The sequence below is a fragment of the Aphanizomenon sp. UHCC 0183 genome, assembly GCF_009712065.1.
Taxonomy (GTDB): domain Bacteria; phylum Cyanobacteriota; class Cyanobacteriia; order Cyanobacteriales; family Nostocaceae; genus Dolichospermum; species Dolichospermum heterosporum.
Map to the genome: position 1 here is coordinate 1 of NZ_VILC01000003.1, position 51717 is coordinate 51717.

The following is a 51717-nucleotide window of genomic DNA, read 5'->3' on the forward strand; positions in this document are numbered from 1 at the left end:
CTAACTTATTAAGTTTTAACTTCGCAATTTAAAATAACCTGCCAAAAATTAAAACCCATGAATAAAATCCCTTTCAATAAACCCTATATGACAGGTAAAGAGCTTTGGTATATTAGCCAAGCTCACCACGCTGGACAATTGGCTGGGGACGGCAATTATACCAAAAAATGCCATCAATGGCTAGAAGCGCAAACGAATTGCCACAAAGCCCTACTCACCCACTCCTGTACAGCAGCCCTGGAAATGTCGGCTATTTTAGCCGATTTAGAACCGGGAGACGAAGTGATTATGCCCAGTTATACTTTCGTTTCCACAGCTAACGCTTTTGTTCTCAGGGGAGCAGTTCCCGTATTTGTTGATATCCGACCCGATACCCTAAACTTAGACGAAACCCTCGTAGAAGCGGCAATTACTGACCGTACTCGTGCCATTGTTCCCGTTCATTATGCCGGAGTAGGGTGTGAAATGGATACTTTACAAAACATTGCCCCTTTTATTAGATCCTTTGTTTGTTCAAAGCTATCGTGGCGATCGCATTGACTGTTGGGTAATTACATTATGTCTTGCGGCTTGTTGGTTGCTCAGGCTATCTATTGAACGACTGAGAAATGATCAATCTTGTTTAATGACCGTTAGTATTGCTGGAAGTTTATCAGCGATCGCTCTTTTTGTTTGGCCGAGTGCGCTTATTCTGTATCCCCTTATTTTAATGGAATTATGTTCATTTTTGTCTGTAGTTTTCAAAGCAAAAGGTAACTTAAAAAAGTCTCTAAAATTTTTATTGGGGTTTATTTTTGCAAGTATAATAACGATTGTATTGCTGTTAATACCAATTAAGGATCAGCTAACTGTATTAATAGGCAATTTTATTGAATTTTCGAGTAGTTTAGTTGGTAGCTCTCCCTTAGCTGCTATTATGAATATTCTGACTAGTTTTAAAAATAGTCCTATTTTGCCAATTTTAGCTATATTGGGATTGATTTATAGTCAGGATAAAGCATTAATATTTGCTACATTATTTGCGTTATTTATGATTCTTAATAGTACGGTTTATATCCACAGAGTAATTTATAGTTTACCCTATCTAATCGCTTTAGTTGGTGGAATTTATAGCCAACAAAAATCTTTTAATATTCCCAGATTGACACCTAAAATAAAAGTCATTTGTTTGGTGTTATTGTTAGGCTGGGCTACCAGTTTATCATTGATAATAAGACCAGTAATTGGACTGGGGAACTTAGAGGGAAGAAATCTCAATCTTTTGACTAATGCTGGTATGTCTTCTATTGGAAAAGGTGAATATAAAATCTGGGATTCAACCTGGCAATTTTATCAAACTGGACGATTGCTAAATTGGAAATTATATCAACCTTTTTTCGGAGTTGGAGATCAAGAAACTAGAAATAATTTTCTGAATCAACTTGACTATATTATTCTCCCTCAATCTCCTGATAATCCATATTATCACCTGATCGAAAAATCAGAATTTAAATTAAAAGAATCAATTAAAACTCCAAGTCAAAACAATCAAGGATTTTTACATCAGATTACCAAGGTTTTAAAATCACAAACCAATTACGGACCATACAATCTATATTCAAAATATTAATTGAGGATGCGAGTTATCAAATTTTAGAGGGTGTTTGAAAAGTTCATACTCTCTTAGGCGATTAGAAATCGCGGCTATACAAACAAAACCCACCTTCGTGGGTTCAGAACCCTTGATTTTTAATTAGTCCACGTTCGCATAGCGTTCCGTAGGAATAGCTAAACCATAAAGATCCATGTATGGTATTTAGATACCCTCTGGTAAGAAATCAGAACTTATTCACAGAATTAAATAAAAAATTCGGAGATTTTATTCCCAATTTTTGCTAAATTATGAGCGATCGCATATAATCATCTAATATAGATATGGCGGTATGCAATACGGCAAAACTCTTAATTTTTCTCTGTATAAGTGAATTGTCCTGAGGTAAGAAAATATGACACAGGAATTAACAGACCTCAAAAATAGTATTTTACAAGGACGTTACACTGATGCTTTGGCTATTGTAGATGAATTAGAGGGGATGAGTAAAAAAGCTATTTTACGTCAAATTAAATCTTTTTTAAAGGTGTTATTAATTCATTTGATTAAAAATCAAATAGAACAAAGATTAACTAATTCTTGGACTGCTTCTATTCGCAATTCATTACTAGAAATTCAAGATATTAATCTTAAAGAAAATAAAAAATCCTATTATATAAATCAAGATGAATGGGACAATTGGTTACAAGAGGAAATAGAATTAGCTATAGCTGATGCAAGTTTAGAAGTATTGGGAGGGATTCATAATGAATTTGAATTAGCGGGAATGGTCAACAGAAACGAGGTAATTTCTGTCGCAGGTAAATTTTTGGAATTGACTCATCTATATTCAGTCAAAGAGTTACCAAAAGCTATTGTCAAACTGTTAATTCAGTTACCCGGTGGTGAAGATTGGAAATTAGGGAAAAGATGAGATGACAAATTTTAAGTCACGCTGCGCTAAGTAGTGAGACAAAATTAATTACACAATGCCATTGCGTAAGGGTTGCGTGGCGTTAGCCATATGAAACGAAGTGAAATGAAGCAATTGCAAGGGTTGTGATTGCTTCCCTTCGCTCGCAATGACTGTAAATATTTTTGTCCAATTACTTATCAGCACCAAAGGCTATTCTGATTCCCCAAAATACCATTAAAGTGGCGATCGCTAACCAATCACCCATTTTTAATTTTAACTCTTGCCATTTAACCCGATGTTCGTTAGGACTAGTAAAACCCCTTACCATCATCGCATTTGCCATTTGTTCCGCCCTTAAAAGCAGATTTTCTAATAATCTCTCGGTGACAATTAACCAAACTTTTGCTCCTCCTTTTAATCCTAGCTTTTTCCAATTAATTGCCCTAGTCATCACCGAACGCACTAGGTTTTGAATTTCTTCTAAAACCAGAGGAATAAACCGCAAGGATAAAGTTAGAGTCAGGGTAAGTTCTGTAACTGGAATATTGAACCTTCTCAAAGGCTGCATTAAACTTTCCATACCCGAAGTAATTTCTTCTGGTGCGGTTGTGAGTAAATATAAATTAGTGCTGTAGATTAATGTAAAAACTATTGTACTCAAGCTAATTGCCAAATCCAAAGAACGGCGATTTATTTTCACAAATCCTTTCTGAAATAACACATAGCTATACTTTTTACTGCTATCTGCTATTACTGGGGTAACTTGGGTCTTCTTATCAGTTATTGGTTGAGTGAGAATCTGTTCATTTGCGGGTAAGCGAGGCTGATAACTTACACCTAATCCATCAGGACTAATCGAGCCAATGACTAACACCATAAATGATAGTACCAACAACCAGCCCATTTGTTGTCGCCATACTCTCAGAGGAATTCTGGCAAATACAGTAAAAGTAATTAGCAGTAATACCAATAATACTCGCCAATAGTTATTAGCGACAATATAGCTACTGAGAAAGCTTAATAACCAAATTAACTTTACTCGCGGATCGAGTTTGTGTAACCAAGTTTGCGGTTCTTCTAAGTAAAGTCCGAGAGGGAGCGATCGCAATAAATCCATATTTTGTCAGTTGTCATTGGTCAGTTGTCAGTTGTCAGTAGTTTTTAGGCAAATAACTCATGATTATACTAAAATGGCTTAATCATTTGACCCCGCTGGTGGACAGCTAGGGAATAAATTCGTTTTTAGCGACGTTTGCACCTGTTAAACGGCTTTGTTAAAACCGACTTTAGACAGCCAGGGAATAAATTCCCTGTCTCATAGCTAAAGTGCGTTAAAACGCACTCTAACTAACTCAAAATCTACAATTATTCTATTTCTAGAATAAATACAGCAAAAACAGTCGGTTTTAACCGACTTTAGCTTTTAGACAGGGAATTTATTCCCTGGCTTCCTTTTTGGCTTCCTAACTGACTCCTAAATCCTTACGTTTCCTATTTTACACGAGTAGCACGATTTGGTCCGCCAATTTCCATTTCTCGAACTTTCTTACTGCGCCAAAATAACCGAATCGGTGTACCTTGAAAGCCAAGCTGTTTACGGAATTGGCGTTCAATGTAACGGCGATAATTGTCATTAAAGCGGGTATTATCATTAACAAACAGCGCGATAGAAGGGGGCTGACTGCTAACTTGAGTACCGTAGTATATCTTACCCTGACGACCGCCCCGTGAAGTCGGTGGTGAATGCCAACTGATAGCATCTTCCAGAACTTCATTAATGACTGATGTACTCACACGGCGTTTGTGTGCCTCAGCCGCTTGATTGACCAATTCTAAAATCTTTTCTACCCGTAGCCCCGTATTTGCGCTCACAAAAATAGTATCTGCCCATTCCGTAAAATGTAAGCGTGATTCTAGTTCTTTTTCATGGTCATAGATGGTGTAAGAATCTTTTTCAACAGCATCCCACTTATTCACAACCACAACACAAGCGCGACCTTCTTCTAAGACGCGCCCTGCTAATTTTTGATCTTGTTCAGTGACACCATCTAAAGCATCAATCACTAATAAAACCACATCAGAACGACGAATAGCTTTAAACGCACGGTTAATACTGAAAAATTCCGTCCCGTATTCTATATGTTTCTTTTTGCGAATACCAGCAGTATCAATTAACCTGTAAGTTTGCCCACCTCGTTCAACTATTGTATCAATTGTATCTCTTGTTGTTCCAGAAATAGGACTGACAATAGCTCTATTTTCACCGACAAAAGCATTGAGTAAGCTGGATTTGCCTACATTTGGTCTACCAATAATGGCAACTTTAATTTCTGTATTTTCCTCTACTTCTACTGTATGAGGAATGTGATTCATTAACTCATCTAGGATTTCCCCTGTCCCACTACCATGAATAGCGGAAATGGGGAAAGGTTCACCTAGTCCTAATTCCCAAAATTCAGCGGCTTGAATCACCCCTTGGTCTGGAGATTCACATTTATTCACAGCCAGTAATACGGGAACTGGTTGTTGACGTAACCATTCGGAAATTTCTTCATCTGCGGGCATCAAACCAGCTTGCCCATCCACTACGAAAATAGCAGCACAGGCTTCTGCAAGCGCTGTTAAAGCCTGTTGGCGAATCATGGGGAGAAATTCGGTATCATCGTTAAAAACTAAGCCACCTGTGTCTACTACGACAAATTCCCGATCATTCCAAAAAGCTGGACGGTAAGTGCGATCGCGTGTTACCCCTGGTTCATCATGGACTATCGCCGTTTGATCTCCGGCAAGACGATTTACAAAGGTAGATTTGCCCACATTGGGGCGACCGATAATTGCAACAATTGGCAATGCCATAAACTAGAGTTCTTTAGTGCTGAGTGTGTAGGTGTGCTGAGTTTTGTCTCTACGTTCTTCACCCAGCACCATTTTAGAGAACTACTAATTATATCATAGTTTTTGGTCATTGGTCATTGGTCATTGGTCATTGGTCATTGGTCATTGGTCATTGGTCATTGGTCATTGGTCATTGGTCATTGGGAGGAAATATTCCCCAACTTCCCCAACTTCCCCAACTTCCCCAACTTCCCCAACTTCCCCAGCTTCCCCAGCTTCCCCAACTTCCCCAACTTCCCCAGCTTCCCCAGCTTCCCCAACTTCCCTAACTTCCCCAGTCCCCAGTCCCCAGTTCCCAGTCCCCAGTTCCCTTTCACTCAACTACTGTAGCCATAGTTTCCTCCATTCCCGGAGGTACACTAGGTAATTCCAGACAATATCCTGCACCGTAAACGGTTTTAATGTAGCGCGGATGACGAGGATCAGGTTCGAGTTTAGTTCTCAAGTGGCGAATATGCACCCGAATAGTTTCAATATCATCATCAGGATCATAACCCCAGACTTCTCTGAGGATTTCGCTAGGGGAAACAGTTTGTCCATGACGTTGCAGCAAACAATGGAGTAACTCAAACTCTAAATGAGTCAGTTTCACCGTTGCTTTGAACCAGATAGCCTCAAATCTTTCGGGAACGAGGGTAATCGGTCCATAGTTGAGAATTTCGCTATGTTTTGCTGCTTGGGGAATCCGGTCAGTGCGTCGTAATAAAGCCCGTACTCGCGCTAACAATTCTTCTAGCTCAAAGGGTTTGGTCAGATAGTCGTCTGCACCAGCATTAAACCCTTCCACCTTGTCATGGGTTTGGCTTAAAGCAGTTAACATCAAGACAGGAATCTCGGCAGTCCGTTCATCCCGACGTAAGCGTTGGCAAACTGTAAATCCATCTACTCTAGGTAACATCAGATCAAGCATAATTAAGTCGGGTTGTAGCTGGAGAGCCAGAGCCTGACCTTTAATGCCATCTTCAGCTTGACTAACATCGTAGCCCGCCATTTCCAAGTTGACGGCAACAAGTTCTGAAATCGCTGGGTCATCGTCTATGACAAGAATCCTCGGCATTCTTAAAAAATTATAACTACTTTATTTAACGATAATTGACGCTCTCCCAACTACCAAAATTTCGCTACGCTGATTCTGGGAAAAAGTTGAGGGATGATTAGATGATCAAGCAAACCATAAGGCTTTGTTTTCCTTGATATATAAAAAGATTACCATCTTAATTATGAAAAATATGTTAAATCTAATATAAATATTAAATCCAAACTATTGTAAGATACAATGCTCTTATTTTATGTATAAATACGAATATTTACCGCCCTATTTTTTGCAAAATGGCGTGACCATGACGGCTTATACGGCTTTATGGGCTAATCGGGATTGGGAGAGTAAAATTACTCATCCAGAACCAAAATATCACGAGGTTATCTTCTCTGGGGGTCAAGGTGTGCCAATTTTTGGTCAAGTTGCTATTCCCCCAAATGCCCATAGTACAATTGTTGGCACATATGGTATTACTGGAGAGCTAGACCAGCAATGGTTTTTACGAATTTTGGGACGCAAGGCTTACGCCCAAGGCTATGCTGTGGTGTTATTTGATTGGCGGGCGCATGGTAAAACCGCAGAATTATCGCCAACATTGACTTCGGATGGTTTGTATGAGGGGGAAGATTTTGTTAAAATAGCCGAAACTGCCGCAAAAATGGGTTGTCCTTCACCATTTTGGTTTACGGGCTATTCTTTGGGGGGACAGTTGGCTTTGTGGGGAGTGAAAGCTGCTGCGGATTTAGCACCTAAAGACATTGACATTGCTGGTGGGGCGGTGATTTGTCCAAGTTTGGATTCGTTGCGATCGCTCACCTATTTAGTTAAACACCCTTTTGGTAAATATGTCGAATCTCGCATTGCTAAGGAACTGAAAAAACTAGCCTGGAAAATTCATGCTGCTTATCCTGAATCTATTCAACCAGAAGCTATTGCCAGGGCTAATAGTATTTGGGGATTTGATGAAGAATTGGTGATTGCCCGTTTGGGTTTTGCGACGGTTGCTGATTATTATCAAGCCAGCAGTGGTTTAGAATTATTACCAAAATTATCTCAACCAACTTTCATTTTATATGCTGCTGATGACCCTTTATTTGATCCGGCTATCATTCCTGATTTAGAAGTTGCTGCTAGAAAAAATCCTGATATAGATTTATTACTGACTCGCTACGGTGGTCATGTTGGTTATGTGAGTAGCAAAAAATGTCAAAATCAATACCAAGATCCTGATCAATGGTGGGCGTGGAATCGTGTTTTAGAGTGGATAGAAGGAGTTAGGAGTTAGGAGTTAGGAGGAAGAAAGAATATCCCTAACCTTTCCGACTATATCAAACGTTTTGTCTCCCGAATTTTTACAGTTTAATTATTAGATATTGTGTGTAATTTGAATTGGCTACCCGCACCTAAAAAATTAGATTTGTTATTAAATGATGTGCATATTTGGCGCATTAATTTAAATTCTGATGAATTACAATTACAATTTTATCGGGAAACTTTATCTAGTGATGAAATTGCTCGCGCCGAAAGGTTTTATTTTCCTGAACATCGGCAAAGATTTATGGCTGGACGTGGCACTCTCCGCGCCATTTTAGGGCAATATTTAGATATTGCCCCTAAACAAGTAGAATTTGAATATCAGCCGCGTGGTAAGCCTTTATTGGCGGCTAAATTTGCTGATAAAGGATTGTTATTTAATTTATCTCATTCCCAAGATTTGGCTTTATTGGGGATAAGTTATCAACATCAAATTGGTGTGGATTTAGAATATATTCGCACTATGTCTGATTTGGAAGGTCTGGCGAAAAGATTCTTTTCTGCTAGAGAATATGAATACCTGCGACTACTTTCTCTCGCCCAACAACAACAAATATTTTTTCGTTATTGGACTTGTAAAGAAGCTTATTTAAAAGCTACAGGAGATGGTTTAGTACAGTTAGAAGAAATTGAAATAGATTTAACACCAAATCAACCTAGTAAATTACTTGTCTCAGGAGATTGGAGTTTAAGGGAATTAACACCGGCAGATAATTTTGCGGCTGCGGTTGTGGTTGCAGGTAGTAATATTAATTTGCATTGTTGGGAATATTTTCTTGATTAAGTTAATATCTTCCTTTATCCCGTTCTAAATCGAAAATCGCCTTTTCAAGATACCATCGGTCAGACTGTCCGGGGTATTTTATCATGAGATGGTTGATTAGTCTTTCGGCGGTTGTATTCTCATTATTGAGTTTGCGAAGTAGTTGCTTCCACAACCTCGAATTTTTGTATGTATTGTGGGTATTTTTGGTATAGGGTTTAATCCTTAGTCTCCGTTGAAAAATGTTTTTAATGATCCAAATCGGGTTTTTATTTGGTGAAAATCTAACTCGCCTATAAGCATTTATTACCTGATCAAGTATCAAAAATATTACTCGTAGTCCCAGGAGGAAGAGAATGATCTGGGTGAGTATAAGAATTAGAGGACTCATACTTAACTAAACGGAGACATTGTTTAATTCATCTTCTACCTTAATATCTTTCTTTCCAGTGACTTAAATCACGTGAAAGCGTGTATTAGAAATTTCACGAAAAGGCGAACTGGCAAGTCAGCACCATCGCACACATCAATAATAAAACTAATCCGTGTAGCACTTTGGGTTGGCGACACGGTACGGACGGTATTTTTTAATTTTTAATTCCGCCCTGTGGTACTAGATATTTTCTATTTCAAAATCGCGTAAATGGGCTTTAAACTTTTTGCTAAACTGGACTAAAAAAGGAAAGTTGGCACTTACAGGTCTATCATGCCATTGGGTGACAATAGCCACTAATTCCCCTTCTGCATCCTTGATGTCAAAAGCATCACCGCGATGTTCGGGATGATGATAAACTACTACTGATTCTTTCACACGCACGCGATCGCCTACTTTCATAATAAATATCTTATGTATCTAACTTTTGTTGTTCCTAAACCATCTCCACAGCTATTTTGACTGCAAAATCCAGCATGATTTAATGGCAAACCCAATTTTACAACACATTGCGCTATTAAGCTGTAGAACAAACTTGTATATTTCTTATTGAAGTGATTGGTAATTGGTAATTGGTAATTGGCAATACTCTTTTCCCTACCTCCCCCTACCTCCCCCACCTCCCCTACCTCCCCCACCTCCCCTACCTCCCCCACCTCCCCTACTCCCCCTACCTCCCCCACCACCCCTACCTCCCCTACCCCCCTACCTACTCCCTTCCCGGACATAATTCTCGCACCTTTTGGGGAAGTTGCCGACAGACTTGTGAGAATGATTGGGGCGATAATTGCCACCAAGCAAATAAACTGATTGTGGTACTTCCCAATAATAAAATTAATAATCCTGCTAATAGTACCAAACCTTTACTTCTAGATGGTTTTAGCGGTGCTTCTGTCAAACTTAAATCAAGCAAGGCTTGGGAACTTGCTGTTAAATCTGTTTCTATGGGTGCTGATATAATTAATGCTTCTGCGTCAGGGACGGCTAAGGGTTGGGGCGGAATAATTTCTGCTGGCGGTGCGGGTATAATTGCCATTGAGGATGGTTTGGCAACACGGCAAAGAGTCAGGACTACAGATATATTATCTTGGCCATTCTTTTCGTTAGCCAGTTTAATTAATTCCTGGGTAGCGTCTGCTATGTCTAAATCGCCTGTAAGTACGGGAATTGCGTAGTCTTGCCAAGATTGTTTGACTAAATTGCGATCGCTTAAACCATCGGAACACAGCAATAAAATCCCATCTTCTTCTATAATAAATCTTTGAACCGAAAAGTTGAGAAATTCCGCTTCTTTTGTGCCTAGTGCTTGGGTTAGGGCTTTAGCTTCTGGGATTTGCAATGCTTGACGATATAAACTTTTCCCTAAACCAACTTCTCGTTTTACCATATCATCGTCCACAGTCAGGAGTTGACAATAATTTTGAGTAATCCAATAAGCACGACTATCACCAACATGGGCTAAATAAAGTTCATGGGAATTTTCTAACTGTTCTCTTCTTTGAGGGATTTGCAATGACATAACTAAGGTTGTAGCCATGCGTTCCTTTCCCTGACGTTTTTGCTCGTCATTGCGCGACCATACTACATTATTAACGACTCGTAAACAAGACTCTATTTGTTGACATAAAAGCTTAGGAGTTAATAATTCTGTTTGTTCGTCTATTTCTGCCAATAAAGCCCGCATTTGCAATTTGAGAGACTGCAAAGCTAATTGACTCGCAACTTCACCACCTTCATGACCACCAATACCATCACAAATAATTGCTAGTCTTGGTTGTAATTGATCATCTAAGTCCCTTGGATGACTAGGATAACAAGCATCTTCATTATGTTTAATGACGGGACCTGGATCTGTCCCCCCGGCTATAGTTAAATATAAAGGTAATTCTATGGCTGTTGTTAATAATAGTTCATTGAGTTGAGTATTAATAATTTCTAAATCATTTTCAGGTTGACACATTAACTCAACTATGTATTCTAATTTTGGGGAACTGGTGGTTTTTGCAACTGTCACCCAATTGCGCCAAGAATTACCTAAATCTTGTAAAGTTAATTCTTCTGTGTTTTGATGCAGTTCTAGTAAGCGAATACACCAACCTTGCACACATAAATTATCTGCTAATAATAAACTTTGGGCAACTCCCAATTCTGATAAAGGTGTCCACAATTGAAGAATTTGCCATAACCAATAAATCTGTCTCACGGGAGATGCTTGTTCCCAGGAGTCGGTAATTGTTGGGTAAATGCAGCCTGTTTCATCTATGGGGGCATTTTCTAGTAAAAGAATATCATCTTCTATTTCGGCTAAGGAGGTAAAACCATAGGCTTGGGGTATATGCAAATGTTCTGAGTATAAGTGTAGGTAGGGAATAACGATATTTGGTAGTTCTGCGGGGATATCTGGTAATAGTGCAGGTTGGGTGTCTAACCAAATTTGGGGTTTGATGACTTCATATCTGTTTGCTACCTTTGTTTCTGGGGAAATTTCTGCGGCTTGGTTGCCAGTTGCCCAGAGATAGCGGTAAATTAGGGGGGTGTGACAGCGATCGCAAATAGTATCTCCGACGCAGTTCAAAGGTTGATCACATTCTGGATTTGGGCAATTAATCACCCGTTTGGTAGAAAACATAATTAAAATCAGGATTAGTTTTTTTTGTCAAGATTCACTGTATTGGTGTATCTAATGCCAAGTTAAGATAAAACTGCATGGAATAAGACTTTAAGAATATTTGACCGCAGATAAACGCAAATAAACGCAGATAAGAATAGATGAATAGATTTCATGATTCTGTTCAGCCTCACATAATATTGGTATCAGTAAATTCATTGTAAAGGGAAAAGCGTTATGCCAAGTTCTAGCTTAATTTGGCTGTTGGCGGGTTCGGTTCTGTGTTTGACAGAACTGTTTTTACCATCGGCTTTTGTTGCTTTTATGATGGGCATTAGTGCTTTAATTGTAGGATTATTGTCTTACTCTGGTATAGGAAACTTGTGGATACAAGTTGCAGTTTGGTTGTTTTTGTCTACTACTCTGATTATCCTTTCCCGGCGGTTTTTGCAACCAAGACGACGAAAATCGCCCATTCAAGATGCAGTCATTGGGGAAACTTTAACGGAAATTTTACCAGGACAGGTGGGTAGGGTATTATACGAGGGTAATTCTTGGCGAGCCAAATGTGATGATCACAAAATTAGCTTACCACCTCAACAAACTGTTTATGTGGTGAGAAGGGAAGGGACGACTTTAATTGTCATGCCAGATTATTTTTTGAGTTAGTTGTTAGTTGTCAGTTGTCAATTGTCAGTTATTCGTTCCGGCTTTAATGGTTAATACCTGCAAATTAGGAGAAAATTATTATGGAACAGCTTTTTTTACTGATCATTTTGGCACTTGGTGGTTCTGCTGTTGCTGGATCTGTGCGTGTTGTCAATCAGGGAAATGAGGCTTTGGTGGAAAGATTGGGTAGTTATAACAAGAAAATGCAGCCCGGACTAAATTTTGTGATGCCGTTTGTTGATAAAGTTATCTACGAAGAAACTATTCGAGAAAAGGTTTTGGATATTCCCCCTCAAAAGTGCATCACCCGCGATAATGTGGGGATTGAGGTGGATGCTGTGGTCTACTGGCGAATTGTGGATATGGAAAAAGCCCGCTATAAGGTGGAGGATCTGCAATCGGCTATGGTAAATTTGGTGTTGACTCAAATTCGTTCGGAAATGGGACAATTGGAGTTAGATCAAACTTTTACCGCTCGGACTCAAATTAATGAATTGTTATTACAGGATTTAGATATTTCTACTGATCCTTGGGGTGTAAAGGTGACGCGGGTGGAGTTGAGGGATATTATTCCTTCTCAAGCGGTACGGGAAGCAATGGAATTGCAAATGTCAGCGGAACGACGCAAACGCGCATCTATTTTAACTTCGGAAGGTGATAGGGAGTCGGCTGTGAATAGCGCTAGAGGTAAGGCAGATGCCCAAATTTTGGACGCGGAAGCTAGGCAAAAATCCGTAATTATGCAAGCAGAAGCTGAACAGAAATCAATCATTCTTAGGGCGCAAGCAGAACGCCAACAACAGGTTTTAAAGGCGCAAGCGATCGCTGAATCGGCAGAAATTATCGCTGAGAGGATTAAGGCTAACCCTGATGCTCAAAAAGCACTAGATGTGCTGTTAGCCTTAAATTATTTGGATATGGGGACTACTATTGGTAAAAGCGATAGCAGCAAGGTGATGTTTATGGACCCTCGCACTATTCCAGCTACTTTGGAAGGTATTCGTTCTATTGTTTCAGATAATGCTCCTAATCCCAAACCTCTCTTTCCCACTAATTAAATAATTTTTTCTTCTTTTATTTCTTCTTTCTGACTCCTGACTCCTGAATGGGCGCAGGCCCTGCGCCCCTACCTCCTGATAGCGCAGCGTGGCCTTAGCCGTACTCCTTCTTTCTGACTCCTAACTACTAGTCTGTCAACCCGAAAATGACGGGTGAAGGCAAGCAGGGGGAGAAGAGAGGCACCGGGGGTAGGGGAGGGAAGAACAGAAGTTTTTTCCGATCATTACCCGTCAAAATAAATTTGACGAACTACTAGCTTGACATTTTGTACATAGTCCAAAAAATTCTAGAGTGTGATAAAACACTTTAAATTGATGACTGGTTTGTAATTGATTTTCGAGTTCATGGACAGGACATTGATGAATAGGAATGGAAATGCCACATTGGAGGCAAGTTAGATGATGCTTGTCCTGTTGTATTAAACTATAAAGGGCTTCACCATTTACTAAAGTTCGCACTTGCACTAAGCCTTCTAATTTGAGAGCATCCAAGGAACGATAAACTGTTGCTAAACCCATGCTTTGGTTGAGATTACGTAGTTCTACGTAAATTTCTTGAGCAGAAATGCCTTGTTTAAGATTTTGTAACAGGTTTAAAATCCGTTCTTGACTACGGGTATGTATGGCTCTCATAAATCGTTGTTAAATTTGTATTTATGTAGAGGTAATTCATGAATTACTTCTACTCCTGATTATATTTTCACTCAGTTAGACCAGAAAAGTTATAGGATAGCGATCGCAGCATTCAGCAAAAAGCCTGTGCAAATAAAATATTTAGCTAAAATTTTCGTGACTCTGAGAACTTCAGTTTTAGATCCTGCTGGTGTGGCTGTACAATCTGGCCTCAAACAAATGGGATACGACAATGTGGAACAGGTGAGAATTGGTAAGTACATTGAGTTAACCATTACCGCACCTGATGAAATGAAAGCGCGTCGAGACTTAAATCAAATTTGTGACCAAATGTTATCAAATCCAGTCATCGAAAATTATCGCTTTGATTTGATTGAGGTAGAATCACAAACTGGCGTATTTTGAAACTGCTAATGGGTAATAGGTAATTGGTAATAGAAACAATACTATTGCCAAAGCCCTGAAACCCTATTGATATCCTCACGATTTTATTGGGTTTCAGACATATTTTGGAAAATTGGCAATAGTATTGAGAAAATAAATAATTTGCCTCTTGCCTCTTGCCTCTTGCCTCTTGCCTCTTGCCTCTTGCCTCTTGCCTCTTGCCTGTTCCCTGTTCCTATTCCTCTGACAAACAATGAAATTCGGTATTTTAGTTTTTCCAGGTTCTAATTGCGATCGTGATGTTGCCTATGTGACTAGAGATTTACTAGGACAACCAACGCGGATGATTTGGCATCAAGAGACGGATATTAGTGATATAGATGTGGTAATTGTCCCCGGTGGCTTTAGTTATGGGGATTATTTACGATGTGGGGCGATCGCTCGCTTTTCTCCTGTAATGCAGCAAGTTATCAACCATGCACAACAAGGTAAATTTGTCATCGGTATTTGTAACGGGTTTCAGGTATTAACTGAGGCTGGTTTATTACCTGGGGCATTGGCGAGAAATCAGGATTTGCATTTTATCTGCGATCGCTCTCCCTTAAAAGTTGAGCGTAATAATTTACATTGGACTCAAGGTTATTTTGAAGGGGAAATCATCACTTTACCCATCGCACACGGAGAGGGGCGATTCTACAGTGACGAAACTACTTTAGCAGAAATCGAAGCCAACGGACAAGTTTTATTTCGTTATCAAGAAAATCCCAACGGTTCACTCAACAACATTGCGGGGATTTGTAATCTTCAAGGCAATGTTTTGGGCATGATGCCACATCCAGAACGAGCAGCAGATTCCGCGTTAGGTAATAGCGATGGTTTGCGCTTGTTTCAGGGTTTGTTGGGGAAGGTAGCGGCTTTGGTGTAGTAACTCAAGTTGCTTTATCTAGGTAATTGGTAATTGGTTTACTGGTATACTCAAAACGGCTTGATTGTTTGATTTTAAACGTAGGAGTGAAGCAAGAGCTTCATTGGTGTCAACTTAACGTAAAACCTCTATCCCGCAAAGAACTCAAGTCATCTCATTCCCAGTCTCTGACTGGGAATGAATTCTAGAAGGCTCTGCCTTCAATAATATTAGAGGCAGAGCCTCATCAACTGCATTCCTAGTCAGAGACTAGGAACGAGATGTGGTAGGGATTTGAGCTTAAGTTGACACCAATGAGCAGTGCTAAACGTAAATATTTTTGTCCAATTACTTAGATACCTGGCTTCTGAGTGGAGTCGGGGATTTTTGTTCTGATTTTATCTTGACTTGTCAAGACGCAAAGCCTTATTATTTATTAAGTGTAAATTTAAAAACAATATTTAAGGGTGCAAATGAACAGAATAACAATCAATCCAGACTTAGCTAATGTTGATTATACCGATTTATTAGCAAAAATTTTATTAGTTTTACAGAAACCGTATCAACAAATATTTAAAATTTCTGATGATAATAATCGGTTACGAATCAATATTGATCAGGTAGCAAATGAAGTTGCTAATTTGCAGGTAGAAAATCCCTTGGGAGCATCTGGAAACAGCGTCCGTTCTGCTACTGTAAATATTAGTCCAGGTTCTGAACAAAATTTTCGGACTCAAATTCATGCAATTAAAGATCGTGTCAAGAAATTATTAACATCATCATTAGGAAATAGTGAATCAATAGAAGAATTTGTGAGTAAATTAATTACAGATTTACAGACATTCAAAGGAACAACATCTAAATTAGACTTTACCTATACTTTTCCTCCTTATAATAATTTACAAAAACAACGGTTAACTTTTAATAAGAAGAATCCTGAAAACAGAGAACTGCTAAAAGTTCATAAATTGACTATTTCTGTCCAGAAAACCCATGATTTTGAGGCAGAATTGCGAAGGGGTTTAGAACATCATATTCGGGTGAAATTTGCGGGTGCAAATGCTGAAGAAAAACAAGACTTGGAATATATTCTTGAGGATTTAGAAAAAGATAAAAATTCCGATATTTTCCGATTGCGGGATGTTGTCAATAAGGAAACATTAGGAAAACTCAAAAAACAAGCCCAGATAAATTATTTAGAGTTTCTACTAGAAAATATTAACACTAAGACTAGCAATTTAAATGCCGCTGGTGCTATCTATTTAGAAGATTTGATTAGAAGACTCAGACTTATAGAAACATACATCAACGATAGCAACAAAGCTGATGGTGATTACCTCGTCAACTATGCAGGGGTTTCCGTTAATTACAAAGATGCCTTTTCTCGTGGTGAAGCATTTGATAAGCTACCAATTATTCCCATAGTCGAAGGTTTTTTGGGAGAAACAAAAGATGAAAATCGGGGAGAAATTCAATTTGTATTTGGACTCAAATTGAAGTTTGATGGTAAAGTTCATACTAATGGTGGTAGAAACGTTTTTGATGATCGTCTTAATATCCTGAATCCAGATAGTCAAGAACATAAAGACGCACTTGCAGATCCTTTACAAAGAGAATCATTTCCCAAAAATGTCTTACAAATAGCGTTTTTATACTACTTCTTATTTGCGTCTCCTCATAATCCCAAAAGTAATAATTATGTTCTTAACGATGAATTAAAATATGATCCTTTAGAAGCCTTTGAGAAAAAGGTAATTCATAAATTACAGGGTTCTGACGAAACAGCAAAAGAACAACTGCTTCGGAATATTTATAAATACTTACAAGAATTTAATATTCAATTTAAAATCAATCGTCTCAAAGGTGTATTGCAAAATCTCCTCAAGCGGAAAACTTCCTTTCCTACAAGAGAGTACCCTGTACATATTTCTGTAAAAAATGGCATTCTTGAAGAAGATACCCAAAATATTTTTAATAACAATACATTGTTTAAACCTGTTGTCAGAAAAAATTATAAGGAAGTTCTCAAATACATATCTTTGGGAAAACCAAATACAGAAACAAATTCCCTTTGTACCCTACCAGCTAAAGTTACTATCAACGACATTCACTTTTTTGCTACAGAAGATCAAGAAACCTTTAACATGGAATATGATTTAAATGCTATCCGTGCATTACCAGTAATTTTTGCACCTTTAGATGATCCGAGATGTTTAAGTATTTATAGTCAACACTTCAAAACTCGACAACTTTTATTATTTCCCTATCGTTTAGAAGATAAAAAACTAGAACCTCCTCAAGCTTTTGTTTATAAATTTACTTACGGTTTGCTTGCTTATATTTGTCTTGAACTTTTATTAGAGAAGCAGAAAAGATTATTTGTTCCCATTCTCAGATTACATCTAAATACAAAAGATGATGATGCACCAATAGAAAAATTTATAGTTTCTTTATCTGCTGTTTTATCTCATTTATTTAACGAAACTCATCGTGCGAATGAACAGGGAATTGATATCAGAAATTTGACGCATAAAATTCCTAATACCATGAGTTCTTTGTACTCTGTTTTACCAAAAAAATTCACTTTTAATGGTTCTTCAAAATCTCCCCAATTAGACAAACTGGCTATTATTATTGTCTCTAGTCGTGAAAGTGATAGTCAGTGGAGTGGTTCTGCAAAAATCTCCAACTTAATGGGAGAAATAATCTGTGTAAACATGAAAAATGGGGAAATTAAATTCCAGTTACCGACAACTTTTTCTGATAACTGTGATAACCAAGAAATGTTTACAAATCCTAGTGTGATTATTGACAAAGTAACTGAACTTTACAACTGGGGATATAAGCATATTGTTTATATTGCTAAAGCACCTTATACCAGCACATTACATCTAACACAAACAGAAGATAATGATGGACTTTTCTTTATGTCAAGAGATGTAATTAGAGGTTTAAAATCTGAATATCATGATCTGAAAATCTATCCCATGTTTTTTGATAAATACTATGCGGTGAGATTAGAGGATATCGCAGCCAGTTCTTTATATATTCAAGACACAGTAGAACTAACAAAATTACTCGAAGATCCTAGCAAGAAATCTGTTGTATTTTTCAACTTATTTAATGGAATGAAAGTAGGTAAGGAGGAAGAAAGATATTATAGAGGTGTTATTTCCTATGCGACGCTGTTAAATAGTTATAAAGGAATTCTTGATGATGAAGATATCCATAAAGGACTTATTTTTGATGGTTCGTTGAAAGATGATATTTTGGAATATTTAACTTTATTTCACTTCTCCCGCTACCAAAAAGCCGAAAAACAAATCCACATTAAACTAGATCCTTACGACAATTTAATTGGAGATAAATCCGTTGGTAAACTTTCTTTACTTAATCATTTTAAAGGAAAAGGTGAATTTAACTCTTTAGCATTTTTAACTCTTGTGAGAAAAGTGTTAAATGCAAAGCAGTAGGGGTAATTCATGTAGCTTGCTTCCCGAAGGGTATTAACCCTAAAACTTTCAGAAGAAGAAGCAACAGGGAACAGAAAAAAACTCATGTTTTTAAACATGAGATTGAAATAATGATACTGTTTTTTCGGGCTACACATCTTTTAAAAACATCTTTTTCTTAACTGAATCTCTAAACTGGTGAAACTTTAGTTTCTTATCTGTTCCCTATTCCCTTTTTTTGTAAAATTATCTGAAAATTAACATGAAATCTAAAATAGCTGAAGATTTGGGACGTTTGTTTGAAGTAGGTTTTAATATTGGGGTTCTTGCTTATATTGAAGAACAGAAAATTCAGCACAAATTTGGTGATTTATATCGTCAGGAACTACAGCAACTAAAGTTATCTAAAATTCAACAGCGAGTTATTGATAAAGTTATCAGCACTGTAGAAAGAGAAATGGCTAAAACTTGGAGTGTGTTCTTTATTCAAAAGGGGTTTTTAAGTGGCTTTAATTTCTTGCGAGAATACATCAAATCTACTGGTTGGGATAAACCACACAAGTTAAAAAATATAGAAATCTTATATTATCAATGTCGGTTTAATGGTGATAATAGTATTGGTACTTATGACACCAAAGATAATTTTCAATGGTTTGGTGAAGTCTTATCTCAATTTGATAACTTAGATAACATCCCTCAATATATTACAAATGATCAGAAAAAAGGTGAATTTCTGAATGCAGATACTTTAATTTTATTACGTCATCGAAAAGAGTATCGAGTTATTTGTGTTGATTTATCAGTATTTTCTATTAATTCTCATCAAGATGTTGAAAATATTGATTATATAGAAATTATCCGTCGGTTATTGCTGCGAGATATTAGTTATTTACGGTCAAAAAGTGTTTTTTCTAATCTGAGAATTGATACTGAATCTTTAGGTTTAGAATTTTCGGAAAGTTTAAAGACATACTTTACTGCTTTCAAATATAGAGACAAAGAAAGTACCAAATCAATTCAAGCTGCTTGTTATCTCCATAGCTTCTATGAATTTCTCCAAAAAACCACTATTCTCCCAGATACAGCAAATGTAGTTTTCAATTCTATAGGATATAGCGATCGCGGAATTAGCACAATATCCATTCAACGAGAAAATGTCGATATCTTAAAAACCTGTTATCAGATTTACAAGCATGATTCCAGTCCCCAAGAAATTCCCCAAGCACGTAAACAAGTTTTAAATAAAATTAAAAGCAGTGCTTACCGGAGTTTTGAACGTGGTAAGGAGTTTGTTGATTCTCTTTTAGAAATTCCTGCTGATAAAATTACCCTTTTACCGCGTCACACAGAGAAAATTACGGGATTTATCAATTCTGTGGGGACAGTTCCTTCAGAATTAATGAATGATTTGGGTTTAACTGGAAGTATAACATTAAGAGATGCTCATGCTGAATTAATTAAAAAAGCCTTAGTTTCTCAATCAACTTACATATTTTTAACGGGAAATCCGGGAATTGGTAAAACTACCGCAATTGTTGATTTTTTGAAAGCACATATAAATGAAGGTTTTCTTTTCTTTTATGTTAGTCCTCGCAAACAAGTTAATTTGGATATTATCGAAAAATTCAAAGATAAAAATACCGGAAGATTATCTCATGACAAATTATTAGCTATAAACACTAACAGCAACTTAATTACAAATAATTTTGGTCGTTACACAGTTCAATACACATCTAACCAGCGTCAGGGTAAATTTATTGAAAAGTCTGTTGACTTTCTCGATAGTAGAGATATTGAACAAAAAGCCAGACGTTCGGACAGATTTCAGCGAACTAAGGAAGATGTAATTCAAGATGTGGGACAAAAAAAGCAGGGTGTTCTCAATAGCATTTGCGAAGCTATTTCCACAATTGTGGAACAAAAAATATCAAATAATATTATCGCAACTGCTTCTATTCAATCCTTGAAAATGACTGATACTGGTAATACATTAAAGCATTTTGATAAGATATTTAGAAATGCTTATAATACCTCAGATGGTAAAGTTTTACCGCGAAAAATGCAAGAAATATCTGGGAGAATTAAACACCTATTTATCATGATAGATGAAATTACAGGTGATGATGGAGGTGTGGAGTTTTTAAATGGAATTCATCAAATAATAGAAAAGTATCAATTAATGGATTCTCAACATGGTTTTAATACTAAAGTAATTGTTGCTGATGCTTCTATTGTTGATAAAAACGTGATTATTCAACACCTATCTGATACCTCCCCAGAACCAGATAAAATATATTTCCGCCGTGCGGTAGATACGGCTCAACCTCTTTCTATTCAACCATTAATATTTAAAGGTTTAGAATCAACTGTTATTAATACTAACTCCTACCCAGCAAGCAGTTTATCTATTAGTTATCAAGTATTAGTTGAATCTTGTAGATTTAGGGAAGAAGGAGGATTAAAGCAACAATATAATTTAGAATCTGGGTTACAAACTGAGATTTTAAAAGATATTGAATCTCTCCTTCAACGGTCAGATGTTGAACAAATAATTGTTTATATTCAAAACAAGCGTAAATTAGCAGAATTAATTGATAAAATTAAGCGAAACTGGGGGAAGTTTGAAAAATGTACAGATTATTTAGAAATACACGCAAATATTTCTGAGAACGAAAAGAAAGAAATTCAGAAATTTCAGGAAAATGTCAAAGTCATTTTTATGACTGCTTGCGGTAGTCGGGGGTTATCTTTTCCTAAAGCTAAACATATTTTAGTAGAAATTCCTAAATTTGAAATTGAAAAAAACCTTATGGAAATAATTCAAGTTATTTACAGAGGTCGGGGAAATCAGCATATAGATAGTCAAGAAAAAGAACTAATTTTTTACTTAGCAGAACGAGCAGTGTATTATCAAGATGATGCAGAAATATCTTTACAAGAAAGTGCGCTGAGTCTATTAAATATATTATTGATTTTAAAAGGTTCTATCATGACCCGGATTTTTGGTTATAGTCGCATAGGTCGAGATAATTTTATGCTGATTCCTATCGGTGGAAAATCTGTTTTTGCTGCTGGAGAAACATTTTCTGCTCAAATGGTCAACCTGATTCGTCAATTAAAAACAGAATATCAACACAATAAAAGCGATATATTGCTAAAACAAGTTTATACAAATTTAGAAAATCTCCTCGGACGAGCAGATTTTGTCATTCAAAGTACAACTGAGTCTAATTATTTAGGACTACAAAAGTGTTTTAACAACAAATTTTCAGAAATTTCTCATACTTTAGATAAGTTACTAGATTTTGGAAAACTTGAACCTGGTTATATTAGTGGTGGTTTGTTGGTAGTACCTATTGCTAATAATAAATTAGAAGAAACTTATCAAATGCGACTAGCTGATATAGCAACTTACGCTAATGAAGAACTGTGGAAAAATATGCACGAAATTACCCGCCGCAAATCTTATTATCCAGAAAATTTACGATCTGCTATTCAAGATGCTATAGAATTAGTGAAAAATCTCAAAGATGATGTCAAGAAAACCCAAAGACTAGAACAAAGTAGTCAACACAATGATCAATATTACGCTTTACCATTATTTGCGTTTATTAGTGGGGAAGCAATGAAAGAATATTTTGAAAATGAACCCCAAGAACCGGAAGATCAACTTTTTCGGGATATTTTATCTACCTACATTCGTTCATTATATCCCGTTGGTAATGTTTTACCAATTGGTCATAATTACAAAGAATTTCCCTTTGTGGTATTTAGAAGTTATAGCTTAGAAGAAATCAGAAACAAAACATTTACAGAAAAGTACCTATTAAATTCTCATGAATTAAATGTGCTAAATTTGATTCTTTCTTCTTAGAGGGTGTTTAAAAAGTGGTATCCCATAATTTTCATCACATTGTTACCCCCCTTCCCCTTGTAAAGCTACGGTGTACACACAAGTTATCGAATCACCATTATTCCTCAATTTACAGCGATTTCCAATCATATAAGGTACATCTTAGCCCCCTCATCGCTTGCGGGGAGGGGGTTGGGGGTGGGGTTCTTGTTCCGGGTTTGATGACAATTTGCTGTAACTTGTGTGTACACGATAGCCTTTATAAGGGGAGGGTTAGGTAGGGGTAAAATATTTGATACAGCAATCATGACTTTTCAAACACCCTCTTAGAGGTTGTTTAAAAAGTTTATGGCGAATACAAGGATACCTGTTATGTTAAATTGCGTTTTATATTTATCTCCATCTCCCGTCAGGGATATGCTACTATACAAACGAAGTCTGTTTAAACCCACGAAGGTGGGTTTTGTCTGTGTAGCCGCGACTTCTAGTCGCCAAGGCTTTTTAAACATCCTCTAAAATGAATGATAATTTTTCGCGTTTTATGGGTTGAAGCTATTGACTCACGCCAAAAAATATGTTAGACTAAGTCCTGACAAGGAAGAACTATTCTCCACTTTCTCCTCCCACCACAACATCCCGAATGCGTAAACTCGGACCACCGCAACCGACGGGTAAACCATTTTGTCCACCTTTACCACAACCGCCGGATTCATCCCAGTAAAAATCATCACCAATGGCTTCGATATCTGCGAGGGTTTGGAAAACGTTACCGGAAAGGGTCACATCCTTTACAGGTTCAGCAATTTTGCCATTTCTAATCATCCAAGCTTCCCCAGCACTAAAAGTGAACATTTCCCCGTTTGTCATTCCCCCTAACCAATTTTGGGCAAAAACACCTTCTTTAATCCCCGTAAATAAGTCCGCGACTGGGGTTTTCCCCCGTTCAATCCAGGTATTTGTCATTCTCACAATAGGGGAATAGTGATAATTCAGACAACGGGCATTTCCTGTGGGTTTTTCTGCTAATTTCCCAGCAGTTTCACGAGAATGCAGTCTACCAACTAATACACCATCTTCAATTAACTGGGTAGTTGTCGCTGGTGTACCTTCGTCGTCGTAAAAATAACTACCGCGATGTCCTTGGGGTGCAGCACCATCAAATATTTGCAGTTCTTCGGGTCCGAAACGTCGTCCTAGAGTCATGACTTCCAGAATATCAGGGTTTTCATAAGCCATATCTGCTTCAGAAAGATGTCCAAAAGCTTCATGCACAAATAAACCGCTGAGAATGGGATCAATAACTACGGTGTAAGTATTCCCCTTAACAGATGGTAAAGATAAAGACGTAACTGCTCTTTCTGCTGCACCTTTGACTTGTGTGTCTAAATTAGTTAGATCTTCGTAGGCTTTGCGAGAACCAGTGGTTTCTCTGCCAGTTTGGACAGTGTCCCCATTCCTGGCTGTGGCTGCAAAGCGCATTTCCATATCTACCCAAGATTGATCAATGAAAGTTCCTTCAGATGTGATAATAATTACTCTTTGGGTACTGTCACTATAATGAACTGAGGTGGTAGTAATTCGATGATCAACTGTTTTAAGTAAGTCAGTATAGCGATCGCATAATTGCTTTTTCTGCTTCAGCGAAACCTGACGGGGATCAGTACCCAACAGAGGTAATTTACATACGGCTTGTACGGGATCAATGGCTGCAAGTATAGTTTCCTCATCACCCACTATCCGGGCTGCGGCGATCGCCTCTTCTATGCGCTCTTCAATGGTTGCTAGTTTATTAAAACTACTTAATCCCCAACCACCTTTATAACAAGTGCGAACATGACCACCAATAGAAATTCCCTCGCTGAGAGTTTCCACTTTATCACCACGCAAAACAATATCTGTTCCTTCAGCTTCCTCCAAGCGAATCATTAAATAATCCACACGGGAAGAATAACGGGAAATTAAATCTGAGAGGAGATTTTGAACATCAGTAAGTTTAGTTGTCATTTTATAAATCGCTGTAAATTACATTTATTTTCTTATTCAAAAACATATTTTTCTGCTACTTTCCAATAACGGGAAAACCGCTTTAAATCAATATATCCGTCATATTCAAAAAACGGTTCTACAGCAAAAACTTCCAACTTTACAGACTTTTCTATTTGATCACAAATATCATCAAACCTGGGACTAGGACTATCTGTAGTTATAACTAAATTAGTATTATGTTCCTTCGCAAAAGCTAAAACTTCTGCTGCCACATTTCCCCGGCGAATTTCTACAGGTAATTCTAGCAAACATTCATAAATGAAAGTCAGGCGTTTGAGGCTAATTTGCCATTGGGCAATTAAAGCATCATCCCAAACCCAAAGGGCTGGGGCTTGGGGATATTCTTGGAGTGCAGGGTTGTGGGGACTCAGACAGTCTCCATTGATCCAAATAACTGGTTTATTCATGATCTGCGCTTATCTATATCAATAGAAAAATAAATACATAGCTATCTTAAATCATAACGGTGATAGTTAATCATTTTACCACAAACTCAAATCCGTTAATTGCTGATTTGACAAGCATTCCAACCCTTCTAACTCTCCTGATTCATAAAATTTTAATAATTTTTACAAAATCGTAACTATGGATACATCCAATTCTGGCAACAGTGGATAACATGATAAAAATATTCACATAGTAAGAAACATCAAGAATCAAAAAACCATTTCTTTTGCCTCTTGCCATCTTCAATAAACAGCAACCTACAGGAGTTTGCCTTCCTAAATAATTCACCCGACAAAAATAATCTTTATCACCTTAAATATAAGGTCAAAACAACTCTATCACAATTCATACCAACTTTATCTGAGACTGCACAGAATCATCGAATCCATGAATTCATCCGTCCTTATCCGCGTTTATCTGCGTTTATCTGCGGTCAATGATTCTAGAAATCTGATTCTATGTAGCTTCATCGGAATTTGGTAGCAGTATGACATGATCAAAATATGTCATACTAATTCGGAATTTTAGATTGGGAATGAAAAACACTTTGATAACAGTTTCCCACACCACTAAATATCCGCAGTCAGCGTCCTTGTGATATTTCAGCTAAACAATCAAGGAGTTCATTATGCTTCGACAAATGTGCTGGTTATCTAAGTCTAGCGGCGATGATGAAAAGATCTTACACCTGCAAACTGCACCTGGACAACCTTGGCGACCTTACACAGCTTTTCCGCAATTTTCAGTTCCAGACTATCGCATCCCTCGCGGTTCTAAGGGTTGGGCCACTTATCAAAAACTCTTGAAAGCAGGTTGGACTTTAGTACCTAGTGCCAGAGGCAGCGAATTTGGTGATAGTTGCTATGCAGAGTCAACTGTGCAGAGTTTATAGCCTATATTACCATCTGGGGAACACCATCAATATTATCTTATCCCCAGATGGAGGAAATTATTTGCGGATCTGAGCAAGTCAACCCCAAACACCTTACAATAAATAAGGTGCGTTAACTGCTGTCACGAACATTTATATTTATGCCTCCCCGTTGGCCTCGCAAACCAGATCGCAAAGATCCAGATTTCCGTAAACTAGATGATCGCATGAATTTCGCTGTTCATGTTGGTATTTGTGCAACTGTCAATTCTGGGTTGTGGTTTTTCCACATTTTGAAAACTACTGCCTGGGAATGGCTTCCTGGGGTAACAATTGGTTGGGTAGGAGTATTGCTGCTGCATCTAATTTACATTGGTGCGATCGCTAATTACGACCCCACACCACCGAAATCTACCTAAAGAAAGAAAAACAAGCTAGGGAATTCTCACCTGTGGTAGTAGATCAAGTCTAGCTAATTGAGTAATAATATGAAGTAAGCTAAGATATCCCGATGTTACTAACAAAGAGGTTATATTTATGGCTAAAACTAATACCACAGAATTACTAGAAACCCTAGCCGCAGAAATTGGTGAAAGTGTTTATATAGATATTGCCAAATGGCATCTATATCTATCTGATGCCAAACTGCATAATGTTGTGGCTGAAAAATTGTATCCTTTAATTACTTCTAAAAGCGTTAATGAAGATCAAGTAATTGCTGCTTTAGAATCTATTACTGTTAAAGTTGGCGGTGGCAGAAATGAAATATCTTTAATTAATTTGTTGCCCTTACAATGTCAAGTTACCTTAGTAGATATTGTCGAAAAATATCAACGGGAAATCTAAGCTTCATTTTCTTCCCATTAGCAAATTTACACATTTAAATAATGGAGGTTGACCAATATGTTTTTACAAATCAAAGATAGCCGCGATTTAGTGAAAATAGTTGATGTTCAAGAACTATTAGACCCCACTAGTAAAATTGTCCATGCCCAAGACCAAGAAGGACAAGAAGAACAAGAAACGGACATTTATCAAAAAGAAGAACTAGTGTTTCCTTCTGGGGAAAAATTACCACGCTGTTGGTTAGATGCCAAATTTAGAGAAAGGGAATCTGTAGCAGCTTAATCGTCATTACATAGGGTGATTTATTTCACCCTGTAATTATAATTGGTATTAACCGCATAGATTGGATTTAAGATTAACTAGAAATGCCAGCCAAAGATATTTATCACAATACAGTTAGAACTGCCTTAGAAAAAGATGGATGGATAATTACAGATGATCCCTTTAAACTAAAGTGGGGGTTACGAGAATTATTTGTTGATTTAGGTGCAAAAAAATTACTGGTTGCGGAAAAAGAAAAACAGAAAATTATTGTAGAAATTAAAAGTTTTATTAGTCCATCTGCAATTGCTGATTTACAAAATGCACTAGGGCAATATCTTTTATACACAGATATTTTAGAAGAAAGCGCAAACGAACATTTGTTATATTTAGCTATTCGTGAATCAACATATAAAGAAATTTTTTCTGAACCTATTGGTACATTAGTTTTAAAAAAACATAAAATCCACTTGCTTATTTTTGATCCCAACCAAGAGGAGATTACACAATGGATAGACTAAATGGATATCAACAAATTATTCAAAAAGTATTAACTGAATATGCAGAAATTCCTTATCATTCCAGAGAACTAAAAACAGAATTAATTATTAGTAAAGATGATAAAGATTATTTATTAATAACTTCTGGTTGGGAAAAAGATGTGAGAGTTCATGCTTGTATTGTCCATATACAAATTATTGATAATAAAATTTGGATTCAAAGGGATGGAACAGAAGATGGAATTGCTAACGATTTAGTTAGTGCTGGTATTCCTAAAGATCAAATTGTTTTAGGCTTTCATCCTTTAGAAATTCGTCCTTATACAGAATATGCTGTTAGTTAAAAATAGAAATAAAAACAAAAACAGATCCCCAACTTCTCCAAGAAATCGGGGATCTAAATTCCTAAACTTCTGCTTTTTGTGTAACTGTTATCCCTTCAGAACCTTTAGCAAAAGCTTTAGAAATCCAATAGGTAAAAATATGAGAAAGGACACCTAAAGGACCTGCAAATAAACACAAAGCTATCGAGTGAATTGTCCAAATTCCGGTTTTTTGTCCTTGCCAATAAATCCATCTACCGACAAATAAATCCATAACCAAAAAGTGAATCCAGCCTGTAGCAGCAGCAGTTTCATCACTAAAAAACCTGGCTATATCTGCTAATTGAGGATTTGATAAAGCTGCGGCGTTTTCTGGGGTAATGCTGATGACAAATAAGTACAAATATGCACCAGCTAAAACTACAAAAGGTAAATAAGATTCCATTACCTTGCGGGTGATATTCCAGTTAGGCAATAAAATCATCAAAGCCCAAAAAGGCAAAACAAAAAGATTGGCAACGTTAAATAAATCTGTGATATTCATATTACAAAGCTACTAATTGAGATTCTATTGCTGAAGATTGTAAATTACGACCGATAAAAACTAAACTGGTTTGTTTTGGTTCTTCTACTTTCCAAGGACGATCATAAAATTTATCAAATCTATTTCCCACACCTTGCATAACTAACCGCATGGGTTTATTAGCAACCGCCACAAAACCTTTAATTCTGTATATTTCTTGTTCTTGTGCCAGCTTTTCTAATGTTGCTTGTAGTTTTTCGGGGTCAAATGTCCGGTCTAAAATCACGTGAGTTGAGTTAATTTCATCATCATGATCATGGTCTTCTTCTGTGTCGTGATGACTAGGACGATCATCTAAATTATCTTCAACTGCGGCAGCAAATCCTAATAAGATAGATGGATCTAATTTACCATAATCACTAGAGACAATTTTCACAACTCTAGGTAATTCTTTCTTGACTAATTCTAAAACTTGTGCTTGTGTTTCTGCATCAACCAAATCAGTTTTATTCAAAATCACTAAATCAGCACAAGCAAGTTGATCTTCAAACAATTCTTGTAATGGTGTTTCATGTTCTAGACTATCATCTTCTTGGCGTTGGGCGGCGATCGCATCTAAATCACTAGCAAATGTTCCCGCTGCAACTGCGGCACAATCTACTACTGTAATTACTGCATCTACTGTAGCAGCGTTGCGGATTTCTTGCCAACGAAAGGCTTTAATTAAGGGTTTTGGTAATGCTAAACCAGAGGTTTCAATGATAATATAATCTATGCTATCGCGGCGTTTAATTAATTCCCTCATTGTCGGGTAAAATTCCTCTTGAACCGTGCAGCATAAACAGCCGTTTGTCAGTTCAAATATGTTAGTTTCTGGATTTGCTTCTGTTTCATCTTCAGGGCAAATTTGACAGGATTTCAATAATTCTCCATCTATCCCCAGTTCGCCAAATTCGTTGACTAATACTGCTATCCGTCGTCCTTGGTTGTTTTGGAGGAGGTGACGGATAATGCTGGTTTTACCGCTTCCTAAGAAGCCTGTGATGACGGTAACGGGGATTTTTGTAGCCATGTTTTCTGTGTGGTTTTGAATCCAATTTTACCATATATCGTCAAACCCAGATCCCCGACTTCTTTGAGAAGTCGGGGATCTAAACTTGTTAAGGGGTTAGGTGTTGATTCGGAAAAATCTGTTCCTGATACGGTAGAGCCGAGTTTTAGAGATTTATTACCTAATCACTATATTTCCAATTCCCTGAAATATCAAATAATTATCTACAATTAATCGTTCTGCTATATCTGGAACTTGTTGATAAAGATAGGTTTTCAATAAATTACTATCACCACCAGTCATTACAACCTGACTACCAGGAAATAACCGCCACCAAGCCTCAATAAAATCCTTTATCCCACTTAATAAAGTGTAAATTACGCCACTTTGAATTGCATCTGATGTATTCATGGCAAAATGTAGTGGTAAAGATATCATTAAACCAGGTTTTAATAATGGTAATTGTCCGGTTTCTTGCCCTAAACTGGCAAATTGTAACCCTAAACCCGGCAAAATTGCCCCACCAACAAAGCATTGATGATTGTCTGCACCTGTAAAAGTCAATGCTGTACCAGCATCAATTACTAATGTGGGAAATCCCCAAGTTATTCCCGCACCCCATACCGCTAAAGCCCTATCAATTCCTAATGTGGGGTACATTCTCTCTAATGGTACATCTTCTAAAGTAATCAGACGCAAATGAGGGTAACTTTGCCACAGTGCGGTTTGACTAGGAACGACAGAAGCGAGAATCAGGGGTATAGGATAATCTGGAATAATGGGAAGATTGTTAGGTAGAGAAATCGCTGTCAGCCAATTATCTAAGGTTGGACATTGAGCTAATTGTTGGATAATAGATGCAGATAGATGAAATATGTCCCCAGTTGAGTATAGGGTTTTATCTATGAATAATGCCCAATGAAGGCGGGAATTGCCCACAATTAGGACTATGGAAAGACGCTGTTGGTCTTTTGACTGAGGATGATTGTTCACAGTTTTAATTTTCTTAACTGAGGTATATGTTTTTTAAGAAAAATTAATATTCAACCCGTGCCACAATAAGAGCAAGGCATAAATACTCAATTTATTAAAGAGGGGCGTTATGGTATTGCTTACCGAGAAACTAGAAAAGCGTCTGACTATAAATACTGTAGAGATTAGTGAAGATACTACCGCAATTCGGTCTTTAGATTGGGACCGCGATCGCTTTGATATTGAGTTTGGTTTACAAAATGGCACGACATACAACTCTTTTCTGATTCGTGGTGAGAAAATCGCCCTGGTTGATACCTCCCATGAAAAGTTTCGCCAACTTTATTTTGATACTCTCACGGGTTTAATTAATCCCCAAGATATTGATTATTTAATTGTGAGTCACACTGAACCAGATCACAGCGGTTTAGTGAAAGACTTGTTACAACTCGCGCCTCATATAACCGTAGTTGCGTCAAAAGTGGCAATTCAGTTTTTGGAAGATATGGTACATCAACCATTTAACCGGAAAATTGTCAAAAATGGCGATCGCCTAGATTTAGGAAATGGCCATGAATTTGAATTTGTCATAGCTCCTAATTTACACTGGCCGGATACCATTTTCAGCTTTGACCACAAAACCCAAATTCTTTACACCTGCGACGCTTTTGGGTTACATTACTGCTCAGAAAGTACCTTTGATGACAATTTAGCAGCAATAGAAGCCGATTTTCAATATTACTACGATTGTTTAATGGGTCCAAATGCCCGTTCCGTCCTGTCCGCAATGAAGCGCATGGGAGAATTGAAAACAATTCGCATGATTGCCACCGGACACGGACCCCTACTATACAATAATGTTGAAGAATTAACAGGACGTTATCGCAGTTGGAGTCAAGGACAAACCAAAGCGGAAACCCCTGTAGGGATATTTTACGTCTCCGAGTACGGTTTTGGCACGCAAATAGCCCAATCTATCGCTAACGGGATTACAAAAACCGGTGTCGCTGTCGAAATAGTAGATTTAGCCAGCGTCAACGAACTACAAGAACTGCGGGAACTGGTAGGACGTTGTACAGGTTTAGTGGTGGGAATGCCCCCAGCATCCAGCAATTCTAACATTCAAGCCGCACTCAGCACCGTTTTAGGTTCTGCCAAAGAAAAACAAGCAATTGGCATTTTTGAAACCGGTGGAGGAGATGATGAACCCACCTATCCCCTATTAAATAAATTCCGGGCTTTAGGCTTAAATATCGCTTTCCCCGTCATTGAAATTCGGGACACACCCACAGCCAACATTTACAAAAAATGTGAAGAAGCTGGTACAGACTTAGGACAATGGGTAACAAGAGACAAAAGCATCAAAGCCATGAAATCCCTGGGTGCTGATTTAGACAAAGCCTTGGGCAGAATTAGCGGCGGTTTATATATCATCACCGCCAAAAAAGACGACGTATCCAGCGCCATGTTAGCCTCCTGGGTAAGCCAAGCCAGCTTTAAACCTCTGGGTTTTTCCATTGCAGTCGCTAAAGATCGAGCCATAGAATCACTGATGCAAGTAGGCGATCGCTTCGTTCTCAACGTACTCGAAGAAGGCAACTATCAACCCTTAATGAAACATTTCTTAAAAAGATTTGCTCCCGGTGCAGATCGTTTTCAAGGAGTCAAAACCCAACCTGCGGAAAATGGCGCACCCATCCTCACCGATGCCCTAGCATACATAGAATGCGAAGTTGTCAGCCGCATGGATTGTGGCGATCATTGGGCAGTATACAGCACAGCCTACGCCGGTAGAGTATCAAATCCCGATGCCATGACAGCAGTACACCACCGGAAAGTCGGGAATCATTATTAGAACCCCACCCCTAGCCCCTCCCCGCAAGCGAGGAGGGGGACAAGAAAGAAACAAATTTCTATTCACATATCTTTGATTTTATTCAACTGTTGGCTCATGAATCAATCCAGAATCAACCGACTCTGCTAACATCTTCTGAGCCGAGCGCTGCTGCAACCTTCTCCGCAACATAAAAGCACCAAATACAATCGCCATACCTGCTGGTGCGGCATTAGACTCAAAGGGAACAGGAGTAGCATTAATTTGGAAACTGTTGAGAAGCGTGCTGTTGGCATAGCTGACGCCGTTATTGGTAAACACATAGCCGTTATAACCCATACCACTAATTCCAGTCGGTGCAACACTTGGGCTATTCGCTCTCCAACCAACAGAACCAGAGGGAACAGTCATTAACAGCCAATAGCGTGTATCTGCTAAAAAGGTGAAGTTTGTAGTTGGTGTAAAGTTAAAATTCCCGACTGCATCACTAGCAGAGCTAGGATTATTAAACGTCAGCGATTCAGGAGTTGTGCCAAGGGGACTATTGCTAGCTTTGGCAGAATCCCTATAGATTTGCAGTTGTACCACATCACCCGCAGTAGTATTATAGTTTACTAGACGAAGCGATACGCTATCTAGGGTATAGTCAGTAGATACAGGTAGAGTAAATCCAATGGCTTTACCCCTTGTACCTGTAGTAGCACTTATCGTAGTACCAAGTCCATCATTTGTAGATGAATAATTACCAAATAAGGTAACGGCTTTAGCAGGGTGAGAAAGAGCTAGAATGCTTACCAGGGAAGCAACTACCCCCCCATTTTTTGAAAATTGGTGCTGATCATGATGTCCCTTGTTTCTTATATTTTTAATTTCCTCAAATGTACCGAATCGGTACTTACTCATATATAGGATTTACGCATTGACAAGATTCCCCAAATATGTGACGTAAATTTTATCCCTTGTAGGGTGCGTCAGACACGATATTTTGACAAAAAAACAGATTCCCTCTATCTGACGCACCCTACTCAATAAGTTATTCCCAAAGCCGAAAACGACGCAATTTCGTTCATTCATATCATGGTAAATTAGTGAGCGTGCGTAAGTCCTAATATAGTACTTGTAAACCAGTCAAATAGTAACACCAAAAGATGAAAAATTATCACATACCCAATCCTAATTCTTGTCCCCCCTCCTCGCTTGCGGGGAGGGGGTTAGGGGGTGGGGTTTCTTGGCAAAGTCCACCGGAAATCTGGTCAAAACTTAAACCTTTAGCCCGACAAATGCGGACAGAAGCCACATTAGCAGAAAAGCAACTTTGGCAAAGATTAAAAAATAAGCAAATGCTGGGTTTGAAGTTTCGTCGTCAGCAGGTTATTGATAGATTTATAGTTGACTTTTATTGCCACGAAGTCAAATTAGTAATTGAAGTAGATGGAGAAATTCACAATTACACGCAAGTAGAAGATGCTATTCGACAAGAGTTTTTAGAGTCTTTGGGTTTGCGGGTGGTGAGATTTAAAAATGAGGATGTTTTGTTCAGGATAGAGGGGGTTTTGGAGGAGATTGGGCGGGTAATAAAACCCCACCCCTAGCCCCTCCCCGCAAGCGAGGAGGGGGACAAGAGAGAAGGGGAGTTATGTTCAGAAATCAAGGAGATAAAGTATCATGTCAGAAACTAAACCCCGTGATGTACAAATATTGCCCATTGGTACAGATACCATAATATTGCGATCGCGCAGTTGGGCAAGATTAAGATTTGAAATTGAATATGCTTTAGCCAAGGGAACAACGGCTAATTCTTATCTCATCCAAGGCGATAAAAATGCCCTGCTTGACCCCCCTGGCGAAACTTTTACCGAAATTTATCTCCAAGCCTTACAACAGCGGTTTGATGTCAAAAAACTCGATTATGTGATTCTGGGTCACGTTAACCCCAACCGCGCCGCAACACTAAAAGCATTACTAGAAATCGCCCCCCAAATTACCTTTGTTTGTTCTAACCCAGGGGCGATAAATCTCCGCGCAGCTTTGGAAAAAGAGGATTTACAAATTTTGGTCATGCGGGGAGAAGATACCCTAGATTTAGGAAAAGGACATCATTTACAATTTATTCCCACACCTAACCCCCGTTACGCTGACGAACTTTGTACCTGGGACCCGCAAACAGAAATCTTATTTTCTGATAAATTATTTGGAGCGCATATTTGCTCAGATCAAGTTTTTGATGAAGGTTGGGAAGTATTTAACGAAGATAGACGCTATTATTTTGACTGTTTAATGGCACCTCACGCCAGACAAATCGAAACAGCTTTAGAAAAATTAGCAGATTTGCCAGTGCGAATGTATGCTAGTGGTCATGGTCCCATAGTCCGCTATGGTTTAATTGATATTACCAAAGGCTATCGGGAATGGACTAAACAGCAAACTTCGGCTGATATGACGGTAGCTTTAATTTATGCTTCTGCCTATGGCAATACTGCAACTTTAGCACAGGCGATCGCTCGCGGCATCACCAAAGCCGGTGTCAGTGTCGAGGCCATTAATTGCGAATTTACCGAACCCGAAGAAATCAAAGCCGCAATTGCAAAATCTGCTGGTTTCGTCATAGGTTCTCCCACATTAGGAGGACACGCACCCACACCTGTGCAAACAGCTTTAGGAATTGTCCTCTCTACTGCTACTAACAATCAATTAGCCGGTGTATTTGGTTCTTTTGGTTGGAGTGGAGAAGCCGTTGATTTAATTGAAAGCAAACTCAAAGACGCAGGATACAGATTTGGATTTGACACCATTCGCGTTAAATTCAAACCCAATGAAGTCACTTTACAAACCTGCGAAGAAGCGGGAACTGATTTCGCCCAAGCATTGAAACGCGCCGCGAAAAAATCAGTCGTCGCTAAACAACCAGCAAGTAATGTAGAACAAGCTGTAGGGCGGATTGTTGGTTCTATATGTGTGGTTACAGCCACTCAAGGTGATGTTAAAACGGGAATGTTAGCATCTTGGGTAACACAAGCCAGTTTTAATCCTCCTGGTTTAACCATTGCGGTAGCTAAAGAACGAGCTATGGAATCCTTATCCTATACAAATAACAAATTTGTAGTTAATATCTTGGCGGAAGGGAAAGAAATTCGTAAGCAATTTATGAAAGTTTACGCCCCTGGACAAGATAGATTTGCCGGTTTGGAAACTCAAGAAGCCAATAATGGCGGGATTATTCTCAATGGTGCTTTAGCGTATTTGGAATGTTCTGTCCAAAGTCGGATGGAAGCTGGTGATCATTGGTTAGTTTATGCCACTGTTGATGATGGTAAGGTCTTAAATCAAGATGCTGTCACAGCAGTACATTATCGCAAATCCGCGAGTTATTACTAACACCTTACGTCTTAGCCCCTCTAGGATTAGATAGAGGGGTAATTTTTTTACGCTATGATGGAGAACGTCTGCCAATATTTTTAATCACTTTAAATAATGCTTGATTTTCAACAATTAGAACCTCAAACACCAAATCATCAAACACAAAATATTGAAATTGAAGATCTTAACACCCAACTATACCAGCACTTTGCTAATAAATTTTGCATAGAAGATGTTCTCAACCGCAAGATTGTTAGTTTTCAGGCTAATAAACTTAAACCTATTTACCGATGGTACAAATATAAAGAAGCTTTTTCTGCTTCATTAGTAAAATATTTACTAGATAAATATATAATCGAATCTGGCGAAATATTAGACCCTTTTGCTGGTAGTGGAACAACTTTATTTGCAGCTAGTAATATAGGATTAAATGCTGATGGAATTGAATTACTATCTATTGGAAAAGAAATTATAAATACTAGGCTCATTTTAGAACAAGAATTTACAGCAGATGATTTCACAAAAATTTTATATTGGTCTAAAAATTTTCCTTGGGAGAAATCAAAAACTCAACAAACTATTCAAGAAATAAAAATTACGACAGGTGCATATCCTCAAGAGACATTAAACGAAATTCAAAAATATATCGGTGCTTACCAAGATGAAAATTGTAGAATCAAGCAAGTATTACAATTTGCACTATTATGTGTTTTAGAAGCAATTAGTTACACTCGCAAAGATGGGCAATATTTACGTTGGGATTATCGTTCTAGTCGTCAACAAGGTAATATACCTTTTAATAAAGGAGAAATTCTCAGCTTTAAACAAGCAATTAGTTTTAAAATTACGGAAATTTTAGCAGATATTCAAACTGGGAGTCAACAAGGTGAACTTTTTCCCAGTAACACTAAACAAGGTGGGATTCGTTTGTTTACAGGTTCTAGCTTAGATATAATGCCACAATTGCCAAATTCTTATTATGATGTAATTCTTACTTCTCCTCCTTATTGCAACCGTTATGATTACACTAGAACTTATGCTTTAGAACTTGCTTTGTTAGGAGTAGGACAAGAGGAAATAGTTAATCTTAGACAACAAATGTTAAGCTGTACGGTTGAGAATAGACCGAAAGATTTATTAGCAATTAATTCTCAATGGTTAAATGCTATTTTGGCTACAGATCAGCAAAAATTACTCCAAGCAATTTTACAATATTTGGAAGAACAAAAATTACAAAAACAATTAAATAATAATGGTATTCCGAGAATGGTAAAAGGTTATTTTTATGAAATGGCTTGTATAATTTATGAATGTTATCGAGTCATGAAACCACAAGGGCTGATGTTTATGATTAATGATAATGTGCGTTATGCTGGTGTGAGTATTTCAGTGGATATGATTCTATCGAATATAGCTGAGTATCTGGGATTTAAAGTAGAAAATATTTTAGTTTTACCCAACACTAAAGGTAATAGTAGTCAACAAATGGGTATACATGGACGTGATGCACTGAGAAAGTGCGTTTATGTTTGGAGAAAAGTTTAATTTAATCAAATTAAGGTAACTAAAATTGGCATATAAAAATCATTTAAATACAGGTCTTGATTTAGTAACAGCTTATGAAAAAACTAGATCTGGTTTTGTTGCTTTAGCTATTGAAAGAAACCGTCGATCTACACCATTTATTGATCAAGCAAGAGTATTAAAAACTATTGCTTCTCAAGTTAATAGTCCTGCTAATTTAATGAATCTGATAGAAATACAACCTGCTTTATTAGCTGCATCTGGAGTTTCTGATAAAGCCGCAGGTTATTTACAGCCACAGCATAAAATACAAGCTATTCAAGGGTTAATTAAGGAGTTTTTAGAACCAGCAGGTTCAGATTTTGTAGAAGAATTAGTTTATAGATTTTTGCTAACAAGAGGAGATACGCTAGGTGGTTCAATGAGGAATGTAGGTGGAGTGTTAGCACAGCGTAAATTAACTCGCGCAATTTTGGCTAATCTTGCACTTGCTAATATTCCTTATTATTGGTTACATTCTACAACTAAAACATGGATTCCAATGACAGAAGAAGATGCAGGAATAGATTTATATGTAAAGGGTTTAAGTTGGTCTATTGGCAATAAAAATAGAACAATAATTTATAATCTGACAGTTCCTTTAGTGAAAAGTAATATTGATGTGTGTCTTTTCAACTGTGGTTATCAAGAAATTTCTCCAGCAACTTATAAAATTCCCAATCTTTATATTGCACTGGGGGAATTAAAAGGAGGAATTGATCCTGCTGGTGCTGATGAACATTGGAAAACAGCAATAACTGCTTTATCTCGAATATGGAGGGCATTTTCTCAAGTTGATTTGTCACCACATACATTTTTCATTGGTGCAGCTATTGAAAAACGTATGGCTGAAGAAATATGGAATGATTTAGAATCTGGTAAGTTGAGCAATGCTGCTAATATGACAAATGATACTCAAGTTGACTCGATCTGTCACTGGTTAATCAGTTTATAGGATTTTTAAGCGCACTCTTGGAGTGTACCATTTACAAGCGATCGCTTTCCTCCCCCCAAGCATCACATTTTTGGAGTTTAGACAAAGGTGATGTAAATGCAATATGCAGGAAAATAAAAAATATATCCCTCGTTCCCAGACTCCGGCTGGGAATGCCTACCAGGAGGCTCTGCCTCCAATCCCAGAATACAAGCCATTTTACCCGATTTTGTGCTGGTACTTGAGGCAGAGCCTCATCAACTGCATTCCTAGTCGGAGACTAGGAACGAGGAAATAGCGAAGCGCTGCTGCAAGCAGTTCGCTAATCCCAAATCCCCCAACGACCATTTTTCGTTGTGTGACAGTTTAGGGTGCGGAAGATGGGTTAAAATATAAGTTTGCCTCACGCAAAGGCGCAAAGGCGCAAAGGTAAGAGTTTTCGCTTACCCCAGGCATCGCACTCTTGGAGTTTACCATTTACAAGCGATAGAGATCGCTTCCCTCCCCCCAAGCATCACATTTTTGGAGTTCAGACAAAGGTGATGTAAATGCGATATTTAAGAAAATAAAAAATATATCCCTCGTTCCCAGACTCCGGCTGGGAATGCCTACCAGGAGGCTCTGCCTCCAATCCCAGAATACAAGCCACTTTACCAGATTTTGTGCTGGTACTTGAGGCAGAGCCTCATCAACTGCATTCCTAGTCAGAGACTAGGAACGAGAAAATGAGAGAAATTATTTATTTTTTTATTTAGTTGACAAATGATTGATTAATGTGTATAGCTAAAATTTGTTTTTTATGGTACGAATTTGTGATTAGTGATTACTAAAATGCACCAGAAGGTGCTATATTAAATATGTCAATAAAAAAAGGGCAGTGCTACCAACACTACCCAGTTTCCGGTGTATTTAAGAATCCAAGCAAAATCTTACAGTGCTTGTTATGAATACACGAGATTGCTTTACTGATTTAAGCTGAACATTTTGTTCTTTTATTTCTCCTTAATTTTCGTAACTACTGATTCTACTGTCTTGACTGTCGAATCGCTGTACTTAGCCGTAGTTGCTACATTGTGAGAGATATAGGATATCGCGCACAAGCACGCAAAAATACAAAAATAGTGCTTAAGCACTTTTTCCTCCATGAACTAATTTTACATTGAAGTTTACCCCAACTAACAGATAGTTACTGGGGGTAATCCCCTATGTATTGCTACATAGGATAATTAAAAGTGTAACATACTATAAATGAATTTAGTGCAATTTTTTAAACCTAATTGCTGATTTAGGTAAAAAATCACCAGATGGTAATTCCATGCAAATGGAAAAAATATCAATTTTCTTACCAGCACTATTAGTACAGTTTTTTGAGAACTACAAAATTATTAAAGTGTGTAAATCTAGTTCTTAAGTAATAAAGTTAGCACTGGATTTATTGCAATATCAAGAATTAGAACAAGCATATAGTGAACTTGACATTTCTTTTTTGCAGCCGTTATGTATCAAACAGACCCACCGCGTTCTGCTAAGGAATTCCTACCGACAATGTATGATTTACCTAGCGAAGATCCAGAGGAACCCGGTTTGCCAGACGAATTTCATCTTTTACAACCCCAGTTATTACGGGAAACTTTTTGTCCGTCAAAGTTCCCGGAAAATCAGGTATTTATCGCCACAGACTTAAATCTTTACTACGATGTTCATCATCCATTATGGTATAAACGCCCTGACTGGTTTGCTGTAGTTGATGTCCCCAGGTTGTATGCACAAAAAGAACTGCGGCTGAGTTATGTGGTTTGGCAAGAAGGCGTTAATCCTTTTGTAGTGGTAGAATTTATTTCACCAGGAACCGAAAAAGAAGATTTAGGGAGAACCTTACGAGATGCTAGTCAACCTCCAACTAAATGGGTAGTTTACGAACGAGTTTTAAGAGTACCTTATTATCTAGTTTTTGACCGTTACACTGACCAGTTAAGAGCATTTCAATTACAGGGAAGTAGTTATGCTGAATTGGAAATTAATCAACCGCGTGTATGGCTAAATGATATTGAATTAGGTTTGGGACTGTGGCAAGGTGTTTATGAAGGCATTGAACGGCAGTGGTTACGCTGGTATGATGCTTCAGGTAACTGGGTTCTCACACCGGCAGAACGGGAAAGAAAACAAGGGGAGCGAGAAAGAAGACGTGCAGAAAGATTAGCAGCACAATTACGCGCTCTTGGTGTTGAACCTGATTTTGGTGATGATGAAGAGGGCTAAACTGCTGACTCTGAAAAATTTAACCCAGAACAATTTCTGTGAGGGCTAGAAGTATGGCTAACGCCACGCCGCGCTATCAGGAGTATGGCTAACGCCACGCCGCGCTATCAGGAGGATTTAGAAGAAGTTAGAAGTAATATCAAGTCTGGAAAATTGAACGATTTTTGATGCTATGATCACACTTTCCTTGCACCTCATTTATCTTTCATACAGATGAGACTCTTCATGCGTCTGGGTTGTAGGTTTATTCAGCAAGCCCTAAGTATCAGCAAATATTACTCAAAAGATGGAAGCATAAACACAGAAAAAGATGATAATTAGAGAGGATTAGTATCTATAAATCTCTGTGTAGGTTAGAAAAATGGCAGCCCAAAAATTGAGCGAAACCGAACTAACATTAGCCCTGAATAGTTTACCAGGATGGCAAATCAAAGAGGGCAAATTATACAAAGAATATAAATTTAGCTCTTTTGCAACGGCGTTGGGTTGGATGGTTAGTGCGGGTGTTCACGCGGAAAAACTTGGACATCACCCGGAATGGTTTAATGTTTACAATACTGTTCAGGTTAATCTTATTACCCACGATATCGGTAATGCTATCAGCAATTTAGATGTGGAACTGGCAAAGAAAATGGAGGAATTAGCGCCGTAATAGCCCCGGCGAATATAATTCACGGCTATACAAACAAAGTCCGCCTGCGCGGACTAATAAAGAAAAATTAAGGGTTTGAACCCACTTAGGTGGGTTTTGCTTGTGTAGATGCGGTTTCTAACCGCCGATTTCATGTTTAAGTTGACTAACTCGTTTCTTGAATCTGTAATCTAATTGTGTGTTCTATTGTTCCGCTTAATTGCAGTTCCATGATTTCCCCTCCTAGAGGTTCTATGCAGGTGAGGAGCGATCGCAAATTGGGTGTACTTGCACCAGTATCTACATATAATCTATCTGCTAAACTACTGATTTTTTTCCAGGTCATATACAACTTGCCGATGGTTTGTTCAATTTGCGATGCTTGATTTACCAAGTCAGCAGCAATACTTAAACAACCGACTCTTTGCGCTTCTTCTAAGGCAGTTTCAATATCCACATCTTCCGCTATTAAGGCTTGCACTTGGGCGGCAGATTTGAGGTATTTGGCTAATTGTCGGGCTTCTGAAGTGGCTTGTTTGACTGTATCAACGTCAGGATTGGCGGCTATATCCCTTTGTAATGCCTTTTGGTGCAATTCGGGCAGTTTTTCCATTTCCTTGACCAGAGGGGCAATGTAGCGCGGTGGCAGACTGTTATCTGCGGCTTTTTCCCTGACTTCTTCTGGTAATAAATCGGAGGACATGGCTGTCCATTCGTCGCTGAGTTGACGGACTTCTCTGCGGGTAATGCGATCGCCTTTCTCCGCAGCTTCACTGACCATCTGTTGTACTTCTGGAGACGCTTTGGCGGTTTCTACAAATGCCCGTTTACTAAAGTTATTAACCGTATCTGGGTTCAGTTTGCCATCTGATATCAAGGTATCAGCACTATTGGCTAATTGAATCCAACTATAGGCTTGAGTTTTACTGATTTCGCGTTCTTTGAGCCATTTAAGGAAACCCGCACCGCGTCCATCTCCGCCCTTTTTCTCTCGGTCACGGATAGCGCGTAAAATGCGACCACGCCAAATTTCTGTTTGTAAATCAAAGCGATCGCATACCTGCCATGCTACATCAAGTTGTTGTAAAAAATCGGACTCAGGAATTTGTTCATCTTCTGGATCAGGTAATGCAAAGTCTAAATCTGCTGGCTGTTGGAGTGCAGCAGCAATGTCATTCATGGAGTCGGTATCTTGCACGATAGATAGCTGGTTGAGGTATGCGATTTAGCTTATGTTCACACAATTTGTGTCTAGAAAATCGGTGAATTAAGCAATTAAATATTTTACTTTAAAAATTAAATTTTAGGTGACTGGGAAAATGAGAAAATGAATAAACTGGGAGGTAGAGCAAATAAAGGGGCTAAAGAAAATATTTATCTTCACTTTTGCCTTTTATTCTGTCACCGTGGCGTAGCACCTGTAACCTGTAACCTGTAACCTGTAACCTGTAACCTGTCACCTGTCACCTGTCACCTGTCACCTGTCACCTATTTCCCTTATGAAACAAACCGCCAAAATCCTTGATGGTAAAGCATTAGCCGATAAAATTCAGCAAGAACTTAGTGAGACAATTAGCAAATTACAAGGTAAAATTGGGCGATCGCCTGGATTAGCGGTATTAATGGTGGGAGATAACCCAGCCTCAGCCGCTTATGTTCGTAACAAAGAAAAATCCTGTGCTAAAGTCGGAATCGCCTCTTTCGGTAACCACTTTCCTACCCAAACCAGCCAAACTGAATTAGAGGAAGTAATTGCCCAACTCAACGAAGATGAAAGAGTAGACGGGATTTTAGTCCAGTTACCCCTTCCCAATCATTTAGATGCTGTCAGTCTATTACATCAAATTGCACCGGATAAAGACGCTGACGGACTCCACCCCGTGAACTTAGGACGACTGGTGCGAGGTGAAACAGGTTTACGCAGTTGTACTCCTGCCGGTGTGATGCGATTGTTAGCAGAATATAAAATTCCTTTACAGGGCAAAAAAGCTGTGGTTGTAGGACGGAGTATTTTAGTAGGTAAACCGATGGCTTTGATGCTACTAGAAGCTAATGCTACAGTTACCATTGCCCATTCTAAAACCCAGGATTTACAAGATATTACCAAAAATGCTGATATCTTGATTGCTGCCACCGGTATTCCCGGCATGATTAGTGCTGATATGGTAAAGTCGGGCGCAATTGTGGTAGATGTAGGAATAAACCGGGTTACAGATAGTAATGGCAAAAGTCGGTTAGTTGGTGATATTCAATTTGAAGCGATCGCTAATGTGGCAGAATATATTACTCCTGTTCCTGGTGGTATCGGTCCAATGACAGTAGCCATGTTATTGCAAAATACTGTTTCTAGCTATTTACAAACAACAGGCAACTGAGAAATAATTTTTATGAATATTCATGATTCCTCAGTACAACGGGAATCAACAGCGGATTTTAGATTTATTCCCCGCACAAATTCGGGGACTTGAAACTCTTTAAGATTTTCAATCCAAAATCTAAAATCCTGTGAGTGTTTCCGCCCCAAACCCCCGTAAAATTGGTACATAGATCACAAACAACCCAATATTTTCAAAAGTCAAGAGGAATACAAAGCATGGTAGCAACGGATAAAAGATTGGAAACCCCAAAAAAATCAGAATCGGCTAGTTTTAACCTCGCTACCTATCTCAAAGAACGACAACAGCTTTGCGAACAGGCTTTGGACAATTCCATTACCGTCGTTTATCCAGAAAAGATTTATGAAGCCATGCGCTACTCACTCTTAGCTGGAGGTAAACGAGTTCGTCCTATTCTCTGTCTCGCTACTGCTGACATGATTGGTGGCACAATAGAAATGGCCATGCCTACAGCCTGTGCCGTAGAAATGATCCATACCATGTCATTGATTCATGATGATTTACCCGCAATGGATAATGATGATTATCGTCGCGGTAAACTCACAAATCATAAAGTTTATGGTGAAGATGTCGCTATTTTGGCAGGAGACGGTTTATTGGCTTTAGCCTTTGAACACGTAGCCGCCCAAACTCCTGCAAATGTACCCAGAGATAGAGTATTACAAGTCATCATTCGTCTGGGTAAAGCATTAGGCGCGGCTGGCTTAGTCGGTGGTCAGGTAGTAGATTTAGAATCCGAAGGTAAATCCGATATTTCCTTAGAAACCCTGAATTTTATTCATAATCATAAAACAGCAGCCCTGTTAGAAGCTTGCGTAGTTTGTGGGGGAATTATTGCTGGTGCATCCGCTGAAGATGTGCAAAAATTAACTCGTTATTCTCAAAATATTGGTCTGGCTTTCCAAATCATTGATGATATTCTAGATATCACTGCTACCCAAGAGCAGTTGGGTAAAACCGCTGGGAAAGACCTCACAGCCCAGAAAGTTACCTATCCTAGTCTGTGGGGAATTGAAGAATCTCGCGCCAAAGCCCAACAACTGGTTGCTGAAGCTTGTGCTGAATTAGAATCCTATGGTGAAAAAGCCATTCCTTTGCAAGCGCTCGCTCACTTTATCATCAACCGCAATAACTAAGCCCAATTGTGGATTTTAACTAAATTTTGGCTTCTACTGCCGTTTTTCCTCCATACAATCACTGCTTACACTTACTAACTTCACCAAAATACCATGCAGGACATAGGCGAAATTGTTAACAACCGGGTGCTGCTGGTTGCGCTTGTAGCTTGTTTTGTAGCTCAAGGATTAAAGCTTATCGTTGAGTTAGTCAAACATCGTAAATTAAACGTGCGTGTTTTAGTAACTACTGGAGGTATGCCCAGCGCCCATTCAGCCCTAGTAACAGCCCTAGCAGACGGTGTTGGCCAAACTTTAGGTTGGGCATCTCCAGAATTTGCTCTAGCTACAGTTTTTGCTATCATCGTTATGTATGATGCCGCTGGAGTGCGTCAAGCTGCTGGTAAGCAAGCAAAAATCCTCAATCAAATGATTGATGAATTATTCCATGAAAAACCGGACTTTTTTCAAGACCGTCTCAAGGAATTATTAGGACATACACCAGTTCAAGTTATCGCTGGTTCAGTTTTGGGTGTAGCTATTTCTTGGTTAGCACGGGCTGTTTATTAGTCGGTTGTTCGTTGTCAGTCGTCAGTGGTCAGTTGTTAACTAACTCTTAACGGACGGTTGAGCGCAGTAAAACTACTTTCCGACCATCTGCTAATATGGCTACAAATCCGCTTTCGCTGAGTTTTTGTAATGTATTATATGCTTCTTTTTGGTTGGTAGTATAAACTGCCAACAGGTAAGGGCGTTGTCCATAGGAGACAAAACCCACATCACCTCCTACGGATTTTTGCAGGCTACTAACCATTTCTGGACGGTTAAAATAATCAACCAGAATTGCATAACCTTCCCCTAATATTTTGGGGTTATAGCTAATTTTTGAAGTTGGTAATTTTGGTGTTGTTTGTGGTACTTGTTGAGGTGCTTGTTGAGGTGCTTGTTGGGTAGCGCGAGTGGTGATAATGGCAGATAAACCAACTATATTCTGAATATACCTTGCCCAGCGATTGGCATCATCAATATTTTTAAACCCACCAATTCGCGTTACTGTTTGATTATTATATTTGCAAGTAACTGTTTTTAATTCAGTCGGTAATGCACTACGCAACTGCTTTTGATTTTCAGTTGTGGGACTTACTACTAATAATAAATATTCTCCCGCATTTGGTGGTTGACAATTAGTAAGATTTTGTTGAGCAATAACAGGATTGATATTGCTAATTAAGGGAGTAACTGCTAGTAATAAGGCACTTGGTAAGATTGTTAATATTTGCATAAATTGGTAATTGGTCATTGGTAATTGGTAATTGGTCATTGGTCATTGGTCATTGGTAATTGGTAATTGGTAATTGGTAATTGGTCATTGGTCATTGGTCATTGGTAATTGGTAATTGGTAATTGGTCATTGGTCATTGGTCATTGGTAATTGGTCATTGGTCATTGGTCATTGGTCATTGGGGAAGAGGTGAAATTCTTATATATTCCCCGTTCCCCGTTCCCCGTTCTCTGTTCCCTATTAAGAAGTTGTGGTAAGGGATGCTAATGGATTTGGTATAGTGTCGCTAGGGGCGGATAATTCTCCAGTAATCACATACTCTAACCGCAGTTTTAGCCAAGTTATAAATTGCGAATTGGTGGAAATAATGGCTGCCGCAGGTTGGGGACATTTCTTTTTAATACCTGCCATTTTTGGTGTTTCTAAAAAAGCGGGTTGCTTAACTAACCAAAAATCAATTTCTTTTTCTTGTTCATGATAGTTACGAGTCCGTTCTTTGAGAACTTCGTCTATTGGTTCTTGTTCCATAAGAAAGTGTTGACTGGCCAAAACGTAATAGTATGTTTGCATTTTCTTTGCTTGCTGACTAATCTATAATTTTAGGTTACTGCGGTAATATCCCCGACTTCTAGTATTAATTCATCATTTATTAACATCATGAAAACAGAAGTCGGGGATCTGCTATAATTTTAGGGTACAGTGTTGAATCTGTACCCTGAGCGATTAACTTTTCTTTAATCCCTGAAACCAAGAACCAAAAGGACAACCACCGCTCTTATTTTCACTATTTTCTAGTTTGCCACCTGCTGTCAGGCTTTCTAAAAATAGGGCATTATCAAAATAGTGTTCTAAGGAAACAATTTTTAAATCTTCGGTGACATGAGCAACACTCATACCGATAATTTCAACTGTTTTCCCTGTGGGTGCATAATCTTTATACTTACCCTGAAAATGTCCCCAGTGTCGCCATTTAAATGTAACATTGGGAGGACCAGAATAAACCGCCAATACTTCCCAGGGAAATCCTTGAGGAAAGGTACTATGAAAGATATCATGGGATGATTCAAAACTTTCCTCTGAAGCTTTGTAATGTTCAGAATCAGCCATAAATAAATTATAAGTACCTGATTTACCTAACTCGGCGGCGGTGTATTCTTGACCACCATTGCTTGTTACCCGGAATTTGTCATTGACGATAGATAACCACTGTTCGGGGTTAGTTTTCCATGACACTTCCATTTCAAAGGTTCTCACCAGATTTTCAACTATAGCTTCTAGTGTACCTTCGAGATGATGGTGGATACTCTCTTTTGCTAGGTTTTGCTGAGAACGGCTATAGTCAGGAGATTTTTGATTGCGCCATTGAGCATCAGTGCTGGCTGCAATTACCTTGTCTCTATCTTGTACCCATAGGGGCAAGTTGTTAGACTGTTGAGAATTCATAGTAGGTTGAAGTTTCCAAATGTGACTCTAATTTTCTGGAATTACGCAGCTATAACCCCTCTAGTAGTCTGTCAAGCAGGGAGGTGGGGGAGGTGGGGGAGGTGGGGGAGGTGGGGGATGTGGGGGAGGTAGGGGAGGTAGGGGATGTGGGGGAGGTGGGGGAGGTGGGGGAGGTGGGGGATGTGGGGGATGGAAGAACAGAAGTTTTTTCCGATCATTACCCGTCAAAATAAATTTGACGAACTACTAGTCCAAAGAGGCAAAAGGTAGGGGGAATATATTTCCCAATTACCAACTACCAACTACCAACTACCAATCACCAATCACCAATTACCAATTACCAATTACCAATTACCAATTACCAATTACCAATCACCAATCACCAATTACCAATTACCAATTACCAATTACCCCGCATTGCTTCTTTCATTTCTCGAACTGCTCTTTCTATACCTACTAAAGCTGCCCGACTAATGATAGTATGACCGATGTTGAGTTCTTCCATGCCTGGAATTGCAGCAATGGGGTAAACGTTCCAGTATGTGAGTCCATGACCTGCATTCACCCGTAAACCTGCTTTAATGGCTTGTTCACAGCCTTGGGCTAATAAAGCTAGTTCTTTTTGGCGAGTTGTTTCGTCTTTGGCTTCCGCATATTGTCCTGTATGCAGTTCAATAAATTTGGCTTTTACCTTGACAGATGCCTCGATTTGTGGTGGTTCGGCATCAATAAACAAACTTACGGGAATGCCAGAATTTTGCAACTTATCAACTATCTCTCCTATTCTAGCAATTTGTCCGACAATATTTAACCCACCTTCTGTTGTTACTTCTTCCCGCTTTTCCGGTACTAAGGTAACATAATCGGGTTTGATATCTAGGGCTATGGCTAACATTTCTGCTGTTGCTGCCATTTCTAGGTTTAAATGGGTTCTCACCGTTTCCCGCAATAGTCGCACGTCTCTATCTTGAATATGTCTTCTATCTTCGCGCAAATGGGCGGTAATGCCATCAGCACCTGCTAATTCTGCTAATACTGCTGCTGCTATGGGGTCTGGTTCTACTGTGCGCCGTGCTTGGCGGATGGTAGCGATATGGTCAATATTAACACCGAGTGTAGGCACGCCTGGTTTCTCCTGTTTAACGGTTCTCAGATGTTGATTTTACAGGAAATTCCAATTCTAGGGGTGAGCGATCGTATTATAAAGAAAGATAATTCTTAAAAAATTGGATAATCTTTGAGGCGATATGCTTTTAGAACTGCAACAAATTATTGTCAATCCAGGTCAACAAATGTTACTTAAGGATATTAGTTGGCAGCAGTTAGAAAAGATTTTGGAGGAAATGGGAGAAAAACGTGCAGCACGTATTTCTTATAGTGATGGTTGGTTAGAAATTATGGTTCCTTTACCTGAACATGAAAAAGATAAAGAGATATTTGGTGAATTAGTCAGAATTTTATTAGATAAATTAGAAATTGATTTTGAGCCTTTTGGTTCTACGACACTTAAAAATGAGAGAATGAGACAGGCGGTAGAACCAGATACGAGTTTTTATATTCAAAATCAAGCTGCTGTAATTGGCAAAAATCGGATTGATTTAAATATAGATCCACCACCAGATTTGGCTATTGAAATTGATATTACTTCTCGGACTCGATTTGACAATTATGAGATTTTGGGAGTTCCTGAACTTTGGCGATATCAACAACAAGGTTTGGAGATTTTCTTGTTACGGGAAGGGAAATATATAAAATCTTCATCTAGTCCTAATTTTCCTAATATTCCAATTATTGAATTAGTTAATGAGTATGTGCAGCAGTGTTTGACTATTGGGAGAAGTCAGGCTATGCGGAATTTTAGGAATTGGGTTAGGGATAATTTGTAATTGCTATTTAGTAAAGTTGTAAAATTAAGATTCACCAAAGTGAAGCATTAGCAACTAGTTAGAGACCTCCAGTTTCTTGAAGCTGTCTTATCATGTTTTTACCTTGTTCTGTCTGAAGTAGATTTGCATACGCTTCACCAGCTTGCTGTTGTTCTTGACCATTTTCCTTAACCACTACATAAAAATCAACAGGGAGTGGATATTCACCACTATAAATCGCTTCTATGTTAACCTTATTACGCTTGCCAGGTCCACATTCAGCAGGTGACACGAAGTTTTGTTGTTGGTATGGATAGAAAGTTTTACCCTTATTAATAATAGGTAAAGTCTTAACTCCACACTGTGGTACTATATCTGAGATAGGTCCTACAAAGATTCCCCCAGGTTCTTTAGTGATTTCTTGGAGTCCTTCATTAGTTGTATTAACATAGTTAATATTTTTGTCATCAAAAGCTATAATTCCTAAACTTTTTCTAAACTCATTCATGCTTATAAAATTATTACCACGCTCATAAAGCTTAATTGGGATATCTGCTGGATTACCAGCCTGTCTCCAGTTGTTAATCTTTCCACTAAAGATTTCACTTACTTGGTCTTTGGTCAGAGAATTGATCTCTAATTTGGGGTTAACGGCTACTGCTACACCACTTTTAACAACCGGAATTGCTTTAAGACTAAAATACTTTTTTCCAGCTTTGTCCTTCTCTAAAGAGGAAACATCACGAGATAATAGAGCAAAATCCAGTTCACCATCTATTAACTTCTCAATACCTATTCCAGAACCTTTTACGAACTCCTTTCTTATGTTGATATCAAATTGAGGATGAGTCTTTTTAATTTCTGATTCTAACGTTGGGTATATAAAACTCCAGGAAGTGCTGCCACCGTATTTAAATTTTCCTTTAGGTACATTGTGGACTTGTGCAAATTGGTTGGTAATTTTTATTGGAGGTAACTTACATGGAAGACATTCTTTATCCGGCTTAATATACCATGCTACCGCAAAACTAATAATTCCTAGACTCAATATTCCTATAAATTGATTACCTAGATTAAGTTTTCTTTTGTGAGAATCTTCTATTTTGGCTGTATCTTCATCTCTAAGTCCTAACACTTGCTGAAGACGTTTCAATTCAGCACGAGTTTTATCACTAACACGGAATTTACCTTTAATTGTTTGGAGAAATGCTTTCTGATATTCCTGTAAATTTTCTTTGTAGTCTTGATAAGGTTTTAAAACATCAGCCTCTATAGTCGCCGCTTCGTCAGGTGTTAGTACCAATCTTTTTTTTTGGTTATCTAAAGTAATACGACCAAGATTATCAATCTCACCGTCCCTTACCCAATATTCAACTTCTCGACGATATTTGAGATTGGGATCATCAATAGGTGCTTTAGCAAGCTGAATTTTATAACCTTCTTTGACAGCATATATCTCCGGTTTCATTCCTGGAGTGGCTTCTTGAACCTTACTTTTGGCGTATTCATGCAATTCATCAACGGAAATCGAACCATCTTCGTCCCGGTCTGCTGCACCAGTTTTCAGCCCCTCAACTATGTAGCGGGTGTAAGTTGAGGTATCTGCCCCTTGCAGTTCAAAGGAATATTGAGTGGAACTTGAAGAAGTGAGAACAGCCCTCCCTTCTCCACCCAATTGATTTTTGATATCTACAAAACCATCACCTTTCGCTGATAACTCTTTACCAAACGCACCACTAAAGCAACAATCAAGAATCACCACCTCGCGTTTAGAGCGGCTATTTTTCATGACTTGATGGACAACTTTAGCTGATACTGTTGTAGACTGTAGTAAATTTTTACGAGTGTTGTGAGTAGCAAAGTAAAGATTACCCTCTTCATCTTTAATGCCATGACCAGAGAAAAATAGTAGCAAGAGGTCATCTTTTTGACGATCATCAAACAACATTTCGATGGCTTCTTCCATTTCTTGTCGTGGAGGATTTACCAGCACTTTGACCTCATCAAAACCGCCAATTTCTGGGTTTTCCAAAACTTGCCGCATGGCTTCAACATCTTTTGTCGCTGCTGGTAACGGGGTAAGACCAGGCTCATACTTACTAACTCCTATGAGTAGGGCTATTTTCGCCATCTCGTTATTCTTTCCTTATATTGTGTAATTTCTTAGTTACCTGCAATAAATTTTTGTGCTAATTCCAGTGCTGCTGTTAGTTCTTTCTGACCATTGGCTTTCACTTTCACCTTTTTTCCGTTGAATTCAACTTCCAATTCAATACTTTTGTTACCCAAGCTGCCCAACCATGCCAACAATTTATAACAATTACTAATAGTGACCTCAGCTTGCAAAGCCCCGACTAAAAAACCACCAACAGATTTAGCTCCTTCTGGTATTTCTGTCACTTCTACAAATCCAGCACTTTCCACATCTAAGTCTTTAATTTCTCCCAGCAGATTTCGTGTTTCCCGTTCCTGCTCCTCTGCATCGAAATCTGGATTGAAAAGAGTAATTGTGAATTTAACATGGGATTCTGAACTCATATTGCACCTGAGAAGTTTTTTTAAAGAGTTGATTATTATGATATATGCTTGTCTGTAATAATACGGGATAAAATCGGAAATTTTTCTAAATTTTCAGCAATTACCTCCATAATCAAATACTTTAAGTAGTGAGACAGAATTAATTACACAATTTCATTGCGTAAGCGTT

At 38.3% G+C, this 51717-nt stretch carries 49 protein-coding genes; 29 read left to right on the forward strand and 20 right to left on the reverse strand.

Annotated elements, in window-relative coordinates:
• The first annotated feature begins 57 nt into the window (after positions 1–57).
• The 3 genes from FJR37_RS01215 to FJR37_RS01225 all read left to right on the forward strand — a co-directional run bounded on the left by FJR37_RS01215 (position 58) and on the right by FJR37_RS01225 (position 2504).
• On the forward strand, positions 58–540 hold the full coding sequence (locus FJR37_RS01215) for an aminotransferase class I/II-fold pyridoxal phosphate-dependent enzyme (protein WP_217355147.1): 483 nt from the start codon (positions 58–60) through the stop codon (positions 538–540).
• 85 nt (positions 541–625) lie between these two features.
• Positions 626–1609 carry a hypothetical protein gene (locus FJR37_RS01220; RefSeq protein ID WP_168465072.1) on the forward strand — a complete coding sequence of 328 codons (984 nt, stop codon included), beginning with the start codon at positions 626–628 and terminating at the stop codon, positions 1607–1609.
• 376 nt (positions 1610–1985) lie between these two features.
• Positions 1986–2504, forward strand: coding sequence for a DUF29 family protein (locus FJR37_RS01225; RefSeq protein ID WP_168465073.1), 519 nt, complete (start codon positions 1986–1988; stop codon positions 2502–2504).
• 172 nt (positions 2505–2676) lie between these two features.
• On the opposite strand, the gene FJR37_RS01230 is transcribed toward FJR37_RS01225, so the two are convergent.
• From FJR37_RS01230 to FJR37_RS01245, 4 genes are all read right to left on the reverse strand, one after another.
• Entirely contained in the window at positions 2677–3603 is a 927-nt protein-coding gene (locus FJR37_RS01230; RefSeq protein ID WP_168465074.1) for an energy-coupling factor transporter transmembrane protein EcfT, read from the reverse strand.
• Positions 3604–3977: 374 nt separating this feature from the next.
• On the reverse strand, positions 3978–5342 hold the full coding sequence (gene der / locus FJR37_RS01235) for a ribosome biogenesis GTPase Der (RefSeq protein WP_039202145.1): 1365 nt from the start codon (positions 5340–5342) through the stop codon (positions 3978–3980).
• A 162-nt stretch (positions 5343–5504) separates the two neighbouring features.
• Positions 5505–5702 carry a hypothetical protein gene (locus FJR37_RS01240; protein WP_168465075.1) on the reverse strand — a complete coding sequence of 66 codons (198 nt, stop codon included), beginning with the start codon at positions 5700–5702 and terminating at the stop codon, positions 5505–5507.
• Positions 5695–6438: a response regulator transcription factor gene (locus FJR37_RS01245; RefSeq protein ID WP_027401963.1), complete on the reverse strand. Its 744-nt coding sequence runs from the start codon at positions 6436–6438 to the stop codon at positions 5695–5697. Before FJR37_RS01245 ends, FJR37_RS01240 begins: the two co-directional genes overlap by 8 nt.
• 232 nt (positions 6439–6670) lie before the next feature.
• Here FJR37_RS01245 and FJR37_RS01250 point away from each other — a divergent pair, with 232 nt between their 5' ends.
• Together FJR37_RS01250 and hetI are read left to right on the forward strand one after the other, a co-directional pair.
• Positions 6671–7705 (forward strand): YheT family hydrolase, encoded by a 1035-nt coding sequence (locus FJR37_RS01250; RefSeq protein WP_168465076.1) that lies wholly within the window; start codon positions 6671–6673, stop codon positions 7703–7705.
• 90 nt (positions 7706–7795) lie between these two features.
• Complete coding sequence (hetI, locus tag FJR37_RS01255; RefSeq protein WP_168465077.1) at positions 7796–8518, forward strand: 4'-phosphopantetheinyl transferase HetI; 723 nt, start codon at positions 7796–7798, stop codon at positions 8516–8518.
• A 592-nt stretch (positions 8519–9110) separates the two neighbouring features.
• Here hetI and FJR37_RS01260 read toward each other — a convergent pair.
• Entirely contained in the window at positions 9111–9332 is a 222-nt protein-coding gene (locus FJR37_RS01260) for a ferredoxin-thioredoxin reductase variable chain (protein ID WP_168465078.1), read from the reverse strand.
• Positions 9333–9639: 307 nt separating this feature from the next.
• Positions 9640–11559, reverse strand: coding sequence for a PP2C family serine/threonine-protein phosphatase (locus FJR37_RS01270; RefSeq protein ID WP_168465079.1), 1920 nt, complete (start codon positions 11557–11559; stop codon positions 9640–9642).
• A gap of 216 nt (positions 11560–11775) precedes the next feature.
• Between FJR37_RS01270 and FJR37_RS01275 the strand changes: the two genes are divergently transcribed.
• Positions 11776–12207 carry an NfeD family protein gene (locus FJR37_RS01275; protein WP_039204334.1) on the forward strand — a complete coding sequence of 144 codons (432 nt, stop codon included), beginning with the start codon at positions 11776–11778 and terminating at the stop codon, positions 12205–12207.
• A gap of 80 nt (positions 12208–12287) precedes the next feature.
• Positions 12288–13265, forward strand: coding sequence for an SPFH domain-containing protein (locus FJR37_RS01280; protein WP_039204335.1), 978 nt, complete (start codon positions 12288–12290; stop codon positions 13263–13265).
• A gap of 231 nt (positions 13266–13496) precedes the next feature.
• Here the strand turns inward: FJR37_RS01280 and FJR37_RS01285 are convergent, their stop codons facing one another.
• Entirely contained in the window at positions 13497–13898 is a 402-nt protein-coding gene (locus FJR37_RS01285) for a Fur family transcriptional regulator (protein ID WP_039204337.1), read from the reverse strand.
• 126 nt (positions 13899–14024) lie between these two features.
• Between FJR37_RS01285 and purS the strand changes: the two genes are divergently transcribed.
• The 5 genes from purS (at position 14025) to FJR37_RS01310 (ending at position 23007) form a co-directional block, all read left to right on the forward strand.
• The gene (gene purS, locus FJR37_RS01290; protein WP_027401955.1) at positions 14025–14303 is read left to right on the forward strand and encodes a phosphoribosylformylglycinamidine synthase subunit PurS; all 279 of its coding nucleotides are present in this window, start codon (positions 14025–14027) and stop codon (positions 14301–14303) included.
• A gap of 232 nt (positions 14304–14535) precedes the next feature.
• On the forward strand, positions 14536–15207 hold the full coding sequence (gene purQ, locus FJR37_RS01295) for a phosphoribosylformylglycinamidine synthase subunit PurQ (protein ID WP_039201097.1): 672 nt from the start codon (positions 14536–14538) through the stop codon (positions 15205–15207).
• 452 nt (positions 15208–15659) lie between these two features.
• Positions 15660–18659 carry a hypothetical protein gene (locus FJR37_RS01300; RefSeq protein WP_168465080.1) on the forward strand — a complete coding sequence of 1000 codons (3000 nt, stop codon included), beginning with the start codon at positions 15660–15662 and terminating at the stop codon, positions 18657–18659.
• A gap of 241 nt (positions 18660–18900) precedes the next feature.
• On the forward strand, positions 18901–22512 hold the full coding sequence (locus tag FJR37_RS01305; RefSeq protein ID WP_168465081.1) for a helicase-related protein: 3612 nt from the start codon (positions 18901–18903) through the stop codon (positions 22510–22512).
• Between the two features lie 351 nt (positions 22513–22863).
• Complete coding sequence (locus FJR37_RS01310) at positions 22864–23007, forward strand: hypothetical protein (protein ID WP_168465082.1); 144 nt, start codon at positions 22864–22866, stop codon at positions 23005–23007.
• Between the two features lie 87 nt (positions 23008–23094).
• Here the strand turns inward: FJR37_RS01310 and FJR37_RS01315 are convergent, their stop codons facing one another.
• Positions 23095–24495 carry a TldD/PmbA family protein gene (locus FJR37_RS01315; RefSeq protein WP_168465083.1) on the reverse strand — a complete coding sequence of 467 codons (1401 nt, stop codon included), beginning with the start codon at positions 24493–24495 and terminating at the stop codon, positions 23095–23097.
• A 32-nt stretch (positions 24496–24527) separates the two neighbouring features.
• Complete coding sequence (locus FJR37_RS01320) at positions 24528–24944, reverse strand: deoxyribodipyrimidine photo-lyase (RefSeq protein ID WP_168465084.1); 417 nt, start codon at positions 24942–24944, stop codon at positions 24528–24530.
• 668 nt (positions 24945–25612) lie between these two features.
• Between FJR37_RS01320 and FJR37_RS01325 the strand changes: the two genes are divergently transcribed.
• From FJR37_RS01325 to FJR37_RS01350, 6 genes are all read left to right on the forward strand, one after another.
• Positions 25613–25876 carry a hypothetical protein gene (locus FJR37_RS01325; protein ID WP_168465085.1) on the forward strand — a complete coding sequence of 88 codons (264 nt, stop codon included), beginning with the start codon at positions 25613–25615 and terminating at the stop codon, positions 25874–25876.
• 140 nt (positions 25877–26016) lie between these two features.
• A complete protein-coding gene (locus FJR37_RS01330) occupies positions 26017–26274 on the forward strand; it encodes a hypothetical protein (protein ID WP_027401948.1) in 258 nt (85 codons plus the stop codon).
• Positions 26275–26392: 118 nt separating this feature from the next.
• Positions 26393–26701, forward strand: a complete 309-nt coding sequence (locus FJR37_RS01335) for a DUF3181 family protein (protein ID WP_039201093.1) — start codon at positions 26393–26395, stop codon at positions 26699–26701.
• 57 nt (positions 26702–26758) lie between these two features.
• Complete coding sequence (locus tag FJR37_RS01340; protein ID WP_027401946.1) at positions 26759–26983, forward strand: hypothetical protein; 225 nt, start codon at positions 26759–26761, stop codon at positions 26981–26983.
• Between the two features lie 83 nt (positions 26984–27066).
• On the forward strand, positions 27067–27483 hold the full coding sequence (locus tag FJR37_RS01345) for a XisH family protein (RefSeq protein WP_168465086.1): 417 nt from the start codon (positions 27067–27069) through the stop codon (positions 27481–27483).
• Positions 27471–27806, forward strand: coding sequence for a XisI protein (locus tag FJR37_RS01350; RefSeq protein ID WP_168465087.1), 336 nt, complete (start codon positions 27471–27473; stop codon positions 27804–27806). Before FJR37_RS01345 ends, FJR37_RS01350 begins: the two co-directional genes overlap by 13 nt.
• 61 nt (positions 27807–27867) lie before the next feature.
• Here FJR37_RS01350 and FJR37_RS01355 read toward each other — a convergent pair whose 3' ends face one another.
• The 3 genes from FJR37_RS01355 to FJR37_RS01365 all read right to left on the reverse strand — a co-directional run bounded on the left by FJR37_RS01355 (position 27868) and on the right by FJR37_RS01365 (position 30352).
• Entirely contained in the window at positions 27868–28329 is a 462-nt protein-coding gene (locus tag FJR37_RS01355) for an ABA4-like family protein (RefSeq protein WP_168465088.1), read from the reverse strand.
• Between the two features lies 1 nt (position 28330).
• Positions 28331–29380 (reverse strand): cobalamin biosynthesis protein CobW, encoded by a 1050-nt coding sequence (gene cobW, locus FJR37_RS01360; protein WP_039201091.1) that lies wholly within the window; start codon positions 29378–29380, stop codon positions 28331–28333.
• Positions 29381–29536: 156 nt separating this feature from the next.
• Entirely contained in the window at positions 29537–30352 is an 816-nt protein-coding gene (locus FJR37_RS01365; protein WP_053538330.1) for a pantothenate kinase, read from the reverse strand.
• Between the two features lie 109 nt (positions 30353–30461).
• Here FJR37_RS01365 and FJR37_RS01370 point away from each other — a divergent pair, with 109 nt between their 5' ends.
• Entirely contained in the window at positions 30462–32186 is a 1725-nt protein-coding gene (locus FJR37_RS01370; protein ID WP_039201090.1) for a diflavin flavoprotein, read from the forward strand.
• Positions 32187–32264: 78 nt separating this feature from the next.
• Here FJR37_RS01370 and FJR37_RS01375 read toward each other — a convergent pair whose 3' ends face one another.
• Positions 32265–33068 (reverse strand): choice-of-anchor R domain-containing protein, encoded by an 804-nt coding sequence (locus FJR37_RS01375; protein ID WP_168465089.1) that lies wholly within the window; start codon positions 33066–33068, stop codon positions 32265–32267.
• A gap of 245 nt (positions 33069–33313) precedes the next feature.
• Between FJR37_RS01375 and FJR37_RS01380 the strand changes: the two genes are divergently transcribed.
• The 6 genes from FJR37_RS01380 (at position 33314) to FJR37_RS01405 (ending at position 40930) form a co-directional block, all read left to right on the forward strand.
• Positions 33314–33757, forward strand: coding sequence for an endonuclease domain-containing protein (locus FJR37_RS01380; protein ID WP_168465090.1), 444 nt, complete (start codon positions 33314–33316; stop codon positions 33755–33757).
• Between the two features lie 73 nt (positions 33758–33830).
• Positions 33831–35540 (forward strand): diflavin flavoprotein, encoded by a 1710-nt coding sequence (locus FJR37_RS01385; protein WP_168465091.1) that lies wholly within the window; start codon positions 33831–33833, stop codon positions 35538–35540.
• Between the two features lie 96 nt (positions 35541–35636).
• Positions 35637–37067: a DNA methyltransferase gene (locus tag FJR37_RS01390; RefSeq protein ID WP_168465092.1), complete on the forward strand. Its 1431-nt coding sequence runs from the start codon at positions 35637–35639 to the stop codon at positions 37065–37067.
• A 25-nt stretch (positions 37068–37092) separates the two neighbouring features.
• Positions 37093–38040, forward strand: a complete 948-nt coding sequence (locus FJR37_RS01395) for an AvaI/BsoBI family type II restriction endonuclease (protein ID WP_168465093.1) — start codon at positions 37093–37095, stop codon at positions 38038–38040.
• A gap of 1476 nt (positions 38041–39516) precedes the next feature.
• Positions 39517–40278: a Uma2 family endonuclease gene (locus FJR37_RS01400; RefSeq protein WP_168465094.1), complete on the forward strand. Its 762-nt coding sequence runs from the start codon at positions 39517–39519 to the stop codon at positions 40276–40278.
• Positions 40279–40639: 361 nt separating this feature from the next.
• Complete coding sequence (locus FJR37_RS01405; RefSeq protein WP_039200962.1) at positions 40640–40930, forward strand: 4a-hydroxytetrahydrobiopterin dehydratase; 291 nt, start codon at positions 40640–40642, stop codon at positions 40928–40930.
• 145 nt (positions 40931–41075) lie between these two features.
• Here the strand turns inward: FJR37_RS01405 and FJR37_RS01410 are convergent, their stop codons facing one another.
• On the reverse strand, positions 41076–42107 hold the full coding sequence (locus FJR37_RS01410) for a hypothetical protein (protein WP_039200963.1): 1032 nt from the start codon (positions 42105–42107) through the stop codon (positions 41076–41078).
• A gap of 301 nt (positions 42108–42408) precedes the next feature.
• Here FJR37_RS01410 and folD point away from each other — a divergent pair, with 301 nt between their 5' ends.
• The 3 genes from folD to FJR37_RS01425 all read left to right on the forward strand — a co-directional run bounded on the left by folD (position 42409) and on the right by FJR37_RS01425 (position 44990).
• Positions 42409–43284: a bifunctional methylenetetrahydrofolate dehydrogenase/methenyltetrahydrofolate cyclohydrolase FolD gene (folD, locus tag FJR37_RS01415; protein WP_053538325.1), complete on the forward strand. Its 876-nt coding sequence runs from the start codon at positions 42409–42411 to the stop codon at positions 43282–43284.
• Between the two features lie 218 nt (positions 43285–43502).
• Positions 43503–44441: a geranylgeranyl diphosphate synthase CrtE gene (gene crtE, locus FJR37_RS01420; protein ID WP_053538324.1), complete on the forward strand. Its 939-nt coding sequence runs from the start codon at positions 43503–43505 to the stop codon at positions 44439–44441.
• A gap of 93 nt (positions 44442–44534) precedes the next feature.
• The gene (locus FJR37_RS01425; RefSeq protein ID WP_015079166.1) at positions 44535–44990 is read left to right on the forward strand and encodes a divergent PAP2 family protein; all 456 of its coding nucleotides are present in this window, start codon (positions 44535–44537) and stop codon (positions 44988–44990) included.
• A gap of 46 nt (positions 44991–45036) precedes the next feature.
• Here FJR37_RS01425 and FJR37_RS01430 read toward each other — a convergent pair whose 3' ends face one another.
• The 4 genes from FJR37_RS01430 to FJR37_RS01455 all read right to left on the reverse strand — a co-directional run bounded on the left by FJR37_RS01430 (position 45037) and on the right by FJR37_RS01455 (position 48268).
• Positions 45037–45702, reverse strand: a complete 666-nt coding sequence (locus tag FJR37_RS01430; protein ID WP_081424348.1) for a hypothetical protein — start codon at positions 45700–45702, stop codon at positions 45037–45039.
• 240 nt (positions 45703–45942) lie between these two features.
• Positions 45943–46272 carry an MgPME-cyclase complex family protein gene (locus tag FJR37_RS01440; protein ID WP_168465095.1) on the reverse strand — a complete coding sequence of 110 codons (330 nt, stop codon included), beginning with the start codon at positions 46270–46272 and terminating at the stop codon, positions 45943–45945.
• A 153-nt stretch (positions 46273–46425) separates the two neighbouring features.
• On the reverse strand, positions 46426–47145 hold the full coding sequence (locus FJR37_RS01445; protein ID WP_168465096.1) for an ester cyclase: 720 nt from the start codon (positions 47143–47145) through the stop codon (positions 46426–46428).
• A gap of 400 nt (positions 47146–47545) precedes the next feature.
• Positions 47546–48268 carry a pyridoxine 5'-phosphate synthase gene (locus FJR37_RS01455; RefSeq protein WP_168465097.1) on the reverse strand — a complete coding sequence of 241 codons (723 nt, stop codon included), beginning with the start codon at positions 48266–48268 and terminating at the stop codon, positions 47546–47548.
• Positions 48269–48392: 124 nt separating this feature from the next.
• Here FJR37_RS01455 and FJR37_RS01460 point away from each other — a divergent pair, with 124 nt between their 5' ends.
• On the forward strand, positions 48393–49031 hold the full coding sequence (locus FJR37_RS01460) for a Uma2 family endonuclease (RefSeq protein WP_168465098.1): 639 nt from the start codon (positions 48393–48395) through the stop codon (positions 49029–49031).
• A gap of 58 nt (positions 49032–49089) precedes the next feature.
• Here the strand turns inward: FJR37_RS01460 and FJR37_RS01465 are convergent, their stop codons facing one another.
• Both FJR37_RS01465 and FJR37_RS01470 read right to left on the reverse strand, forming a co-directional pair.
• Positions 49090–51141, reverse strand: coding sequence for a substrate-binding domain-containing protein (locus FJR37_RS01465; RefSeq protein ID WP_168465099.1), 2052 nt, complete (start codon positions 51139–51141; stop codon positions 49090–49092).
• A 32-nt stretch (positions 51142–51173) separates the two neighbouring features.
• A complete protein-coding gene (locus FJR37_RS01470) occupies positions 51174–51548 on the reverse strand; it encodes a hypothetical protein (protein WP_168465100.1) in 375 nt (124 codons plus the stop codon).
• Between the last annotated feature and the right edge of the window lie 169 nt (positions 51549–51717).

Excerpts from the sequence above, each read along its gene's own strand:
- FJR37_RS01405 (WP_039200962.1), top strand. The coding sequence starts at position 40,640 with ATGGCAGCCCAAAAATTGAGCGAAACCGAACTAACATTAGCCCTGAAT.
- FJR37_RS01300 (WP_168465080.1), top strand. The coding sequence starts at position 15,660 with ATGAACAGAATAACAATCAATCCAGACTTAGCTAATGTTGATTATACC.
- purQ (WP_039201097.1), top strand. The coding sequence starts at position 14,536 with ATGAAATTCGGTATTTTAGTTTTTCCAGGTTCTAATTGCGATCGTGAT.
- FJR37_RS01285 (WP_039204337.1), bottom strand. The coding sequence starts at position 13,898 with ATGAGAGCCATACATACCCGTAGTCAAGAACGGATTTTAAACCTGTTA.
- FJR37_RS01460 (WP_168465098.1), top strand. The coding sequence starts at position 48,393 with ATGCTTTTAGAACTGCAACAAATTATTGTCAATCCAGGTCAACAAATG.
- FJR37_RS01335 (WP_039201093.1), top strand. The coding sequence starts at position 26,393 with ATGGCTAAAACTAATACCACAGAATTACTAGAAACCCTAGCCGCAGAA.
- FJR37_RS01275 (WP_039204334.1), top strand. The coding sequence starts at position 11,776 with ATGCCAAGTTCTAGCTTAATTTGGCTGTTGGCGGGTTCGGTTCTGTGT.
- FJR37_RS01370 (WP_039201090.1), top strand. The coding sequence starts at position 30,462 with ATGGTATTGCTTACCGAGAAACTAGAAAAGCGTCTGACTATAAATACT.
- crtE (WP_053538324.1), top strand. The coding sequence starts at position 43,503 with ATGGTAGCAACGGATAAAAGATTGGAAACCCCAAAAAAATCAGAATCG.
- FJR37_RS01445 (WP_168465096.1), bottom strand. The coding sequence starts at position 47,145 with ATGAATTCTCAACAGTCTAACAACTTGCCCCTATGGGTACAAGATAGA.
- FJR37_RS01375 (WP_168465089.1), bottom strand. The coding sequence starts at position 33,068 with ATGAGTAAGTACCGATTCGGTACATTTGAGGAAATTAAAAATATAAGA.
- FJR37_RS01385 (WP_168465091.1), top strand. The coding sequence starts at position 33,831 with ATGTCAGAAACTAAACCCCGTGATGTACAAATATTGCCCATTGGTACA.
- FJR37_RS01320 (WP_168465084.1), bottom strand. The coding sequence starts at position 24,944 with ATGAATAAACCAGTTATTTGGATCAATGGAGACTGTCTGAGTCCCCAC.
- FJR37_RS01260 (WP_168465078.1), bottom strand. The coding sequence starts at position 9,332 with ATGAAAGTAGGCGATCGCGTGCGTGTGAAAGAATCAGTAGTAGTTTAT.
- FJR37_RS01280 (WP_039204335.1), top strand. The coding sequence starts at position 12,288 with ATGGAACAGCTTTTTTTACTGATCATTTTGGCACTTGGTGGTTCTGCT.
- FJR37_RS01470 (WP_168465100.1), bottom strand. The coding sequence starts at position 51,548 with ATGAGTTCAGAATCCCATGTTAAATTCACAATTACTCTTTTCAATCCA.
- FJR37_RS01230 (WP_168465074.1), bottom strand. The coding sequence starts at position 3,603 with ATGGATTTATTGCGATCGCTCCCTCTCGGACTTTACTTAGAAGAACCG.
- FJR37_RS01315 (WP_168465083.1), bottom strand. The coding sequence starts at position 24,495 with ATGACAACTAAACTTACTGATGTTCAAAATCTCCTCTCAGATTTAATT.
- FJR37_RS01400 (WP_168465094.1), top strand. The coding sequence starts at position 39,517 with ATGTATCAAACAGACCCACCGCGTTCTGCTAAGGAATTCCTACCGACA.
- FJR37_RS01440 (WP_168465095.1), bottom strand. The coding sequence starts at position 46,272 with ATGCAAACATACTATTACGTTTTGGCCAGTCAACACTTTCTTATGGAA.
- FJR37_RS01350 (WP_168465087.1), top strand. The coding sequence starts at position 27,471 with ATGGATAGACTAAATGGATATCAACAAATTATTCAAAAAGTATTAACT.
- cobW (WP_039201091.1), bottom strand. The coding sequence starts at position 29,380 with ATGGCTACAAAAATCCCCGTTACCGTCATCACAGGCTTCTTAGGAAGC.
- FJR37_RS01345 (WP_168465086.1), top strand. The coding sequence starts at position 27,067 with ATGCCAGCCAAAGATATTTATCACAATACAGTTAGAACTGCCTTAGAA.
- FJR37_RS01340 (WP_027401946.1), top strand. The coding sequence starts at position 26,759 with ATGTTTTTACAAATCAAAGATAGCCGCGATTTAGTGAAAATAGTTGAT.
- FJR37_RS01305 (WP_168465081.1), top strand. The coding sequence starts at position 18,901 with ATGAAATCTAAAATAGCTGAAGATTTGGGACGTTTGTTTGAAGTAGGT.
- FJR37_RS01310 (WP_168465082.1), top strand. The coding sequence starts at position 22,864 with ATGTTAAATTGCGTTTTATATTTATCTCCATCTCCCGTCAGGGATATG.
- FJR37_RS01425 (WP_015079166.1), top strand. The coding sequence starts at position 44,535 with ATGCAGGACATAGGCGAAATTGTTAACAACCGGGTGCTGCTGGTTGCG.
- der (WP_039202145.1), bottom strand. The coding sequence starts at position 5,342 with ATGGCATTGCCAATTGTTGCAATTATCGGTCGCCCCAATGTGGGCAAA.
- FJR37_RS01270 (WP_168465079.1), bottom strand. The coding sequence starts at position 11,559 with ATGTTTTCTACCAAACGGGTGATTAATTGCCCAAATCCAGAATGTGAT.
- FJR37_RS01325 (WP_168465085.1), top strand. The coding sequence starts at position 25,613 with ATGCTTCGACAAATGTGCTGGTTATCTAAGTCTAGCGGCGATGATGAA.
- FJR37_RS01250 (WP_168465076.1), top strand. The coding sequence starts at position 6,671 with ATGTATAAATACGAATATTTACCGCCCTATTTTTTGCAAAATGGCGTG.
- FJR37_RS01215 (WP_217355147.1), top strand. The coding sequence starts at position 58 with ATGAATAAAATCCCTTTCAATAAACCCTATATGACAGGTAAAGAGCTT.
- FJR37_RS01430 (WP_081424348.1), bottom strand. The coding sequence starts at position 45,702 with ATGCAAATATTAACAATCTTACCAAGTGCCTTATTACTAGCAGTTACT.
- FJR37_RS01330 (WP_027401948.1), top strand. The coding sequence starts at position 26,017 with ATGCCTCCCCGTTGGCCTCGCAAACCAGATCGCAAAGATCCAGATTTC.
- folD (WP_053538325.1), top strand. The coding sequence starts at position 42,409 with ATGAAACAAACCGCCAAAATCCTTGATGGTAAAGCATTAGCCGATAAA.
- FJR37_RS01245 (WP_027401963.1), bottom strand. The coding sequence starts at position 6,438 with ATGCCGAGGATTCTTGTCATAGACGATGACCCAGCGATTTCAGAACTT.
- FJR37_RS01390 (WP_168465092.1), top strand. The coding sequence starts at position 35,637 with ATGCTTGATTTTCAACAATTAGAACCTCAAACACCAAATCATCAAACA.
- FJR37_RS01380 (WP_168465090.1), top strand. The coding sequence starts at position 33,314 with ATGAAAAATTATCACATACCCAATCCTAATTCTTGTCCCCCCTCCTCG.
- FJR37_RS01465 (WP_168465099.1), bottom strand. The coding sequence starts at position 51,141 with ATGGCGAAAATAGCCCTACTCATAGGAGTTAGTAAGTATGAGCCTGGT.
- FJR37_RS01220 (WP_168465072.1), top strand. The coding sequence starts at position 626 with ATGACCGTTAGTATTGCTGGAAGTTTATCAGCGATCGCTCTTTTTGTT.
- FJR37_RS01355 (WP_168465088.1), bottom strand. The coding sequence starts at position 28,329 with ATGAATATCACAGATTTATTTAACGTTGCCAATCTTTTTGTTTTGCCT.
- FJR37_RS01225 (WP_168465073.1), top strand. The coding sequence starts at position 1,986 with ATGACACAGGAATTAACAGACCTCAAAAATAGTATTTTACAAGGACGT.